Annotated in this window: 58 protein-coding genes and 2 tRNA genes (2 of these 60 cut by a window edge); 39 read left to right on the top strand and 21 right to left on the bottom strand. The window is 59.7% G+C overall.

Annotated features, from left to right (window positions below; all coding sequences use genetic code 11):
• Together PspS35_RS04850 and PspS35_RS04845 are read left to right on the top strand one after the other, a co-directional pair.
• On the top strand, nt 1–29 hold the final stretch of the coding sequence (locus PspS35_RS04850; protein ID WP_159932980.1) for an oligopeptide/dipeptide ABC transporter ATP-binding protein. The gene continues 940 nt to the left of window position 1, outside the view; 29 of the gene's 969 nt are visible here — the last part of the coding sequence; the start codon falls outside the window, past its left edge; it ends in the stop codon at nt 27–29.
• Nucleotides 29–1,000, top strand: a complete 972-nt coding sequence (locus PspS35_RS04845) for a peptide ABC transporter ATP-binding protein (protein ID WP_159932979.1) — start codon at nt 29–31, stop codon at nt 998–1,000. Before PspS35_RS04850 ends, PspS35_RS04845 begins: the two co-directional genes overlap by 1 nt.
• Before the next feature lie 98 nt (nt 1,001–1,098).
• On the opposite strand, the gene PspS35_RS04840 is transcribed toward PspS35_RS04845, so the two are convergent.
• The 3 genes from PspS35_RS04840 to PspS35_RS04830 form a co-directional block, all read right to left on the bottom strand.
• On the bottom strand, nt 1,099–1,359 hold the full coding sequence (locus PspS35_RS04840) for a hypothetical protein (protein WP_159932978.1): 261 nt from the start codon (nt 1,357–1,359) through the stop codon (nt 1,099–1,101).
• 96 nt (nt 1,360–1,455) lie between these two features.
• Nucleotides 1,456–1,701, bottom strand: coding sequence for a hypothetical protein (locus tag PspS35_RS04835; RefSeq protein WP_159932977.1), 246 nt, complete (start codon nt 1,699–1,701; stop codon nt 1,456–1,458).
• A 242-nt stretch (nt 1,702–1,943) separates the two neighbouring features.
• Nucleotides 1,944–3,527, bottom strand: coding sequence for a peptide chain release factor 3 (locus tag PspS35_RS04830; protein ID WP_090409501.1), 1,584 nt, complete (start codon nt 3,525–3,527; stop codon nt 1,944–1,946).
• Nucleotides 3,528–3,858: 331 nt separating this feature from the next.
• Between PspS35_RS04830 and PspS35_RS04825 the strand changes: the two genes are divergently transcribed.
• From PspS35_RS04825 to PspS35_RS04805, 5 genes are all read left to right on the top strand, one after another.
• A complete protein-coding gene (locus tag PspS35_RS04825; RefSeq protein WP_159932976.1) occupies nt 3,859–4,575 on the top strand; it encodes an ABC transporter permease in 717 nt (238 codons plus the stop codon).
• Between the two features lie 20 nt (nt 4,576–4,595).
• Nucleotides 4,596–5,489: a glycine betaine ABC transporter substrate-binding protein gene (locus PspS35_RS04820; RefSeq protein WP_159932975.1), complete on the top strand. Its 894-nt coding sequence runs from the start codon at nt 4,596–4,598 to the stop codon at nt 5,487–5,489.
• Nucleotides 5,490–5,501: 12 nt separating this feature from the next.
• Nucleotides 5,502–6,155 carry an ABC transporter permease gene (locus PspS35_RS04815; RefSeq protein WP_159932974.1) on the top strand — a complete coding sequence of 218 codons (654 nt, stop codon included), beginning with the start codon at nt 5,502–5,504 and terminating at the stop codon, nt 6,153–6,155.
• Entirely contained in the window at nt 6,152–7,309 is a 1,158-nt protein-coding gene (locus tag PspS35_RS04810; RefSeq protein WP_159932973.1) for an ABC transporter ATP-binding protein, read from the top strand. The genes PspS35_RS04815 and PspS35_RS04810 overlap by 4 nt, the downstream gene beginning before the upstream one ends.
• A gap of 399 nt (nt 7,310–7,708) precedes the next feature.
• On the top strand, nt 7,709–8,872 hold the full coding sequence (locus PspS35_RS04805) for a type III PLP-dependent enzyme (protein WP_122489587.1): 1,164 nt from the start codon (nt 7,709–7,711) through the stop codon (nt 8,870–8,872).
• Between the two features lie 49 nt (nt 8,873–8,921).
• On the opposite strand, the gene PspS35_RS04800 is transcribed toward PspS35_RS04805, so the two are convergent.
• Nucleotides 8,922–9,671: a tetratricopeptide repeat protein gene (locus PspS35_RS04800; protein ID WP_159932972.1), complete on the bottom strand. Its 750-nt coding sequence runs from the start codon at nt 9,669–9,671 to the stop codon at nt 8,922–8,924.
• Nucleotide 9,672: 1 nt separating this feature from the next.
• On the bottom strand, nt 9,673–10,353 hold the full coding sequence (locus tag PspS35_RS04795; protein WP_159932971.1) for a Fe2+-dependent dioxygenase: 681 nt from the start codon (nt 10,351–10,353) through the stop codon (nt 9,673–9,675).
• Between the two features lie 206 nt (nt 10,354–10,559).
• On the opposite strand from PspS35_RS04795, the gene PspS35_RS04790 reads away from it, so the two are divergent.
• On the top strand, nt 10,560–12,863 hold the full coding sequence (locus PspS35_RS04790) for a TonB-dependent siderophore receptor (protein WP_159932970.1): 2,304 nt from the start codon (nt 10,560–10,562) through the stop codon (nt 12,861–12,863).
• A 135-nt stretch (nt 12,864–12,998) separates the two neighbouring features.
• The gene (locus PspS35_RS04785; RefSeq protein WP_159932969.1) at nt 12,999–15,524 is read left to right on the top strand and encodes a sulfite reductase flavoprotein subunit alpha; all 2,526 of its coding nucleotides are present in this window, start codon (nt 12,999–13,001) and stop codon (nt 15,522–15,524) included.
• A 58-nt stretch (nt 15,525–15,582) separates the two neighbouring features.
• Here PspS35_RS04785 and PspS35_RS04780 read toward each other — a convergent pair whose 3' ends face one another.
• The 4 genes from PspS35_RS04780 to ptsP are packed head-to-tail and all read right to left on the bottom strand — an operon-like array spanning nt 15,583 to nt 22,675.
• Nucleotides 15,583–17,124 (bottom strand): alkaline phosphatase D family protein, encoded by a 1,542-nt coding sequence (locus tag PspS35_RS04780; RefSeq protein WP_159932968.1) that lies wholly within the window; start codon nt 17,122–17,124, stop codon nt 15,583–15,585.
• 44 nt (nt 17,125–17,168) lie between these two features.
• Nucleotides 17,169–18,884, bottom strand: coding sequence for a PTS fructose-like transporter subunit IIB (locus PspS35_RS04775; protein ID WP_159932967.1), 1,716 nt, complete (start codon nt 18,882–18,884; stop codon nt 17,169–17,171).
• A gap of 11 nt (nt 18,885–18,895) precedes the next feature.
• Nucleotides 18,896–19,816, bottom strand: coding sequence for a 1-phosphofructokinase (gene pfkB, locus PspS35_RS04770; protein WP_159932966.1), 921 nt, complete (start codon nt 19,814–19,816; stop codon nt 18,896–18,898).
• Complete coding sequence (gene ptsP / locus PspS35_RS04765; RefSeq protein ID WP_159932965.1) at nt 19,817–22,675, bottom strand: phosphoenolpyruvate--protein phosphotransferase; 2,859 nt, start codon at nt 22,673–22,675, stop codon at nt 19,817–19,819. It lies immediately after the preceding gene.
• 294 nt (nt 22,676–22,969) lie between these two features.
• Between ptsP and cra the strand changes: the two genes are divergently transcribed.
• Nucleotides 22,970–23,965, top strand: coding sequence for a catabolite repressor/activator (gene cra, locus PspS35_RS04760; protein ID WP_159932964.1), 996 nt, complete (start codon nt 22,970–22,972; stop codon nt 23,963–23,965).
• A 2-nt stretch (nt 23,966–23,967) separates the two neighbouring features.
• Nucleotides 23,968–24,744, top strand: coding sequence for a TatD family hydrolase (locus tag PspS35_RS04755; RefSeq protein WP_159932963.1), 777 nt, complete (start codon nt 23,968–23,970; stop codon nt 24,742–24,744).
• Here PspS35_RS04755 and PspS35_RS04750 read toward each other — a convergent pair.
• The 5 genes from PspS35_RS04750 to PspS35_RS04730 form a co-directional block, all read right to left on the bottom strand.
• Complete coding sequence (locus PspS35_RS04750; protein WP_159932962.1) at nt 24,691–25,122, bottom strand: hypothetical protein; 432 nt, start codon at nt 25,120–25,122, stop codon at nt 24,691–24,693. The genes PspS35_RS04755 and PspS35_RS04750 overlap by 54 nt on opposite strands.
• Before the next feature lie 126 nt (nt 25,123–25,248).
• On the bottom strand, nt 25,249–27,279 hold the full coding sequence (locus PspS35_RS04745; RefSeq protein WP_159932961.1) for a methyl-accepting chemotaxis protein: 2,031 nt from the start codon (nt 27,277–27,279) through the stop codon (nt 25,249–25,251).
• A 153-nt stretch (nt 27,280–27,432) separates the two neighbouring features.
• Nucleotides 27,433–28,269, bottom strand: a complete 837-nt coding sequence (gene ampE / locus PspS35_RS04740) for a regulatory signaling modulator protein AmpE (RefSeq protein ID WP_159932960.1) — start codon at nt 28,267–28,269, stop codon at nt 27,433–27,435.
• Complete coding sequence (gene ampD / locus PspS35_RS04735) at nt 28,266–28,829, bottom strand: 1,6-anhydro-N-acetylmuramyl-L-alanine amidase AmpD (protein ID WP_159932959.1); 564 nt, start codon at nt 28,827–28,829, stop codon at nt 28,266–28,268. The genes ampE and ampD overlap by 4 nt, the downstream gene beginning before the upstream one ends.
• A 61-nt stretch (nt 28,830–28,890) precedes the next feature.
• The gene (locus PspS35_RS04730) at nt 28,891–31,041 is read right to left on the bottom strand and encodes a DUF1631 domain-containing protein (protein ID WP_159932958.1); all 2,151 of its coding nucleotides are present in this window, start codon (nt 31,039–31,041) and stop codon (nt 28,891–28,893) included.
• Nucleotides 31,042–31,287: 246 nt separating this feature from the next.
• Here PspS35_RS04730 and nadC point away from each other — a divergent pair, with 246 nt between their 5' ends.
• Nucleotides 31,288–32,136, top strand: coding sequence for a carboxylating nicotinate-nucleotide diphosphorylase (gene nadC, locus PspS35_RS04725; protein WP_159932957.1), 849 nt, complete (start codon nt 31,288–31,290; stop codon nt 32,134–32,136).
• A 73-nt stretch (nt 32,137–32,209) separates the two neighbouring features.
• On the opposite strand, the gene PspS35_RS04720 is transcribed toward nadC, so the two are convergent.
• From PspS35_RS04720 to PspS35_RS04705, 4 genes are all read right to left on the bottom strand, one after another.
• Nucleotides 32,210–32,515, bottom strand: a complete 306-nt coding sequence (locus PspS35_RS04720) for a DUF6388 family protein (protein WP_159932956.1) — start codon at nt 32,513–32,515, stop codon at nt 32,210–32,212.
• Nucleotides 32,516–32,678: 163 nt separating this feature from the next.
• A tRNA-Thr gene (locus tag PspS35_RS04715) sits at nt 32,679–32,751 on the bottom strand.
• Between the two features lie 48 nt (nt 32,752–32,799).
• The gene (locus tag PspS35_RS04710) at nt 32,800–34,200 is read right to left on the bottom strand and encodes an O-antigen ligase family protein (protein ID WP_159932955.1); all 1,401 of its coding nucleotides are present in this window, start codon (nt 34,198–34,200) and stop codon (nt 32,800–32,802) included.
• A gap of 35 nt (nt 34,201–34,235) precedes the next feature.
• Nucleotides 34,236–34,649 (bottom strand): pilin, encoded by a 414-nt coding sequence (locus tag PspS35_RS04705; RefSeq protein ID WP_159937981.1) that lies wholly within the window; start codon nt 34,647–34,649, stop codon nt 34,236–34,238.
• Between the two features lie 202 nt (nt 34,650–34,851).
• Here PspS35_RS04705 and PspS35_RS04700 point away from each other — a divergent pair, with 202 nt between their 5' ends.
• Genes PspS35_RS04700 through yacG form a run of 4 tightly spaced genes read left to right on the top strand, consistent with a single transcriptional unit; the run spans nt 34,852 to nt 37,740 of the window.
• Complete coding sequence (locus PspS35_RS04700; RefSeq protein WP_159932954.1) at nt 34,852–36,060, top strand: type II secretion system F family protein; 1,209 nt, start codon at nt 34,852–34,854, stop codon at nt 36,058–36,060.
• Nucleotides 36,057–36,923: an A24 family peptidase gene (locus PspS35_RS04695; RefSeq protein WP_159932953.1), complete on the top strand. Its 867-nt coding sequence runs from the start codon at nt 36,057–36,059 to the stop codon at nt 36,921–36,923. The genes PspS35_RS04700 and PspS35_RS04695 overlap by 4 nt, the downstream gene beginning before the upstream one ends.
• Nucleotides 36,920–37,543: a dephospho-CoA kinase gene (gene coaE / locus PspS35_RS04690; RefSeq protein ID WP_159932952.1), complete on the top strand. Its 624-nt coding sequence runs from the start codon at nt 36,920–36,922 to the stop codon at nt 37,541–37,543. The genes PspS35_RS04695 and coaE overlap by 4 nt, the downstream gene beginning before the upstream one ends.
• Nucleotides 37,540–37,740: a DNA gyrase inhibitor YacG gene (gene yacG, locus PspS35_RS04685; protein ID WP_003188437.1), complete on the top strand. Its 201-nt coding sequence runs from the start codon at nt 37,540–37,542 to the stop codon at nt 37,738–37,740. Before coaE ends, yacG begins: the two co-directional genes overlap by 4 nt.
• Here yacG and PspS35_RS04680 read toward each other — a convergent pair.
• Together PspS35_RS04680 and PspS35_RS04675 are read right to left on the bottom strand one after the other, a co-directional pair.
• The gene (locus tag PspS35_RS04680; RefSeq protein ID WP_003171680.1) at nt 37,737–37,952 is read right to left on the bottom strand and encodes a hypothetical protein; all 216 of its coding nucleotides are present in this window, start codon (nt 37,950–37,952) and stop codon (nt 37,737–37,739) included. The two genes, yacG and PspS35_RS04680, sit on opposite strands and share 4 nt — an antisense overlap.
• A gap of 76 nt (nt 37,953–38,028) precedes the next feature.
• The gene (locus PspS35_RS04675; protein ID WP_159932951.1) at nt 38,029–38,718 is read right to left on the bottom strand and encodes an energy-coupling factor ABC transporter permease; all 690 of its coding nucleotides are present in this window, start codon (nt 38,716–38,718) and stop codon (nt 38,029–38,031) included.
• A gap of 129 nt (nt 38,719–38,847) precedes the next feature.
• Between PspS35_RS04675 and PspS35_RS04670 the strand changes: the two genes are divergently transcribed.
• From PspS35_RS04670 to PspS35_RS04660, 3 genes are read left to right on the top strand one after another with little or no spacing between them, the layout of a single operon-like run.
• Nucleotides 38,848–39,477, top strand: a complete 630-nt coding sequence (locus tag PspS35_RS04670; protein WP_010213242.1) for a DUF1780 domain-containing protein — start codon at nt 38,848–38,850, stop codon at nt 39,475–39,477.
• A 55-nt stretch (nt 39,478–39,532) separates the two neighbouring features.
• Nucleotides 39,533–39,706 carry a DUF3094 family protein gene (locus tag PspS35_RS04665; RefSeq protein WP_044286631.1) on the top strand — a complete coding sequence of 58 codons (174 nt, stop codon included), beginning with the start codon at nt 39,533–39,535 and terminating at the stop codon, nt 39,704–39,706.
• Between the two features lie 60 nt (nt 39,707–39,766).
• Nucleotides 39,767–41,065 carry an NAD(P)/FAD-dependent oxidoreductase gene (locus tag PspS35_RS04660; RefSeq protein WP_159932950.1) on the top strand — a complete coding sequence of 433 codons (1,299 nt, stop codon included), beginning with the start codon at nt 39,767–39,769 and terminating at the stop codon, nt 41,063–41,065.
• Nucleotides 41,066–41,247: 182 nt separating this feature from the next.
• On the opposite strand, the gene PspS35_RS04655 is transcribed toward PspS35_RS04660, so the two are convergent.
• A tRNA-Pro gene (locus PspS35_RS04655) sits at nt 41,248–41,324 on the bottom strand.
• 242 nt (nt 41,325–41,566) lie between these two features.
• Between PspS35_RS04655 and PspS35_RS04650 the strand changes: the two genes are divergently transcribed.
• From PspS35_RS04650 to topA, 20 genes are all read left to right on the top strand, one after another.
• The gene (locus tag PspS35_RS04650; RefSeq protein ID WP_159932949.1) at nt 41,567–42,427 is read left to right on the top strand and encodes a ParA family protein; all 861 of its coding nucleotides are present in this window, start codon (nt 41,567–41,569) and stop codon (nt 42,425–42,427) included.
• Nucleotide 42,428: 1 nt separating this feature from the next.
• Nucleotides 42,429–43,187, top strand: a complete 759-nt coding sequence (locus PspS35_RS04645; protein ID WP_033901915.1) for a hypothetical protein — start codon at nt 42,429–42,431, stop codon at nt 43,185–43,187.
• Nucleotides 43,187–43,885 (top strand): DUF2786 domain-containing protein, encoded by a 699-nt coding sequence (locus PspS35_RS04640; protein WP_174244857.1) that lies wholly within the window; start codon nt 43,187–43,189, stop codon nt 43,883–43,885. Before PspS35_RS04645 ends, PspS35_RS04640 begins: the two co-directional genes overlap by 1 nt.
• Entirely contained in the window at nt 43,882–44,601 is a 720-nt protein-coding gene (locus PspS35_RS04635; protein WP_033901913.1) for an HNH endonuclease signature motif containing protein, read from the top strand. The genes PspS35_RS04640 and PspS35_RS04635 overlap by 4 nt, the downstream gene beginning before the upstream one ends.
• Nucleotides 44,585–44,803 carry a hypothetical protein gene (locus PspS35_RS04630; RefSeq protein ID WP_033901912.1) on the top strand — a complete coding sequence of 73 codons (219 nt, stop codon included), beginning with the start codon at nt 44,585–44,587 and terminating at the stop codon, nt 44,801–44,803. Before PspS35_RS04635 ends, PspS35_RS04630 begins: the two co-directional genes overlap by 17 nt.
• Nucleotides 44,800–46,149, top strand: a complete 1,350-nt coding sequence (gene dnaB, locus PspS35_RS04625) for a replicative DNA helicase (RefSeq protein ID WP_159932947.1) — start codon at nt 44,800–44,802, stop codon at nt 46,147–46,149. Before PspS35_RS04630 ends, dnaB begins: the two co-directional genes overlap by 4 nt.
• A 174-nt stretch (nt 46,150–46,323) precedes the next feature.
• Complete coding sequence (locus PspS35_RS04620) at nt 46,324–46,845, top strand: hypothetical protein (protein WP_159932946.1); 522 nt, start codon at nt 46,324–46,326, stop codon at nt 46,843–46,845.
• The gene (locus PspS35_RS30200) at nt 46,842–47,081 is read left to right on the top strand and encodes a type II toxin-antitoxin system HicA family toxin (protein ID WP_008437325.1); all 240 of its coding nucleotides are present in this window, start codon (nt 46,842–46,844) and stop codon (nt 47,079–47,081) included. The genes PspS35_RS04620 and PspS35_RS30200 overlap by 4 nt, the downstream gene beginning before the upstream one ends.
• Nucleotides 47,081–48,082 (top strand): nucleoid-associated protein YejK, encoded by a 1,002-nt coding sequence (gene yejK / locus PspS35_RS04610; RefSeq protein WP_159932945.1) that lies wholly within the window; start codon nt 47,081–47,083, stop codon nt 48,080–48,082. Before PspS35_RS30200 ends, yejK begins: the two co-directional genes overlap by 1 nt.
• Before the next feature lie 35 nt (nt 48,083–48,117).
• Nucleotides 48,118–48,354 carry an Arc family DNA-binding protein gene (locus tag PspS35_RS04605; protein ID WP_033901907.1) on the top strand — a complete coding sequence of 79 codons (237 nt, stop codon included), beginning with the start codon at nt 48,118–48,120 and terminating at the stop codon, nt 48,352–48,354.
• Complete coding sequence (locus PspS35_RS04600; protein WP_159932944.1) at nt 48,351–50,123, top strand: ParB family protein; 1,773 nt, start codon at nt 48,351–48,353, stop codon at nt 50,121–50,123. Before PspS35_RS04605 ends, PspS35_RS04600 begins: the two co-directional genes overlap by 4 nt.
• A 27-nt stretch (nt 50,124–50,150) precedes the next feature.
• Nucleotides 50,151–50,846 (top strand): DUF2857 domain-containing protein, encoded by a 696-nt coding sequence (locus PspS35_RS04595; protein ID WP_033901905.1) that lies wholly within the window; start codon nt 50,151–50,153, stop codon nt 50,844–50,846.
• Nucleotides 50,843–52,144, top strand: coding sequence for an STY4528 family pathogenicity island replication protein (locus tag PspS35_RS04590; protein WP_159932943.1), 1,302 nt, complete (start codon nt 50,843–50,845; stop codon nt 52,142–52,144). Before PspS35_RS04595 ends, PspS35_RS04590 begins: the two co-directional genes overlap by 4 nt.
• A 56-nt stretch (nt 52,145–52,200) precedes the next feature.
• Entirely contained in the window at nt 52,201–52,626 is a 426-nt protein-coding gene (locus PspS35_RS04585; protein WP_159932942.1) for a hypothetical protein, read from the top strand.
• A complete protein-coding gene (locus tag PspS35_RS04580) occupies nt 52,619–53,344 on the top strand; it encodes a PFL_4669 family integrating conjugative element protein (RefSeq protein WP_159932941.1) in 726 nt (241 codons plus the stop codon). The genes PspS35_RS04585 and PspS35_RS04580 overlap by 8 nt, the downstream gene beginning before the upstream one ends.
• A 5-nt stretch (nt 53,345–53,349) precedes the next feature.
• Nucleotides 53,350–53,889: a DUF3158 family protein gene (locus PspS35_RS04575; protein ID WP_033897280.1), complete on the top strand. Its 540-nt coding sequence runs from the start codon at nt 53,350–53,352 to the stop codon at nt 53,887–53,889.
• 15 nt (nt 53,890–53,904) lie between these two features.
• Nucleotides 53,905–54,369, top strand: a complete 465-nt coding sequence (locus PspS35_RS04570) for a single-stranded DNA-binding protein (protein WP_159932940.1) — start codon at nt 53,905–53,907, stop codon at nt 54,367–54,369.
• 111 nt (nt 54,370–54,480) lie between these two features.
• On the top strand, nt 54,481–54,927 hold the full coding sequence (locus PspS35_RS04565) for a hypothetical protein (RefSeq protein ID WP_159932939.1): 447 nt from the start codon (nt 54,481–54,483) through the stop codon (nt 54,925–54,927).
• 155 nt (nt 54,928–55,082) lie between these two features.
• Nucleotides 55,083–55,280: a CrpP family ICE-associated protein gene (locus PspS35_RS04560; RefSeq protein ID WP_082461425.1), complete on the top strand. Its 198-nt coding sequence runs from the start codon at nt 55,083–55,085 to the stop codon at nt 55,278–55,280.
• A gap of 96 nt (nt 55,281–55,376) precedes the next feature.
• Nucleotides 55,377–55,607 carry the 5' portion of a type I DNA topoisomerase gene (gene topA, locus PspS35_RS04555; RefSeq protein WP_159932938.1) on the top strand. It continues 1,668 nt past the right edge of the window, so 231 of the gene's 1,899 nt are visible here — the first part of the coding sequence; the start codon lies at nt 55,377–55,379; its stop codon lies off the right edge, out of view.

The raw sequence follows: 55,607 nt of genomic DNA, 5'->3' as shown, positions 1-55,607 counted from the left end.
TCTACCCCTTGAACCAGGAGGTGGCGTAATGGCCGTCGTTCTTACCGCCCGCGACCTGACCCGTCACTACGAAGTGTCCCGTGGCCTGTTCAAGGGCCACGCCACCGTGCGCGCCCTCAATGGCGTGTCCTTCGAGCTGGAAGCCGGCAAGACCCTCGCGGTGGTCGGCGAGTCGGGTTGCGGCAAATCCACCCTGGCCCGTGCGCTGACGCTGATTGAAGAGCCGTCGTCCGGCTCGCTGAAAATCGCCGGCCAGGAAGTCGCCGGGGCCGACAAGGCTCAGCGCAAACAACTACGCAAAGACGTGCAGATGGTGTTCCAGAGCCCGTACGCCTCGTTGAACCCCCGGCAGAAAGTCGGCGATCAACTCGGCGAGCCACTGCTGATCAACACCAACCTGTCCGCTGCCGAACGCCGCGAGAAAGTGCAGGCAATGATGAAGCAAGTGGGCTTGCGCCCTGAGCATTACCAGCGCTACCCGCACATGTTCTCCGGCGGCCAACGCCAGCGCATCGCCCTGGCCCGCGCGATGATGCTGCAACCCAAGGTGCTGGTGGCGGATGAGCCGACCTCGGCGCTGGACGTCTCGATCCAGGCCCAGGTGCTCAACCTGTTCATGGACCTGCAGCAGGAATTCAACACGGCCTACGTGTTCATTTCCCACAACCTGGCGGTGGTGCAGCACGTTGCCGATGACGTGATGGTGATGTACCTCGGTCGCCCGGTGGAAGTCGGCCCCAAGGACGACATCTACGCCCGCCCGCTGCACCCGTACACCCAGGCGCTGCTGTCGGCCACACCGACCATCCATCCGGACCCGAACAAACCGAAGATCAAAATCGTCGGCGAGTTGCCTAACCCACTGAACCCGCCGCCTGGCTGTGCTTTCCACAAGCGCTGCCCGTACGCGACGGCGCGGTGCAGCAGCGAGGAGCCGCAGTTGCGCGCCTTGGATAACCGGCAGGTGGCTTGCCACTATGCCGAGCAGTTTGTGGCCTGACCCCCACAAAAAAGGCCCTGGGGTTTCACTCCAGGGCCTTGCTTGAGTTCTACAGCCCTTCCCGCCAGGTTGCGCATCAGCCTGGCGGGAGGGTTTTTTTATGTCTGGCTGTCGCCTTCATCATCCGGGTCATCGCTGTCCGGATCGTCGGTGGTGGAGTCATCATCATCCTTACTGCCGCCCTGGTCCTGATCACCCGGTTCAGCCTCGGACTTGGCCAGTTGCAGATCCTGCGCACTGTGCGCCGCCGACAACGCAACACCGCCCTGCACAGCGTTATGCGCCCAGGCCGTCGACATCCCCAACGACAACATCACCAGCACCTTTATCAACAACACTACGCGTTGAAAAATACTCATGGTTGATTCCGTCCAGTCAGTAGGTGAATCCCGCGCGGCAGCCGTTCAGCCTCGCCAGCGTTGACGCTAGCCCCGATGCGGAGTTTGCGCCAGGGTTCAGGTGTCGCCGTCGTCGTAGGTTTCGCTGTCTTCGCCTTCGTTGTAGGGGTTTTCGGCGTCTTCCTTGGGCGCAGGCTGGGCTCGGGGTTGCCAACTGCCGGAGTTGACCTCGTTCTGCTTTTTCTTGGTGACAGGGCCGGTGTCCTTCCACTGCGGCGCTCCTGCGCCCGCCAGTGCCGGAAGGGCCGTCAGCCCAAGGGCGGCCAGCAACACCAAGGGGATGGCGCGTTGAACTTTTCGCACAGTGATCTCCTTAACAGTCGGTGGGTAAACGCTAGACCCGATGCAGGCTTCTCGCCAATCCCATGCCTGTTGAAAGCAAAAATGTGGGAGCGGGCTTGCCCCCGATAGCAGTGTGTCAGCCAGTACATTCGGGGCTGACACTACGCTATCGGGGGCAAGCCCCCTCCCACATTTTGTTTTGCAACGCCCAAGAAAAAGGGCGAAGCCATCACAGCTTCGCCCTTCTCCTTACCGCTCAGACCTTAATGGTGCTCGCGAGTAGCGCGGAATTTCACATCCGGCCAGCGCTCTTCCATCAATGCCAGGTTGACCCGTGTCGGCGCTAGGTAGGTCAGGTGACCGCCGCCGTCGACCGCGAGGTTTTCCACAGCCTTGTTGGAGAACTCTTCCAACTTCTTCTTATCGCTGCAATCGATCCAACGCGCGGAGTACACGGTGATTGGCTCATACGAGCATTCGACCTTGTATTCCTCTTTCAGGCGGCTGGCCACCACATCGAACTGCAGCACGCCGACGGCGCCGAGGATAATGTCGTTGCTGCGCTCGGGGAAGAACACCTGGGTAGCGCCCTCTTCCGCCAGTTGCTGCAAACCTTGGCGCAGTTGCTTGGATTTGAGCGGGTCACGCAGGCGTACGCGGCGGAACAGTTCCGGGGCGAAGTGCGGGATACCGGTGAAGCCCAGCGCTTCGCCTTCGGTGAAGGTGTCGCCGATCTGGATGGTGCCGTGGTTGTGCAGGCCGATGATGTCGCCGGCGTAGGCTTCTTCGAGCTGTTCACGCTCGGAGGAGAAGAACGTCAGGGCGTCGCCGATGCGTACGTCCTTGCCGGTGCGCACGTGGCGCATCTTCATGCCTTTTTCGTACTTGCCGGAGCAGATGCGCATGAAGGCGATGCGGTCGCGGTGCTTGGGGTCCATGTTCGCCTGGATCTTGAACACGAAACCGGTGAATTTCTCTTCGACCGGCTCAACCGTACGCTCGTTGGCCACACGGGCCAGCGGCTTCGGCGCCCAGTCCACGACGGCGTCGAGCACATGGTCCACGCCGAAGTTGCCCAACGCGGTCCCGAAGAACACAGGCGTCAGTTGGCCATCGAGGAATTCCTGCTGGTTGAACTCATGGCAGGCGCCCTGCACCAGTTCCAGTTGGTCGACAAAACGGTCGTACTCGTCACCCAGGTGGGCGCGGGCTTCGTCCGAGTCGAGCTTCTCGATAATTTTCACATCGGTACGTTCGTGACCGTGACCGGCGGTGTAGACAATGATGTAGTCGTCGGCCAGGTGGTACACGCCCTTGAAGTCGCGGTAGCAACCAATCGGCCAGGTGATCGGCGCGGCCTTGATCTTCAGGACCGCTTCGATTTCATCCAACAACTCGATGGGGTCGCGGATGTCGCGGTCGAGTTTGTTGATGAAGCTGACGATTGGCGTGTCACGCAGGCGGCACACGTCCATCAGCGCGATGGTCCGTGGCTCGACGCCTTTACCGCCATCGAGGACCATCAGTGCCGAGTCCACCGCGGTCAGGGTGCGGTAGGTGTCTTCGGAGAAGTCTTCGTGACCTGGGGTGTCGAGCAGGTTGACCATGTGGTCGCGATACGGGAACTGCATGACCGACGTGGTAATGGAAATACCCCGTTGTTTTTCCATTTCCATCCAGTCGGAGGTGGCATGGCGGTCAGATTTGCGGGATTTCACCGTGCCGGCCACAGCGATTGCCTTGCCCATCAGCAACAGCTTCTCGGTGATGGTGGTTTTACCGGCATCGGGGTGGGAAATAATGGCGAAAGTGCGGCGTTTCGCGACTTCGGCGGCCTGGTGGGTCATGGGAAATCGCCTGGCAGGTGAGTCAAAAAAGGGCGGCGAGTATAGCGCAAACCCTGGGGGCCGGACCACCGTTCACCCGATTGGGGGTGGCTAAATGCTGCCAAGTATGGAACCTTTTAAAAGGTAGAGACGTCCACTCCCCTGCTACCGCACTCGGAACAGGGGCTGATAAATCAGCAAGTTAGCCTGACGAGGCTGCGCTCATGGCTCGAATTCATACCGCATCGCCGGTATAGACGAGCTGCTTTTCGCGAACCTATTCGCCGACAGCCAGGAATGGCATTGCCGCCGGAGAATGTGTTCGCCGACAAAAGAAAAAAGGAGTCCGCCTGTGGCTATTCGCTATGGCAAAGGGCTGATAGGAAGCGTGGTTGTCGTCGCGCTCCTGGCCCTGCTGGTCCACTGGATCGGCATCAACACGATCGAACTGTACCGCGACGATTTGTTGTTTTACCTGCAAGCACACCTGATCCTCGTTCTAGTCTCCATGCTGGCGGCCCTCGCTGTGGGCATCCCCGCCGGTATCCTGCTCAGCCGCCCCACTATGGTCGGGCGCGCAGAACGCTTCATGCAGATCTTCAACATCGGCAACACCGTCCCGCCCCTGGCCGTATTGGCCATCGCCCTCGGCGTCCTCGGCATCGGCAGCGGCCCGGCCATCTTCGCGTTGTTCCTCGCCTCCCTCCTGCCCATCGTGCGCAACACCTACGAAGGCCTTAAAAACGTTCAAGGTTCCCTCAAGGAAGCCGCCACCGGCATCGGCATGACCCCACGCCAGGTGCTGTTTCGCGTGGAATTGCCCAACGCCGTGCCCATCATCATCGGCGGTGTGCGCGTGGCCCTGGCGATCAACGTCGGTACCGCACCGCTGGCGTTCCTGATCGGCGCCAACAGCCTGGGCAGCCTGATCTTCCCCGGCATCGCCCTGAACAACCAGCCGCAATTGCTGCTCGGCGCCGCGTGCACCGCGTTGCTGGCATTGCTGCTTGACGGTCTGGTGACCATGGCCAGCCGCCTCTGGCTGGAACGCGGGTTGCGTCCGTCTTAAGGCTCGGCAAAGGAATTCACATGAAAAAACTTAGCTTGATATTAGGCTGCGTCCTGCTGTTTGCAGGCATCGCGCAAGCCGCTGAAAAACCGGTGATCCGCATCGGCGCCCGGGTATTCACCGAACAGACCCTGCTGGCCGAAATCACTTCCCAGTACCTGCGCACCAAGGGCTACGAAGCCCGCGTGACCGGTGGCCTGGGCAGCAACCTGGCGCGCAGTGCCCAGGAAAGCGGGCAACTGGACCTGATCTGGGAGTACACCGGTGTGTCGCTAGTGGCCTACAACCACATCGACGAGAAACTCGACAGCGAACAGTCCTACGCTCGGGTGAAAGAACTCGACGCGAAAAAAGGCCTGGTCTGGCTCTCGCCGTCGCGCTTCAGCAACACCTACGCCCTGGCACTGCCGCAGAAGGTGGCCGAGCAACATCCTGAAATCAACAGCATCAGCGACCTCACCAAGGCCATGGCGCAAGACACCCAGGAACACCGCCTGGTGGCCCTGGACACCGAGTTCGCCAACCGCTCCGACGGCCTGGCCGGCATGGTCAAGCTGTACGACATGAACCTGACCCGCAAGAACACCCGGCAGATGGACGCAGGCCTGGTCTACACCGCCCTGCGCAACGGCCAGGTGTTTGCCGGCCTGGTCTACACCACAGACGGTCGCCTCAACGCCTTCAAGCTCAAACTGCTGGCGGATGACATGCACTACTTCCCCGACTACACCGCCGCGCCGGTGGTGCGTCAGGAATACCTCGACAAGCACCCGCAATTGGCTGCCGAGCTCAAGCCGCTGGCCACCCTGTTCGACGACGAAACCATGCGCCAGTTGAATGCGCGGGTCGACGTCGACCATGAAAGCCCATCCGCTGTTGCCGCCGATTTCCTGCGCCAACATCCGATCAACTAAGAAGGAGAAGACATGGAATTCCTGAACGCCTTTTCCCATCTTGATTGGGCCCAAGTCCTGCACCTGACCTGGCAGCACATCACACTGGTCGGCATCGCGGTGATCCTGGCGATTTTCATCGGCGTGCCCTTGGGTATCCTGATGACGCGCTTCCCGCCCCTTGCCGGCCCGCTGCAAGCCAGCGCCACCGTGCTGCTGACCGTGCCCTCCATTGCCCTGTTCGGCCTGCTGCTGCCGTTCTACTCCAAATTCGGCCAAGGCCTGGGGCCAATGCCGGCGATCACCGCCGTGTTCCTCTACTCCCTGCTGCCGATCATGCGTAACACCTACCTGGCGCTCACTGGCGTGGAACCGGGCATTCGCGAGGCCGCCAAAGGCATCGGCATGACCTTCGGCCAGCGCCTGCGCATGGTCGAACTGCCGATTGCCGTGCCGGTGATCCTCGCCGGTGTGCGCACCGCCGTGGTGATGAACATTGGTGTAATGACCATCGCCGCCACCATCGGTGCCGGTGGCCTGGGTGTACTTATTCTGGCTTCCATCAGCCGCAGCGACATGTCGATGCTGATCGTTGGCGCCGTGCTGGTCAGTCTCCTGGCCATCTTCGCCGACCTGCTTTTGCAATGGCTGCAACGCTCGCTGACTCCAAAAGGATTGCTCAAATGATCGAACTTCAAAACCTGTCCAAGACCTTCCAAAGCAACGGCAAGACTGTCACTGCCGTCAACGATGTAAGCCTGACCGTCAATGAAGGCGAAATTTGCGTATTCCTCGGCCCGTCGGGCTGCGGCAAGAGCACCACGCTGAAGATGATCAACCGCCTGATCAAGCCCTCCTCGGGCAAGATCCTGATCAACGGCGAAGACACCACCGACCTCGACGAAGTGACCCTGCGTCGCAACATCGGCTACGTAATCCAGCAGATCGGCCTGTTCCCCAACATGACCATCGAGGAAAACATCGTGGTCGTGCCCAAGCTGCTGGGCTGGGACAAACAAAAATGCCACGACCGCGCACGCGAATTGATGAGCATGATCAAGCTGGAGCCCAAGCAGTATCTGCATCGCTACCCGCGTGAGCTGTCCGGTGGTCAGCAACAGCGTATCGGGGTGATCCGTGCGCTGGCGGCCGATGCACCGCTGCTGTTGATGGACGAACCGTTCGGCGCGGTCGACCCGATCAACCGCGAGATGATCCAGAACGAATTCTTCGAGATGCAACGCGCCTTGAACAAGACCGTGATCATGGTCAGCCACGACATCGACGAGGCCATCAAGCTGGGCGACAAGATCGCCATCTTCCGCGCTGGCAAGCTGCTGCAGATCGACCATCCGGACACCCTGCTGGCCCATCCAGCCGATGAATTCGTCAGCAACTTCGTAGGCCAGGACAGCACCCTCAAGCGCCTGCTGCTGGTGAAAGCTGAAGATGCGGCGGACAACGCCCCGTCGGTGAGCCCGGAAACCCCGGTGGCCGATGCCCTGGAGTTGATGGACGAAACCGACCGCCGTTATGTGGTGGTCACCTGCGCCGAGAACAAGGCGTTGGGCTATGTACGACGTCGCGACCTGCATCGTCAGACAGGCACTTGTGGCCAGTACCTGCGCGAGTTCAACGCCACGGCGGCGTATGACGAGCACTTGCGCATCCTGCTGTCGCGCATGTACGAGTTCAACCGCTCGTGGTTGCCGGTGATGGATGCCGAGCGGGTGTTCCTGGGTGAAGTGACCCAGGAGTCGATTGCCGAGTACCTGAGCTCCGGTAAGTCCCGTGGGGGCAAGACCAGCATTGTTTCGCCTGCCGAGACCGCACTGGCCTGATCTTATGTGGGAGGGGGCTTGCCCCCTCCCACATTTGCTCCGTGGTGTGTCAGGCAAATACCGTCGATTTCCCCCAACCGGGGAACATCAATCCGTCACACCTGTCGGTTACATAAGTAGCTGCACGTCGTCGCGCGACGAACGCGTGCAAAAACGCGACATTTTTAGTTGATCTCAAGCCCCTCACGCCCTAAAGTTCGCGCCGAACGTCCATGCTGGAAACGATCCATCCGGCTCAAGTACTGACGACGAGACAGCAAGGCCAAGGGAAGCGTCTATTCCCATGGCCTTTTTGCTTTCGGCGACATGCCTTGGGAAGTAGGCGAACCAAAGTGGGGATACGGAGGACGTTCATTTGCACCCATTGATCAATTTAGTTTGCCCTTAGGAGTTCCCAGCATGTCGATCAACGTCGAAGATTATTTCGCACGCGCCACTTTTGACAAAATGAAGGCGTTCGCCGACAAGCAAGAAACCCCGTTCGTGGTGATTGACACCGCGATGATCAGCCAGGCCTACGACGACCTGCGCGCCGGTTTCGAATTCGCCAAGGTGTATTACGCCGTCAAGGCCAACCCAGCCGTCGAGATTATCGACCTGTTGAAAGACAAGGGTTCGAGCTTCGACATCGCGTCGATCTACGAGCTGGACAAGGTGATGGACCGTGGTGTCAGCGCCGACCGTATCAGCTACGGCAATACCATCAAGAAATCCAAGGACATCCGCTACTTCTTTGAAAAGGGCGTGCGCCTGTTCTCCACCGACTCTGAAGCCGACCTGCGCAACATCGCCAAGGCCGCGCCGGGCTCCAAAGTGTATGTGCGCATCCTCACCGAAGGCTCGACCACGGCTGACTGGCCTTTGTCGCGCAAATTCGGCTGCCAGACCGACATGGCGATGGACCTGCTGATCCTGGCGCGTGACCTGGGCCTGGTGCCGTACGGCATCTCGTTCCACGTGGGTTCGCAGCAGCGCGATATCAGCGTGTGGGACGCGGCAATCGCCAAGGTCAAGGTGATCTTCGAGCGCCTGAAAGAAGAAGACAACATCCACCTCAAGCTGATCAACATGGGCGGCGGCTTCCCGGCCAACTACATCACCCGCACCAACAGCCTGGAAACCTACGCTGAAGAAATCATCCGCTTCCTCAAGGAAGACTTCGGCGACGACCTGCCGGAAATCATCCTGGAGCCGGGCCGCTCGTTGATCGCCAACGCCGGCATCCTGGTCAGTGAAGTGGTACTGGTGGCACGTAAATCCCGTACCGCCGTCGAGCGTTGGGTGTACACGGACGTGGGCAAGTTCTCCGGCCTGATCGAAACCATGGACGAAGCCATCAAGTTCCCGATCTGGACCGAGAAGAAAGGCGAGATGGAAGAAGTGGTCATCGCCGGCCCAACCTGCGACAGCGCCGACATCATGTACGAAAACTACAAGTACGGCCTGCCGCTGAACCTGGCCATTGGTGACCGTTTGTACTGGTTGTCGACCGGTGCGTACACCACCAGCTACAGCGCGGTTGAGTTCAATGGCTTTCCGCCGCTGAAGTCGTTCTACGTGTAAGACGGCCGCACACAAGAAGCCCATGACATGTCATGGGTTTTTTTATGCCTCAGGCAAGGCTCACGGCCCGTTGGCGGAAGGCCTCGGCCAGCGCTCGAACCCGCGGATCACTCGCCGCCGCCAAGGCCTTGTGGGCTGTTCGCAGGAACTTGAGATTTCCGCCCGCCAGCGCCTTGCGCAACCACTCCAGCGCCGCCTCGACCTGGCCCCTGTCGGCCAACACCGCCGCGTAACTGAACTGCCCGCGAAAATCCCCGGCCTCGGCTGAGCGTCGATACCACTCCACAGCCGCCTCCAGGTCCCTCGGGCAAACCTGAGCGTCTTCCAGGTAGCGCCCCAGCAGGTTCATCGACTTGGCATGCCCCTGTTCTGCGGCTTGCCGATACAGGGCCAGCGCGTGCTGCGGGTTCTCGGCAACACCCCGGCCCGTCGCCAGCAGATTGGCATAGTTGTACTGGCCCCAATCCAATCCCGCGTCTGCCGCCAAGCGGTATTCCCGCGCAGCCGCCGCTTCGTCGATGGCACACCCCCAGCCATGCTCCAGGCAACGCCCGGCCATATTGCGCGCCATTAAATGCCCGCCCTGCGCCGCAATCTGGAACCAACGCAGCGCCAGCGCTTCATCGCGCGCAATACCGCGGCCTTCCAGCAGGATTTGCCCGAGCAAGGCCTGGGCATCCACCACGCCCTCCTTGGCCGCGATCAAAATCGCCTGGGCCGCGCGCACCGGCGAGTCGTCGAGCATGCCCTGCAATTGCTCAACGTTGAGCACTTCTTCGCGGCGCAATAAAAAGCCCATGTCAGACCTCGACCCAGCGACGCAACAGGTTGTGATAGGTGCCGGTGAGCTGGATCAGCCCTGGGTGGTCGGGGACATCACGGCTCAATTGCTGGATGGCGCCGTCCATCTCGAACAGCAACGTGCGCTGGCTGTCTTCACGCACCAGGCTCTGGGTCCAGAAGAACGAGGCATAACGCGCGCCACGGGTGACGGCGTTGACTTTGTGCAGGCTGGAACCGGGGTACAGCACCATGTCGCCCGCGGGCAACTTGACGCGCTGCAGGCCGAAAGTGTCCTGGATCTCCAGCTCGCCGCCGTCGTATTCGTCGGGGTCGCTGAAGAACAGGGTGGAGGAAAGGTCGGTGCGCACCCGCTCATGGCTGCCTTTGGGCTGGCGCACGGCGTTGTCGATATGAAAGTCGAAACTGCCGCCGGCGGTGTAGCAGTTGAGTAGCGGCGGGAAGACTTTGTGCGGTAACGCCGCAGACATAAACAGCGGGTTCTGCCACAAACGCTCAAGCATTGCTGCGCCGACCTCCTTCGCCAACGGGTGGCCTTCGGGTAATTGCAGGTTGTGCTTGGCTTTGGCGGACTGGTGCCCGGCGGTGATTTTGCCGTCGGCCCAATCGGCATTTTCCAGGGCTTGGCGGATGCGCTGCACTTCCTCGCGAGAGAACAGGCCGGGAATGTGCAGCAACATGGGGCAATACCTGTAGGCAGAGAGGCGCCAATGGTATTGATTCTTATCCGCTCTGTAAAACGCCGCTGACGAACAAGATCGTAAAAACCGTAAGCAAAAAGTGTAAAGAATGTAAATTCAGTGCAATTAGCAATGTATCGCAATTGATATGAATACTTGTTCACCTTATATTCCGCGGCCTCACATCCTTGGGGAAAGGACACGTCATGTCGCGCACTACGCTAAAAACAACTGCCAGTTCACCGCGTCTGCTGGCCTCGGCCATCGGCGTTGCCCTCGGTGCCAGCACTGTCGCCCACATGGCGCAAGCGGCCGAAGACACGGAACAAAAAGGCCAGCGCAACAGCATCTCCCTGGGCGCCACCAGCATCATCGGGGAAGAGCAGGACGCCACCTCCTACCAGGTCGAAAAAGCCTCTTCGCAAAAGTACACCGCACCGCTGGTGGACACCCCGCGCTCGGTCACCGTCGTGCCACAACAAGTGCTCAAGGACACCGCCGCCACCTCGTTGCAGGATGCCTTGCGCACCGTACCGGGCATCACGTTCGGCGCCGGCGAAGGCGGCAACCCCCAAGGCGACCGCCCGTTCATCCGAGGCTTCGACGCCCAGGGCGATACCTACCTGGACGGCGTGCGCGACACCGGCGGCCAGAGCCGTGAAATCTTCGACATCGAGTCCATCGAAGTCAGCAAAGGCCCGAACTCCTCGTTCGGCGGTCGCGGTTCGGCCGGTGGCAGCCTCAACCTGGTGAGCAAGACCCCACAAGCGCGGGACTTCACCAACGGCGGCTTCACCTACGGTTCCGACCAGACCCGCCGCTACGTACTCGACGTGAACCGCCAGTTCCTCGACGACAGCGCCGCGTTCCGCCTGAACCTGATGAGCCACGAGCAGAATGTCGCCGGCCGCGACGCGGTGAATTACGACCGTTGGGGCGTGGCCCCGTCGCTGACCTTTGGCCTGGGCACCCCGACCCGCGTCAACCTCAGCTACTACCACATGGAAAGCAACGACCTGCCGGACTCGGGCATGCCCTACGGCTACAGCTCGTCCACCGCTACCACCCACGGGCATGACAAGCCCACCGATGGCGGTGACAGCAGCAACTTCTACGGCCTCAAGGACCGTGATTTCCGCAAGACCCGCGCCGACATCAGCACCGTCTCCATCGAGCACGACCTGAGCGACAGCATGACGCTGAAAAACACCCTGCGTCATGGCAGCACCGGCCAGGACTATGTGCTCACCCAGCCGGACGACAGCCAGCGTAACGTCAGCCGTTTCGGCACCGTGTGGCGCCGCGCCAACACCCGCGTGTCGACCACCACGACCACCACCAACCAGACCGACCTGTTCGGCAACTTCCAGGCCCTGGGCTTCAAACACAGTTACTCCACCGGCCTGGAGTTCACCGGCGAGGAAACCCGCGTCAGTGGCTACACCGTCAGCCCGAACACCAACCCGACCTGCACCGTAGCCGCTGGCAGCCTGGGCGGCCAGTGCACCTCGCTGAGCAACCCGAACCCGGATGACGCCTGGAACGGCAGCATCGCGCGCAACTACAACGGCACCAACACCAAGGCCACCAGCCGCGCCGCCTACGTGTTCGACACCATCGAGCTGGACCCTAAATGGCTGCTCAACGTCGGCCTGCGCTACGACACCTTCGACACCGAAGCCAACACCAACGCCGTGCCAACCGCCACCGTCAAAGCCCGCAGCAAGGTCAAGGACGACAGCCAGTTCTTCAACTGGCAGGCCGGCCTGGTCTGGAAGCCGCTGGACAACGCCAGCATCTACACCTCCTACGCCACCTCGGCGTCGCCAGCGGGCGGCCTAGTGGGTGAAGGCGTCGACAACAACGCGATCCCGACCGGCATCAACACCAGCGACCTCAAGCCCGAAGAAACCGTCAACTACGAGCTGGGCACCAAGTGGGACCTGTTCCACAACCGCCTATCCCTGGCCGCAGCGGTGTTTCGCACCGAGAAGAAAAACACCCGCATCCTGGTGGATTCCAATACCTACGAGACGGCCGGTGAATCCCGCGTGGATGGCCTGGAACTGTCGGCCAGCGGCAAGATCACCGATCAATGGCAAGTGTTCGCCGGCTACAGCTACCTCAAAAGCGAGCTGGTGGATCCGGGCAAGAACGGCAACCGCCAGGCGATCGTCCAGGCCGGCTCCAACAAGGGCAACCAGATGCCTAACACCCCGCAAAGCTCGTTCAGCCTGTGGACCACCTATGACGTGACCTCGAAGCTGACCATCGGCGGCGGCGCGTTCTACGTCGACCAGGTTTACGGCGATGCGGCCAACACCGTGTATGCACCGTCCTACACCCGCTACGACGCTATGGCCAGCTACAAGCTGAGCAAAAACGTCGACCTGCAATTGAACGTGCAGAACCTGACGGACAAGACCTATTACGACAAGGCCTACGCCTCGCACTTCGCCAACCAGGCGGCTGGGCGCACGGCGCTGGTGTCCACCAGCTTCCACTTCTAAACACCGCATCACGTAGCAAAAAGCCCCACGCATCGGATGCGCGGGGCTTTTGCGTGTAAAACAGAATGTTTCTCGACAGGCCACGGCATAATGCGCGCCGTGCCCTACATACCCAGATAGACGAGGCGGTCAGACGTGTTGAAGAAAACCCTGTTCCAGTTGCACTGGTTCTTCGGCATCACTGCCGGGCTGGTGCTGGCCTTGATGGGGATCACCGGGGCTGCGGTCTCGTTTCAGGATGAAATACTGCGGGCCCTCAACCCCAGCGTATTGAGCGTAGAAAAACGCGAAGCCGGCGTACTGCCGCCCGCCGAACTGGTGCGCAAGCTCGAAGCCACCGAAGGCAAGGCCGTGGCCATGCTGTTCGTGGAAAGCGACAGCGGCAACGCCGCGCGCGTGTTCTTCACCCCGCCACCGGGCGAGCGCCGTGGCCAACTGCGCTACTTCGACCCCTACACCGGCGACTACATGGGCGACGTGGTCGGCCAGGACGTCTTCGGCTTCCTGCTGCAATTTCACCGCTTCCTGGTGATGGGCGAAACCGGGCGCAACATCACCGGCGCCTGCACACTGATCCTGGTGTTCTTCTGCCTCTCTGGTCTGTACCTGCGCTGGCCGCGCCAGGTGGCAAGTTGGCGTGTGTGGCTGACCCTGGACTGGCGCAAGAAAGGCCGCAGTTTCAACTGGGATTTGCACTCGGTGTTCGGCACCTGGTGCCTGCTGGCTTATTTGCTGGCGGCGCTGACCGGCCTGTCATGGTCCTACGACTGGTACAGCCAGGGCCTGACCAAACTGTTGTCCGACGCCCCACAAAACGAGCGCATGCGCAAACGTGGCCCACCGCCGGAAGGCCCGGCACCCGTGGCCAACTATGACGCGATGTGGAGCAGCATCTACAGCAACGCCGGCCCGGGGTTGAGTGCCTATAACATCCGTATGCCCGCCGTCGCCGGGCAACCGGCCACCGTCTACTACCTGTTGAAAGACTCGCCCCATGACCGCGCCCTTAACCAGATCAACCTGGACCCGGCCACCGGCGAGGTCAAATCCCATGACCAGTACGCCAGCAAAAGCTTCAAGGCGCAGTTGCTGACCAGCATCTATGCGCTACACACCGGCAGTTACTTCGGCTTGGCCGGGCGGATCATCCTTACCGTCAGCTCGCTGCTGATGCCGCTGTTCTTTATCACCGGCTGGCTGCTGTACCTGGACCGGCGCCGCAAAAAACGCCAGGTGCGCGACGCCCGCAAAGGCCTCGGCGCCAATCACAGCGATGCGCCGGCGTGGCTGATCGGCTTTGCCAGCCAGAGCGGTTTCGCCGAACAACTGGCCTGGCAGACCGCCGGCCAATTGCAGGCGGCCGGCCTGCCCGTGAAGGTGCAAGCGTTGGGCAACGTCAGCCAGGACGACCTGCGTCAGTCACAGAACGCGCTATTTGTGGTCAGCACCTTCGGCGACGGCGAGGCTCCCGACAGCGCCCGTGGTTTCGAGCGCAGCGTGCTTGGCCAGGACCTGTCCCTCAAGGGCCTGAACTACTCGGTGCTGGCCCTCGGTGATCGCCAGTACGCACACTTCTGCGGCTTCGCCCGACGCCTGCACTTCTGGCTGACCAACCAGGGCGGCAACCCGCTGTTCGCTCCGGTGGAAGTAGACAGCGGCGACACCGCCGCGCTGCTGCATTGGCAACAACAACTTGGCCAGTTGACCGGTCAAGCGCCGGCCGCTGCATGGCCGACCGCCCAGTACGAATACTGGACGCTGAGCCAACGCAGCCTGCTCAACCGCGATAGCACGGGCTCGGATGTCTACCTGCTGGGCCTCACCCCGCCTTCGCCGCAAAGCTGGCAAGCCGGCGACCTGGTGGAAGTGCTGCCACGCAATTGCCCATGGGCCATCGAACACTTCCTGAACGGCCTGGGCCTGACCGGCACCGATGGACTATTGATCGACGGTTTGGCCACCCCGCTCAACCAAGCCCTGGCCACTCGCCAACTGCCGGAAAACCGCGCGCACCTGGTGGGCCTGCATGCCCAGGCATTGGTGGACGCACTGGCGCCGTTAGGCATGCGCGAATACTCCATCGCCTCGATCGCCAGCGACGGCGTGCTGGAGTTGATCGTGCGCCAGGAACGCCACCCCGACGGCAGCCTAGGCCTGGGCTCGGGCTGGCTCACCGAACACGCGGCCCTCGGCTCTGGCATCAGCCTGCGCCTGCGGCGTAACAGCGGCTTCCACCTGCCGCACGCGCCTGTGCCGCTGATCCTGCTGGGCAACGGCACCGGCCTGGCCGGCTTGCGCAGCTTGCTCAAAGCGCGCATTGCCGATGGCCAGCAGCGCAACTGGCTGTTGTTCGGCGAACGCAATATCGCCCACGACTACCTGTGCCAGGACGAGTTGCAAGGCTGGCTGGCCAGCGGTGATCTGGCCTTGCTGGACCTGGCGTTTTCGCGGGACCAGGAGGAGAAAATCTACGTACAGGACCGCCTACGCGAATCGGCCGATGTGCTGCGCAAATGGCTGGCCGATGGTGCGGCGATTTATGTGTGCGGGAGCTTGCAAGGGATGGCAGCCGGGGTGGATCAGGCGCTGCATGACATGCTGGGCAGCGAGGCAGTCGAGCGCTTGATCGAGCAAGGCCGTTACCGCCGGGATGTCTACTGAGGCGACCTATGTGAGAGGGGGCTTGCCCCCTCCCACATTTTGACCGCATGCCAAATTATTAGACTGGTTGTAGTTTTTGCTCGAACACTGACACCCCATCCAGGTCGCGCAATATCACCGTCAACTCCGCCGTCTGCCCATCGATATTCACCTCGCCAAAAAACTGAAATCCGGCAAACGGCGAGGTGTTCTGCGCCGGCGGCGCTTTCTCGAACACCACCTCTGGCCCAAAGGTTTTATCCAGCGGGTTAGGCCCGAAACTCCCGGCATTCAACGGCCCCGCAACAAACTCCCAGAACGGCTCGAAATCCTGGAACGCCGCCCGATCCGGGTGGTAGTGATGCGCCGCGCAGTAGTGCACATCCGCCGTCAGCCACACATGGTTGCGCACCTGCTGCGCGCGCAGGAACGCCAACAGCTCGGCAATTTCCAGTTCGCGCCCTTGCGCCGGGCCTGGGTCACCATTGGCGATGGCTTCCCAGCGTGGCACGCCAGGGCTCACCTCGCCGTCGGGCACACCCAGGCCAATCGGCATGTCGGCGGCGATCACTTTCCATTGCGCCTTGGAGGCCTTGAGTTCGCGCTTGAGCCAGTCCAGTTGCTCGCGGCCAAGGAAGGGTTTGGCGCCGCCCAGGTTGTCATCGTTACCGTCGCGATAACTGCGCATATCCAGCACAAACACATCCAGCAGCGGCCCGTAGCTGAGCTTGCGATAAATCCGCCCACCGCCGTCTGCGCTTTGGCGGCGCATCGGCGCGTATTCGAGCCAGGCCTGGCGCGCGCGCCCAACCAACGTGTTGATGTCCTTGGTCTGGTAACGCTCATCGAGTTGTTTGCTGGGCGACCAGTTGTTCACGACCTCGTGGTCGTCCCACTGCCAGATCTGCGGCACCTCGGCATTGAAGCGGCGCACGTTTTCATCCAGCAGGTTGTAGCGGTAGTTGCCGCGATACTCATCGAGGGTTTCGGCGACTTTGCTCTTGGCTTCGGTGGTGATATTGCGCCAGATGCGCCCGCCTTCGGTGGCCAGTTGCGCCGGCACCGGGCCGTCGGCGTAGATGGTGTCGCCGCTGTGGATAAAGAAGTCCGGCAGGCGCAGGCGCATGGCTTCGTAGATGCGCATGCCGCCGATGTCCGGGTTGATGCCGAAGCCCTGGCCAACGGTGTCGCCGCTCCACACAAAACGAATGTCGCGGCGCTGCTGCGGCACGCTACGCAGGTGGCCGAACCACGGCTCGCTGGCGATGCCGGTCTGGGCGTCTTCGAAGTGCACGCGGTAGAAGATCGCCTGGTCGGCGGGCAGCCCGGTGAGTTCGACACGAGCGGTGAAGTCGCTGCGGTTGTCGGCAAGCGGTGAGACAAATCGGCGCGGGTTGCTGAACACGCTGCGGGTGTCCCACTCCACCACCATGCGCGCCGGGCGGTCGCTGCGGCTCCAGATCATGGCGCGATCGCCGAGCAGGTCGCCGGACTGCACACCGTCGGTGAGTTGCGGCCGGTCCTTGACCGAGGCGATCACCGCCGGAGCCAGGCTCGGCAGTAAAAGGCCGGCGCCGACGACTTGCATCACGCGGCGACGGCCCAGATCGAAGTGGCTCATGCAGGTGCCCTCTTGAGTATCAAAAGGGCCACTTAAGCATGCGCTTATGACACCGGTGCGACAGCCAGTTCCACCGTTTCGGGACGCTTGATCACGGCATACACCACACCGGTCAACAGGCTACCGGCAACAATCGCCAACAGGTACAACAGCGCGTGGTTGATCGCACCCGGGATCACCAGCACGAACAGCCCACCGTGGGGCGCGGCGAGTTTGCAGCCGAAGTACATCGACAGGGCGCCGGTCAACGCGCCACCGGCAATGCTGGCCGGGATCACCCGCAGTGGGTCTTTGGCCGCAAACGGGATAGCGCCTTCAGAGATAAAGCACAGGCCGAGAATCATCGCCGCCTTGCCCGCCTCGCGCTCGGTCTGGGCAAATTTGCGCCGCGCCAGGAACGTGGCAATGCCCATGCCAATCGGCGGCACCATGCCGGCGGCCATGGTCGCGGCCATCGGCGCCCCGCTGGACGCTGCCAGCAACCCCACCGAAAACGCATAGGCCGCCTTGTTGATCGGCCCGCCCAGGTCCACGCACATCATGCCGCCCAGCAAGATGCCCAGCAGCACTGCGTTGGTGGTGCCCATTGTGCTGAGGAAGTCGGTCAGGCCGGTCAGCATGCGCGCGACAGGCGGGCCCACCAGGTAGATCATCGCCAGGCCGGTAATCAGGCTCGCCAGCAACGGGATGATCAGGATCGGCTTGAGCGCCTCCATGCTTTGCGGCAATTGCACGGCACGGGTGATCAGTTTGACGCAGTAGCCCGCCAGGAAACCGGCAAGGATGCCGCCGATAAAACCGGCCCCCAAGGTGCCGGCCAGCAGGCCGCCGATCATGCCCGGCGCAATGCCGGGACGGTCGGCAATCGAGTACGCGATGTATCCGGCCAGCAGCGGTACCATCAGCATAAAGGCGCTGTTGCCGACGGTTTTCAACGCGGCCGCCAAGGTGCCTTCCTGTTCGAACGCGTGAATGCCAAAAGCGAACGACAAGGCAATCAACAACCCGCCCGCCACCACCATCGGCAACATGAACGAGACACCCGTGAGCAGGTGTTTGTACACGCCGGTTTTTTCTTTCTTGGCCACGGCGGCGTTGCCCGCGTTTTCCACGGCGCCGTCGGCCAAGGCCTTGTTGAGGGTCGCTTCGGATTGCTTGAGGGCAATGCCGGTGCCGCAGCGGTAGATCTTCTTGCCGGCGAAGCGCTCGGTGGCGACTTCGATGTCCGCCGCGAGCAACACCACATCGGCGTTGGCGATGGCCTCAGGACTCAATGGCGTACGTGCGCCCACTGAACCTTGGGTCTCGACCTGCAAGTCATAACCCAGGCGCTTGGCCGTCTGCAGCAAGGCTTCAGCGGCCATGAAGGTGTGGGCCACACCCGTGGGGCAAGCGGTAACCGCGACGATACGCGGGGCCTGCTGCGACGCCGCTGGCGCTTGGCTCGCTACCTGCACCTGGGCTTCTTCAGCGCCTCGGCGCAACACCGCCTCGACATCTGCCAACGCCTGCGCCGGCGTGCTCTGGAACACACGTTTGCCGACAAAGCGCTGCATATCCACCGCAGTGCTGCTGACCAGCAACACCCACTCGGCGGCGTCGATGGTCGCCTGGGACAGTGCGCGTTCCGGGTGCTGCACATCCACCACTTCGACGCTGGTGCTCCAGCCTTGACGTTGCGCGGCGGCGTCCAACAAGCGGGCGCACAGCACACTGGTGACCATGCCGTTGGGGCAGGCAGTAACAATGGCTAACTTCATCACAAACCCTCTTATTGTTCTGTCAGCGAGCGTACAACCACGCCGCTTTCGAGGTGCGCCAACTGCGCGTCATCGCTGATGCCAAAACCGATCTGCGTCACCGCCATCGCCGCAATCGCGGTGGCGCGGCGCAGGGTCTGCTCGGGCGCTTCACCGCTGAGCAGACCGTGGAGCATGCCGGCCAGCAGGGAGTCGCCAGCGCCGACGGTGCTGGCCACCGTGACCTTGGGCGGCGCGGCATGCAGTGTGGCGCCCGAGCTGTACCAGCTCACGCCTGCGGCACCGTCGGAAACCACCACATGCGCCACGCCCTGGCGATGCAGTTGGCTGACGGCGTCCGTGGCGTTATCCAGGGCGTCGGCGAGTTCCTCGGTGTTGGGTTTGACCAACCACGGGCCCGCCTGCAAACCGGCGCGCAATGCTTCGCCGCTGGTGTCCAGGGCGACCTTCAAGCCAAGGTTTTTCAGCTGCACCAACAACCCCTGCAACCACTGCGGGCTGACGCCACGGGGCAAGCTGCCGGCGACCACCACCGCGTCATGCCCGGGGGCGATACGCGTGAGTTGATCGAGCAACGCCTGTTGCGCCTGTTCACTGACCAACGGCCCTGGCGCGTTGATGTCGGTGACGCGGCCGTCCTGCTCGGCAATCTTGATATTGCTGCGGGTTTCGCCAGGCACGCGAATAAACGCGTCGGCAAAACCACGGCGCGCGATCAGGGCTTCAAAGGCTTGAGGATTGTCCTCCCCCAGAAACCCGCCCACGGTCACCTGATGCCCAAGGTCAGCCAACACTTGCGCCACGTTCACGCCCTTGCCGGCGGCATGGGTGAGTACCGTGTCGCTGCGGTTGACTTCACCCGGTTCCAGGCGCGCCAGGCGTACGGTGAGGTCCAACGCCGGGTTCAGCGTCAGGGTCAAAATCCTTGCCATCTACACGGCCTCCACAAGGGCACGCACTTCGGCAGGAGAGCCCACCGCCAGTGCCTTTTGCGCCAGGCCCTGGGCCTCGCTCAGACTGAATTCACGCACCCGCGCCTTCACTTCGGGAATGCTGCGGGCCGACACGCTCAACTCATCCACACCCAGGCCGATCAGCACCGGCACCGCCAGCGGGTCTGCCGCCAGTTCGCCGCATACGCCCACCCATTTGCCGTGGGCATGGGCCGCTCGCACGGTGATGTCGATCAGTTGCAAGACCGCCGGGTGCAAGCCATCGGCCTGGGCCGACAAGGTCGGGTGGCCACGGTCGATGGCCAGGGTGTACTGGGTCAGGTCGTTGGTGCCGACGCTGAAGAAGTCGACTTCCTTGGCCAGCACCGGCGCCAACAGGGCGGCGGACGGCACTTCGATCATGATGCCCAGTTGCAGGTCGGCCACCGGGATTGCCAGGCGCAGGCGCTCGGTCATGTCCCGTGCCGCGCGCCATTCATCCACGCTGCCGACCATAGGGAACATGATGCGCAGCGGACGGTTATCCGCCGAGCGCAACAGCGCACGCAATTGCGCTTCCATGATCTGCGGGCGCTGCAGGGTGAGGCGAATGCCGCGCACGCCGAGGAAGGGGTTTTCTTCCTCGGCAATCGGCCAGTACGGCAACGGTTTGTCACCGCCCACGTCGAGGGTGCGCACCACCAGCGGGCGCCCGTCGAGGCCGTCGAGCACGCGGCGGTATTCGGCTTCCTGGGTGGCTTCATCCGGCGCTTGCGGGTGGGCCATGAAAATAAGTTCGGTGCGCAGCAGACCGATGCCTTCGGCGCCCTGCTCGACCGCTTTGGCAACCCCTGCGCTCTCGCCGATATTGGCAAACACTTCCACGGCGTGGCCGTCACGGGTGACCGCCGGTTCATGGCGCTGGGCCGAGGCGGCTTGCAGGCGCTGTTCGCGGGTGTCGCGCTCGACAGTGGCGCGTTGCAAGGTGGCGGCGTCGGCGTCCACATGCAGGCGACCACGCTGGCCATCGAGCAACAGCGGCGTGCCCGAGGCCAGCAGCAACACGGCCGGACCGGCGCCGACCAGCGCGGGAATGCCAAGGGCACGGGCGACGATGGCGCTGTGGGCCGTGGCGCCACCACGGGCGGTGAGGATGCCGGCGACGCGGGCCGGGTCCAGGCGGGCAACGTCTGAAGGGCCGACTTCATCCATCACCAGGATGTACGGTTCGCTTGGCTCCTGGGCAGTTTCGACGCCGCACAGTTGGGCCAGCACCCGGCGGCCAATGTCACGCAGGTCGGCGGCGCGCTCGGCGAGCAAGGCGTCCTGCAACGATTCCTGCTGCTTGGCGGCGGCTTCGATCACGCTCATCCAGGCGGCTTCGGCGCTTTCGCCTTGCTTGAGGCGGGTGTCGACTTCATCGGTCAGTTCCGGGTCGTCGAGCATTTCCTGGTGGGTGATGAAGATCTCGCGAATCGCCTTGGCTTGGCTGCGCTCGATCAGGCCCTGGATATCGCGGCGCACCTCGGCGAGTGCCTCTTGCAGGCGCTGGCGCTCAATGGCCGAGGACTCGCCGCGCAACGGGTAATCGAAGACTTGCTGGATCTGCACATGCGCAGGGCCGATGGCAATGCCCGGCGCAGCGGCAATGGCCTGGACCTGGCTGCCGGCCAGCGGTGCGCTGAGCGCGGGTTCGGCCTCAACAATGGCGGGCTGGGCGCTCACGGTCGGCAACGGCTCGACCTCTTCTCCCAGGCCTTCCTCTACCGCCGCCAACAGCGCGGGCAGCGCATCACCGGCAATGCTCGGCTCGGCGACAAATTCCAGCACCTGGCCGCGACGGGCGCCGAGGCTCAGCAGTTTGCTCAGGCTTTTCACCGAGACGGCGCCCACAGGGCCATCGACGATGCGCAAACGGATGTCGCCTTCAAAGCTTTTTGCCAGTTGGGCGAGGATCTTCGCCGGTCGCGCATGCAGGCCGTGGGCGTTGGCCAGGGTGATGCGCGCGCTCGGCCAGTCCGGCGGCAGCTCACCGCCCAGCACTTCGAGCACCGCACGGCTGCTGGTGGCGCGGCCCAATTCCTGGCCGCGGCCTTCGATCAACAACGCGCACAAGCGCTCAAGCAATGCCTGATGGGCTTCGCCCAGGCTAGCCAGGCAGAACAGGCCATTAAGCGGCTGGCCGAGGTAACGCATGGGTTTGTCCGGCGTGACAAACGCCAGGCCGGGACGCTTGACCGTCTGCTCGCTATGCAACCACCACAGGCCATCGCCCAGGGGCAGTGCGTCGACCTGCTGCAATACCGCGGCGAAACCATTGCTCACGCAATCGGCCTGGCGCAGCAGGCGTGCGCCTCGCCAGACAAGCTCTTCAAAATCATCGGCGGACACGCCGAGGCTGATCATCTGTGCGTCCAGCGCCAGTTCCTGCGGTGCGCCTTGCAGCAGTTTCAGCAACGTTTCAGCGCTGCCGGCACGGCGCAGCGCCTGGCCCAGGTCGGTTTCACCAAGGGCGCGGGTGAGCAGTTGCAGCAGGCGCAAGTGTTCATCGGACTTGGCGGCAATGCCGATCGCCAGGTAGACGATCTGACCGTCGCCCCAATCCACCCCTTCGGGGAACTGCAACAGGCGCACGCCGGTGGAAAATACGTGGTCACGGGTTTCGGGAGTGCCGTGGGGGATGGCAATACCTTGGCCGAGAAAGGTCGAGCCTTGGGCTTCACGGGCTTGCAAGCCGCTGAGATACCCCTCGGCAACCAGGCCATCAGCCACCAGTTTGTCAGCGAGCAGGTGCAAGGCAGCAGATTTATCCCCGGCCACCTGGCCCATGGATATCTGCTCTACGGTGAGCTCAAGCATGCCGTTCTCCTAGTTAGTGCAATGGGTGCACTAGGTATTGTTTTGAATAAAACAGTGTAGAGGCGTTCAGTAATAACTGACTGAGCAGTCAATTGGCAGTAGCCACTCAGTAGCGAACGTCGTAAAAATACGCTGGCTGAAACGTTTAATCTAGAATTTATGGCAGATTACGCGTTAATTGCGCATCCTTGAAGGACCACTCGGCGTTTGAGCTGGGACATCGGTCGTAGCGCGGAATCGGTTACGATTGGACAAAATGTCGGGGCAAGCTCCAAAAAACAAGGAAATCCCGGTTTGAAACTCAGTGATATCGCACGCCTGGCCGGTGTCTCCGTGACCACCGCCAGCTACGTGATCAATGGCAAGGCCGAACAGCAACGCATCAGCAGCGCCACCGTCGAGCGCGTGCGTGCCGTGGTCCAAGCCCATGGTTTTACCCCCAATCCCCAGGCCGCCGGGCTGCGCAGTCGGCATACGCGCACCTTGGGCTTTATCCTGCCCGACCTGGAAAACCCCAGTTACGCACGAATCGCCAAGCTATTGGAACAAGGCGCGCGCGCGCGGGGCTATCAGTTGCTGATCGCCAGTTCCGACGACGAGGCCGACAGCGAGCGCCAATTGCTGCAACTGTTCCGCGCACGGCGCTGCGATGCGTTGTTCGTCGCCAGTTGCCTGCCCGCCAGCGATGACAGTTACCGCGAGCTGCAAGCCAAGGGCTTGCCGGTGATCGCCATCGACCGGGTGATGGCGCCCGAACAGTTCTGCTCGGTGGTCAGCGATGACCGCCAGGCCTGCCTGCAATTGACCAGCAGCCTGCTGCAACCGTTGCCCAAGCAGATCGTGCTGATCGGCGCACGTCCCGAGCTGAGCATCAGCCAGGAGCGCGCCGCCGGTTTCCGTGAAGCGCTGCAAGGTTTCACCGGCGAGGTGATCGTCGAACACGGCGAATCCTTCAGCCGTGATTGCGGCCGACAATTGATGGAGCACCTTCTGCAGCAGTTGGGGCATTTGCCTGACGCACTGGTGACCACCTCCTACGTGCTGTTGCAGGGTGTGTTTGACGCGCTGCATGACTTCCCGCTCAAGTCGCGCCCGCTGCGCCTGGGCACCTTTGGTGACACTCAGTTGCTGGACTTCTTGCCGCTGCCGGTCAACGCCATGGCCCAGCAACATCAGCTGATTGCCGACACTGCGTTGCGCCTGGCCCTGGCCGCGATTGAAGAGGAACAGTACCAACCCGGCGTGCATGCCCTCGGCCGGACCTTCAAACAGCGTATCCACGAGGCCTGAGCGTGGAGCTGATCGACACCCACACCCACCTGGACTTCGCGGATTTCGACAGTGATCGCCACGCAGTCCTCGCCCATAGCCGCGAAGTGGGTGTGCGGCGCATGGTGGTGCTGGGGGTGTATCAGCAAAATTGGCAGCGGCTGTGGGATCTGGTGCAGACGGACGAAGGTTTGTTCGCGGCCTTCGGCTTGCACCCGGTGTACCTGGATGACCACCGCCCCGCCGACCTCACGGAACTGGGCGACTGGTTGAGCCGTCTGCACGGCCACCGGCAACTGTGCGCGGTGGGCGAAATCGGCCTGGATTATTTCCTTGAACACCTGGACCGCGAACGCCAGCAAAGCCTGTTCGAAGCCCAGCTCAAACTGGCGGTGGACTTCCAACTGCCAGCGCTGCTGCACGTACGCCGCAGCCACGCGGCAGTGATCGCCACCCTCAAACGCATCCGCCTGCCACGCGGCGGCATCATTCACGCGTTTGCCGGCAGCCGGGAAGAGGCCTACGAGTACATCAAGCTGGGGTTCAAACTCGGCCTTGGCGGTGCCGCCACATGGCCCCAGGCGCTGCGCATGCACAAGGTGCTGGCGCAACTGCCGCTGGACGCGGTGGTGCTGGAAACCGATGCGCCCGACATGGCACCGGCCATGTACCCAGGCCAGCGCAACAGCCCCGAGCACCTGCCGGCGATCTGCACGGCCCTCGCCGAGCGCATGGGTACCAGCCCGCTATTGCTGGCCGAGGCGAGCACACGCAATGCGTGCGAGCTGTTCAATTGGTAGCGCAGGGGTCACCGCTTGCAGGTCCAAGGTCATGCGTTGCCGATGGCGGGCATAGCGCAACACCAGAAAGTGCACCAGCAGGACCACCAGTGACACGTTGAGCTGCCCGATCACACTGATCAGCCCGACCCACTCCGTCACCAATGCCACGATCAGCACCACGCTGGTCAACACCGCCATGCTCGGGCGCACCACTGCCCAGTGGTCCAACGCCTTGAGGTGGCGCAACTGTCGAGGGCAATTGAGCTCCAGAACCCGCTGACAATACGGGCAGTCGAAGGGCTCTTCGATGGCGATGGCATTCAACTGCCAAGGCTTGAGTTCAAACGTGATATCGCAATGGGCGCAGTGCCCCTTGATGCCGATGGCAGTGGTCATCGTCGTGCCTCCCCTGGACCGTGGTTGAGTGAAATAAATTCTGACTCATTCACCCGACCCAAAAAGGCCCCCCGTGAAATCCAGACAAGAGCTACATGAACTGAAGACCAATCCTACTCCAGCGCCTTACACACGAAAGGCCCCGATCAATTGCTTCAGCTCGATCACCTGTACTGAGAGCTGCCGGCTCGCCGCCTCGGTCTGATGCGCGCCTTGTGCCGCATACTCGCCGGCCCGGTTGATTTCGACAATGTTCTGGTCGATATCGTGGGCAACGGCCGTCTGCTGCTCCACAGCGGCGGCGATCTGCTGGTTCTGGTCGACGATCATGCCGACGGCACCGAGGATGTTTTCCAAGGCCTGCTGGACCTTTTCCGACTGGCCCACGGTGCCGCTGGCCATTTCATGGCTGGTGCTCATGGCCTTCACTGCCGCGCCGACACCGCTGTGCAGGCGGCCGATCATCTGCTCAATCTCTTCGGTGGAATGCTGGGTACGCCGAGCCAGGGTGCGCACTTCGTCGGCCACCACCGCAAAACCGCGCCCCTGCTCACCGGCCCGTGCCGCCTCGATCGCGGCGTTGAGCGCCAGCAGGTTGGTTTGCTCGGCGATGCTTTTGATCACTTCCAATACGCTGCTGATGGATTGACTATCGCTGGCCAGTTGGTTGACGACCCGCACCGATTGGTCAATCTCCGAGGCCAACCGCGCAATACTGCCTTGCTGGGATTGCACCAGGCCCCGGCCACTCACGGTTTCATCGTTGACGCTATGGGCACTGCTGACCGCCGCCGCCGCACTGCGCGCTACGTCCTGGGCGGTGGCTGACATCTGGTTCATGGCGGTCGCTACCTGTTCGATCTGCGAGCGCTGGCCAGAGACCGCTTGATTGCTCTGGGCCGAGACCGTTTGCACTTGGCTGGCCTGGAGCTCGACCTGACTGACGGTGTGCCCGACACGTTCGATCAGGTCATGGATTTTCGCCACGGTGCCGTTGAACACCTGGCCGAGATCGCCCAACTCGTCGCGGCTGTGGGCGACAAAGGTCACGGTCATGTCGCCGGCCGCCACCTTGTCCATCATCGCCCCCAGACGCCGCAGCGTTGTACGGGTAGAGGCGTAGAAGCCTGCGTAGAGATAGAAGATCAGCAGGAACACCGCCGTCAGCGCCGAAACCAGTACCACCATATGCGTACGGTTCTGCGCCAGGCGCTGCTCCAGTTGCTGCCCGAGAAACATCAGGGTGGCGTCATCGAGCTGATAGGTTTGGGCCATCAATTGGCTGACGCTGTCGTAGAAACCCTGCCACGGAGCGTCAAGCGTTTCGGCCATCACCACCTGCTCTTCGAACAGCTCACTGCCTTGCTTGAGGCTGGCGTTGCTGGCCTTGGCCAGGCCGTCGAGGGCCGTATGCGCAGCGTTGCTGGAACCCAGGGCGTCCTGCAATTTCAAGCCGTATTCGGCCTGGAGTTTTTCCAGTTGTTGCAGCAGTTCGTCAAAACGGGTGCTGGAGGAGGAATTGAGAAAACCCTGGCCCAGAGAATAGGCCCCCATTGCCCGGCCTTCCCCCAAGGTCTGGGTGACTTGCGGGGTGACGCTGGTGATCAGTTCGCTGAGCTGGCGCAAGTCGCTCTGAGGGTCGCGGCTCAAGCCGGACTGGCTTGCGATGATCTGGCTGAGCATCTGCGCCTTGTTGAGCAACTTGCCGATCAGCGCGCTTTTGCTGAGCAGCGAGGTTTCCTGTTGCTGGGCCTTGAAGGCGGCGATCAGTTCGTCGCGCTTGCCTTCGAACACGGTGATTGGCTCAGGCTCGGTGGCCATCGGGCTGAGGCCTTGCAGACGGGCGAGCACGCTCTGTTCCAAGGTGCCGATCCTGGCTTCAAGGTCACCGGCCTTGCCGGACTGACCGAGGGTTGCGTTGATCTGCACCTGGTTATTCAGGGTTTCCAGGTCGCGACGCAGGGCCAGGCTGCTGCCGAGCAAATCGAGGCTTTGCAGTTCGACACGGGTGCCCTGGAATTCACGCCAGGAATCACGCACCAGATAATAGTTGGTCGCCAGCATCGGCAGCAGGAACAGCACGCTGATCAGGCTGAACTTCATGCCGAAGCTCAGGCGATTCATCAGCGCGATGGCGGGATAGAGCAAGCTCTTCACAGGTGAACTCCCTTTTCTTTTATTTTTATTGAGGCGCAGGGCGGCGGCAGAAAGCCACTATTTGGCGCTCTGCCTGTATAGCTCAATTTGAAAGGGAGTTTTGTAACTTAAGGTTAACGACAGGAGCGAAGGACTCGCTCCTGTCTTAGCGGGTCAAGGCAGCACAGTCCAGATGGCGAACCCGGCATACCACAGCACTGCCGCACGCAGCAGCAGTTCCCACAAACGATCCAGGCTGTTGATGCCGTCTGCACCCACGGCCGGCGGTGGAATTTCGGCGGCGACCAGGCCGACTTTTTCCACGAGTTGCGCGGCGCTAATGTCCCAGTTCAGCAACTCGTGAAGCATGACACGGCTGACCGCGACGAAATTGCCCACCAAGGCAAAACTGGCCGCCAGCAGGCGTACCGGCAACCAGTCAAACGCGTGACGCAGTTGCCCGGCGCGCTCGGCCACCAGAGGGTTCTGGCTGTGCTCGCTGGCCAGCGCCAACAGCCGATAGGCCAGTGCGGCGACCGGGCCCAACAGGAAGTACCAGAAAATCACCGCGAAAAAGCTCTGGTAGGCCTGCCACAACAGATGGCCCTGGACGCGCTCCAACAGTTGCTCACCGCTGTCGGCGCCCAGCTTCAGATCACGCTCGGCGACGTGTTCGGCAGCTTGCAGATCACCCCGGCGCCAGGCATCGCGAAACGGCCCAAGCCCAGCCAACAGATCGCCACGGCCCAGGCTGTAGATCACCACCAGCAGGTGCACCGGCAGCGCCAACAGGCCGTAAGCCACCGGTTCCAGCACCAGCAACAGGAGCGCCAGCAGCGCCACCGGCAGCAATACCAGCACGGCGAGAATCAGCCACGGCTGCTTGCCCATGCGTGGGCCCGATTCCAACTTGGCCAATTCGCGCAACCAGCCACCGTCACGCTGCAACCGCTGGCGCAGGGCCGAGAATTTCTCGATCCACACCGCCAGCACCAACACCAGAAAACTCATCGTGCGTGTCCTCCATCCTGCAGGGCGCTGCGAAAGCGCGTCCAATCAAAAGCCGGGCCGGGATCGGTCTTGCGCCCCGGGGCAATGTCGCTGTGGCCACAAATGCGCTGTGTAGTAATGCCCGGATAGGCGTTCAGCAACTGACGGGTCAGATCGATCAGCGACACATACTGGGCATCGGTGAACGGCAGGTCATCCGTGCCCTCCAGCTCTATACCCAAGGAAAAATCATTGCAGGTTTCACGCCCCTCGAAACATGAAACCCCGGCGTGCCAAGCACGGCTGATGCAGGACACAAACTGCGTCACTGCGCCGTCGCGCTCAATCAGAAAATGCGCGGATACCCGTAGGTCGGCAATCCCTTCAAAGTAGGGATGTTCCGTGACATCCAGACGGTTCTGGAAAAACTCCTGCACCTTGCCGGTGGCGAACTGAGCCGGTGGCAAGCTGATGTTGTGCACCACCAACAGTGAGATTTCGCCTGCGGGGCGCTCGTTGAAGTTAGGCGAGGGGCAATGGCGAACACCCTGACACCAACCACTGATGGGGTCCAACTGCATACAGGATCCTTGAACGTGACTAAGGGCGACCAGTATGCCGCGTTCGACCCGATGGTTGCGATCACTTGGCGCGATTGAGTTGCCGCAACCTGCCCAGCACCGCCGCCAGCGCTCGCTCGAACAGCGGGCCATCGTCCAAGGTAAACAGCGCACAACGCTTGAACGCGAGTGCCAGTTGACCGGCACTTCTCTCTAACACCTTGAGCCCTGTGCGACTGACGAAAACATAGGTATTGGCCGGCGCCATGATGGCCGTCAACTTGCACCGCAAGGCGCTGTCATCGTCCTGCCGAAATTCCACCCAGCCACCAATGCGCAGTCGATACGCCTTGAGCAGGTCAGGATCATCCCTGGATAAACCTTCGGCTGGATCGGGCAGCAGTGCACTGAACAGGAAGGGCTCGCGCACTTCAATCAACGCGTCGACACCTTCGAGGGGCTGGACATGCAGGGCCTGCAAACGCACAAAAAAATCACGTGTGCTGAACGGGTCGAACGCAGCGCTGGTCAAGCCATCGCGCAATGCCTTGAGCAAGCCCGGCAACTGCTCCAACACGTGCGGCCCGGCGTCGCTGCCTTCCTGCGGGCTGACGCTCCAGATCAATTCATCCACGGTGCGCAGCCCTGCTTGCCATTGCACCGATTGCTCGCCGTGCTTGAGATTCGCCAGCAATAGCACCTGGCTCCAGGCCTGCTGCACAAACAGCACTACGGCCTGCGGCAACACCTTGCCCATCAGCCGTCGATTCAGGGCATCGGCCACTCGCTGGCGCGCCGCCTCGGTGTGCACGCGACCTTCCTCGGTATCGCGGGTGTGCTGTTCCAACAGTTCACTGCGCTGGCGCTCAGCGGTGGTAAACGCGCTGAACTCAGTGTGCAACTGGGAAAAAATCGCCGGGTCTTCGACAAACTCGTTGAGCAAGCGCTGCACCACCTGCTCAATATGCAGGTACAGGCCATCGCGCATGTAGTCGCCAACGGGGCTCCAGCACATGGCCACTGCCGCGATTTCATTGAGCAGGCGCCGCGCCGGATGGCTGGCACGGCTGAAAAAGCTTTTGTCCAGCACCGCGACCTTCAACAGCGGGATTTGCAAGCGGGCAATCAAGGCCTTGAAGGCGTCCGGCACGGCACGGTCATTGAGAATGAACTCGAATAACAGGGCGATCAGGTTGATCACGTCTTCATCCGCGTCCTCAACCACCCGAGACTTGCCGCTCTTGACGCTGACACGGGTGAGCAACTGCCCAAGCTGGTTGCGCAGATCGAAATCATCCTCGACCTCCGGCTCCGGCACGTACTGCTGCAAATGGGATAACAGGCGCAGCAGGTCGCGGGTCGCGATAGGTTGGGGTTCGGCGCTGGCTTCCAGGGTGGGCGCCACGCTGCCGCGTACGGCTTTGAGCAGCACTTGCAGAGCCGCGAAGGCTTGCTGGCCGGTTGCATCGACCGGCTGATCGGTGGCCGGCATTGCCTCTTCGCGCAAATGATCACGGGCTGCACGCCCGCCGGGGCGACGGGAGGGAGCGGCCTTGAGATCAGGCAACACGCCCGTCGCCACCAGTAATTGGTTGGCTTCGCCGTACAGTTGGTCGGCGTCACTGAGCACGTATTTTTCAAAAAGCTTGAGCATGATCAGCTTGACGCGGATCTCCACGCCCAGGCTGCGCCCGGCCCGCAGGAAAAATTCGCAAAGCAGCGCCGGCCCCAGGGGGTTTTCACGGTCATCCAGGCGATTGCCCAGCAAGGTGCTCAAGCGCGCCGTGAGTTGCGACAGCGCCACGCCATCACGGTGGCGTACCCGTCCCAGCATGGCCTCAAGTGCCACGGCTTTCTCCAGGTCATCATTGGAGATCCCCGGCACGGCGTCATAGGACATCACCGGTACCAACTGAAGCTCGCCCCGCCCAGCCTGGCCCAGGGCGGCAAAGGCTTCGAACAACCGCTCCATGAACACCCGCTCGAAACTCTTGCGCTTGAGACGCAGGTCGCGCATGGCTTCAAAAAAGATGTGGTGATCAACGTTGTTGCGGGCCTTGTCGGCCATTTCGAACAACGTGTCGTCGGCGTTATCGAACAGTTCCTGCAGGCCCTGTTGCAGTTGTTGCGCCGCCTTGTCGCGAACCTGCAGCAACACCACCGGCAAGCGGGCCAGCGGCGATGGCGTGGCATGCGCCTTGTTGATTGGCACCACCTTTCCGTCTTTGTGCATCCTGGCCTCCTGAAACGGCGATATTGGGTCGGGGGAAAGATCGGGCACAGGCGCATGGGGCGCTGCGGATCACCGGCAATCACCAAGACGTCAAAGCTATGACGCCAATTGCAAGGCGCGAGATTATCTTGCAAACAAGGGGGGTTGCGCCAGCAAACTCTGACATTGCACCGTAAATGCGTGGTGAGTCTGGGTTCGAACGCACGCTGCCCCTATAATCGGGACACTTTGTTTGTGGAGCCTGTTATGCCGAACCTCCGTCTTGCCGACCTCACCGCCGAAATCGAAGCCAACGTGCGCCGTGCACTGCTGGAAGACATCGGCAGCGGTGACATCACCGCACAACTGATCCCGGCCGAGCGGCTGGCCACCGCCACCATCATTACCCGCGATCATGCGGTTATCGCCGGTACAGCCTGGGTGGACGCGGTGTTCCGTCAACTGGACCCGCGGGTTGCCGTGCATTGGCAAGTGGCCGACGGCGAGCGCGTGAACCCCAATCAGGCGTTGTTCCACCTCGAAGGCCCGGCACGCTCGCTGCTCAGCGGGGAACGCAGCGCGCTGAACTTCCTGCAGATGCTGTCAGGTGTGGCCACACGCGCCCAACACTTGGCGGATTTTGTCGCCAGCACCCAGGTCAAGCTGCTCGACACCCGCAAAACCTTGCCCGGCCTGCGCCTGGCACAGAAGTACGCGGTCACCTGCGGCGGCTGTCACAACCACCGCATCGGGTTGTATGACGCGTTCCTGATCAAGGAAAACCACATCGCGGCGTGCGGTGGGATCGCCCAAGCCATTACTGCCGCCCACAAGATCGCCCCCGGCAAACCGGTGGAAATCGAAGTGGAAAGCCTGGACGAACTGCGTGAAGCACTGACGGCGGGCGCCGATATCATCATGCTCGACGAGTTGAGCCTGGAGGACATGCGTGAAGCCGTGCGCCTGAATGGCGGCAAGGCGAAGCTGGAGGCCAGCGGCGCAATCAATGAAACCACCCTGCTGCCTATCGCGCAAACCGGCGTGGATTACATCTCCATCGGCGCGATGACCAAGGACGTGAAGGCGGTGGATTTGTCGATGCGCCTCAGTATATGAGGAGCCGCAAGCGATAAGCGTCCAGCTGCAAGAGGCTGTATGGCCACTTGCAGCTTGGAACATGCCGCTGCTTTTAAACGACCAGGTTATTCATCTCGCAATACTCTTCCCATTCGACACCCAGCACCTCGGCCGCTTCCTTGTGCAAGGTCAGCCGTGCAGCTTCGAACGCTTCCGGTGTCGAGGTGTACTTGAGAGTCAACTCCCAAGGCTGGAGGCCCTGGCTCTCGGCCTCGTCCTCGAATGCCCACTGGATCTGGTCACGCTGATCATCGGCGCTCAGGTCCTTGATCTCTTCTTTAAGCTGCGGCGTCGCCTCGAGGTATTGGTCGAGGGCTGCTTGATGCCGAACTTCCTGGGTCATTTCAGTCGTGGTCATGTCGTTCTCTTAGATCGAGGAATGGGGATGCATCTGGGTCATCAAGGTTGCGCAGATACAAAAGAGCAGGCGCAAATGCCGGCTCGTCTGGCCTTCAGAACCATTCTGGGATCATCTGAAAACATTGCCTTTGAAGCATGCCGTTGAAACGGTAGTGCGTTCTTGCCCGAGACAGGAATCGAACCTGCGACCTTCGCGTTACGAGTGCGCTGCTCTACCGGCTGAGCTACACGGGCAGTGGGCTAAAGCTAGCACCGCATCGGGCGTCCGGCAACTTGCAGCCTTCAGCGGGCAATGACTCCCTGCGCCCAGAAGCGCGGTTGCAGGTAATTGTCATGGGTACTCAGGTACTGCCGCTGGGCTTTTTGAAGGTGAGGCAGGTCGCGCGCGGCGATAAATACCAACAGACCAACGGCCAACACACTTAACACCTTCCACGCGCTCCAGGCCAACGGCGATGCCGCGCCTGGTGGTGTGCGCCACACATGCAGCGCCATCAGCCAGCCCACCACCAGCGCCAGCCAGGCCTGAGAGTTGGGCATTACGATCACGCCATCGACCATGGACTGCACCAGCGCCGCGACCAACGCGGCAAACAGGCATACCCGCAGTAAGTCCACACGCTCGCTGGACAGCGCCCGCTCCCGCAGCACGCGCAACGTGGCCCAACTGCCCCGCCAGGCCACAACCATCACGCACAGGGCCGACGGCAAACCCCATTCGCTGGCCCACTGCAAAACGGCCTGGTGTGGATGGGAAGCGATCGGGTTGGCAATATCGGCAAAATGCATCGGCCCGAACCCCAACCAAGGCCGTTCGACGAGCATATGCCACGCTTGCCACCAGATCACACCACGGCCCGACAGCGACGTAGTCAGGCGATCACCTGCACCACTGGTTATCTCGATCCCCATGTAATCCGCCAGCCACGTGAACAGCAGCCCATACAGCAACAGCCCACCCAGCACGCCGGCTAACTGCCAGCCCAACCAACGTCGCCCCCAAGGCCCAAGCAGCGCCAGCCCCATCCCCGCCACGCCCATTCCCAGCCAGGTACCACGCGTACCGCCGCTGATCGCGATCAACCACCAGACGCACAGCAACGCAAACGCCGCACCTCGCAGGGCGCGGGAGACATTGGGTATCAGCAGGGGCAGCGCGAGCAAAGGCAGGGTGAATGTCTGGAACTGGCCGTAGAAGCGCTTGTTGGAAAACCCCGACAACAGCAGGTCAGTGTTCAACGTGCGCTCGCCACTGGTGAATGCAAGCGTACCGGCATACAGGTACTGGGCCGATTTGATCAGACACAACACCACCACCATCAGGATCAGCACTCGATCCAAAGGCTCGCCACCGTTGCGGCGCAGTACGCAGAACGCCACGGCGATTGCGGCGCAGCAGACAAACAGTGCCACTTCGGTGAACGCCCAGAGCGGTTGATGAGCCAATGCCGAAGACACCAGCCCCAGCACAATAATCAGTGCCAGCCCCACTGCGGCAAGCCGATTCACCAAGGGTTCCACAGGGGCAACCGACAGCCCATACAACACGGCGCAAAACCCAAAGGCAATCTGCACTGTGCGCTGCAGATCATGGCCACTGAATGGCGCGCACACCGCAACAGTCAGCAGGCACACTGCTACGACCAGGAAAACACCACCGCGCTGCTGTACGGATAACACCATCGGCCACCTCTACGTCCCTGAGGATGGTTTAGCAGTTATGCCCCATCGGCGCCGCAGCCCTTGCCGACATATTTCGCTTCGGCGCTGGTCGTACACTTCCAGCCGGTGGTGGCGCTGCGCGTCAGCTTGATGGTTTTGCCCAACACCGGCGCCGGCGCGTCGAGTATTTCGCAACTGATGGAGCCCACGCCGGTGGTCACATCGCCGGCCACATCAATCTTGCAATTGGCGGTGGGACTGGTGCCGCCAATCAATGCCAGGGTAGGTACGGTGCCCTGGTTGATGGTGTCTTCGTAACCGGCCTTCAGCGCGCTGATCTCAGCCAGGCCGGCGGTAACCTTGGCCTTGGCCTGGTGCGTGGTGTACATGGGCAGGCCGATGGTGGCCAAAATGCCGATGATTGCCACGACGATCAACAACTCGATCAAGGTGAAGCCTTTTTGACGCATCACATTCACTCTCCAGAATAAAACTCATGACAAGGCGCATCCTGCGCCCCGTGTTGTGCAGCGGCGCAAGTGTACTCACCCACACGCGCCCAATCGCCTGCAAGACGCATATTCTGACATTTTATCCACCACCAGCGCCCTGTCCGAAATCGTCACCTGACTAAGCTATAACTCCTCAACGACCTGTGTGCGGAACCGCGACATGACGAACGCTTCGACGCTCTACGCCTGGGAAGGCATCAACCGCAAAGGACGCAGGGTGTCCGGACAAATCACGGGGTACAACCCTGCCCTGGTCAAGGCACAGTTGCGCGAACAAGGGATCAGCCTCGCTCGCGTGCGCAAGGCATCGCCGGTGTGGCAACGCCTTGCCCCACCGGTCAAGACGGCCGACATCACCCTGCTCACTCGTCAACTGGCCACCCTGCTGAAGGCTGGGATTCCCCTTCTGCAAGCCTTCGACATCATCAGCGAGGGCTTCGACAACCGATCGGTACGTGAACTGGTGCAGCAACTTAAACAAGCAATCGCCGCCGGTACCAACCTGGCCGATGCCTTGCGTAAACAGCCGCGCTATTTCGACGACCTGTACTGCAACCTGGTGGCCGTCGGCGAACAAGCCGGGGCACTTGAAACCCTGCTGGAGCGAGTAGCAACCCACCGCGAAAAAAGTGAACAGCTCACGGCCAGGATAAAAAAAGCAATGGCCTACCCTATCGCAGTGCTGGTAGTGGCCAGCCTGGTCACCAGTGTGCTTTTGATCCACGTAGTGCCGCAGTTCCAAGCCCTGTTTGCGGGAGTCAACGGCAAATTGCCCGACTTCACCTTGCAGGTGATCGCGCTCTCGGAGTTCATGCAGCAAGCATGGTGGATGCTGGCGATAGGCATAGCGACCGGTGCCGTGGGGCTGCGCCAGGCCTATCGAACCTTGCCGGGTTTTCGCTTGTGGCTCGACACCGGTTTGTTGAAAGCGCCCCTGATAGGCAAACTGCTGACAAAATCCGCCGTGGCCCGCTACGCCCGCACGCTTTCCACCACCTTCGCTGCGGGCGTTCCGCTGGTGCAGGCACTGGATTCGGTAGCCGGCGCCGTGGGTAACGACCCGTTCAAACAGGCAATCGAGCGTATGCGTCACGATGTATCCACTGGCATGCAGCTGAATCAATCCATGGCCAACAACCGCCTTTTTCCCGGCATGGCTATCCAGATGACGGCCATCGGCGAAGAGTCAGGCACGCTGGACCACATGCTGGAAAAGGTCGCCAGCCACTATGAGACCGATGTGGACAACCACGTCGACACCCTCACCAACCTGATGGAACCGTTGATTATGGTGGTGCTGGGGGGCATCGTCGGAGCGCTGGTCATTGCCCTGTATCTGCCGGTCTTCCAACTGGGGAGCGCATTTTGAGCCTGCTACTGAGCGAACACCCGTGGGCATTTGTGGTGACGGCATGGGTGCTGGGGATGATCGTTGGCAGTTTTCTCAATGTGCTGGTGTGGCGCCTGCCCAAAATGCTCGAACGGGAATGGCGCGCCCAGGCCCATGAAGTGCTCGGCTTGCCTGTAGAACCTGCCGGGCCGACTTACAACCTGATGCACCCTAACTCATGCTGCCCGCATTGCGACCATCCGATACGGCCCTGGGAAAATATCCCACTGCTCAGCTACCTGGTACTCAGGGGCCGCTGTGCCCATTGCCAGGCTACGATCAGTCCTCGCTATCCCCTCACAGAACTCGCATGCGGGCTGATCTCAGCATTGGTGGCCTGGCACTTCGGTTTTGGCTGGCAAGCCGGCGTGGTGCTCGTGTTGAGTTGGGGGTTGCTGGCGATGAGCCTGATCGACGCAGACCACCAGTTGCTGCCCGATGTCCTGGTGCTGCCGCTGCTGTGGCTGGGGTTGATCGTCAACAGCTTTGAGTGGCTGACGACACTACCCGACGCCCTGTGGGGCGCAGTAATCGGATACATGAGCCTATGGAGCGTGTTCTGGCTATTCAAGCTGGTTACCGGCAAGGACGGCATGGGCCACGGTGATTTCAAGCTACTGGCACTGCTCGGCGCATGGGGGGGCTGGCAGATACTGCCGATGACGCTGCTGATGTCGTCCCTGGTTGGGGTCTTTGTCGGCTTGACCCTGATGCGTCTGCGCAAGACCCAAGCATCGGCGCCAATGCCATTTGGTCCGTACCTGGCGATTGCCGGCTGGATTGCATTGCTCTGGGGTGGTCAAATAACCGACTTCTATTTGCAGTCCGTCGGTTTCAGATGACCACTTCTGTTGCAACACCCTGGATTCTTGGCCTTACCGGCGGTATCGGTAGCGGCAAAAGCGCTGCGGCCCAACATTTTATCGACCTGGGCATAGACCTGATCGACGCCGACCACGCTGCCCGCTGGGTGGTCGAACCTGGCCGGCCGGCGCTGGCACGCATCGCCGAGCACTTTGGTGCCGGCGTGTTACAGCCTGACGGCCAGCTGGACCGCGCTGCGCTGCGCAAGCTGATCTTTGAACTCCCCGAAGAACGCCGTTGGCTGGAAAGCTTGCTGCACCCGCTGATCGGCGAGGAGATTCGCAGCCACTTGGCGCGCGCCCGCTCGCCCTACGCGATCCTGGTATCGCCGCTGCTGATCGAGTCTGGCCAGTACCGCATGACCCAGCGCATCCTGGTGATCGACGTGCCGCAATCACTGCAGATTCAGCGTACCCTGCAGCGCGACGGCATCAGCGAACAACAGGTTCAGGCGATTCTCAAGGCCCAGTCCAGCCGCGAAGACCGCCTGAACCATGCCGATGACGTGCTGGTCAATGACCAAGACCTCGCCTGGCTGCACAGCGAGGTCGAGCGACTGCACCACTTTTACCTTACTTTGCGTGGAGGCCGATCATGAGCCAACCCTTGACCGTCGACTGCCCAACCTGCGGCGCACCCGTGGAATGGAAAGCGACCAACCTCAACCGGCCGTTCTGTTCGGACCGTTGCAAACTCATCGACCTGGGTGCCTGGGCCGCTGAAGAACACAAGATTCCCGTGGCCCCGGATGCCGAAGACGAATTGTTTTCCGAGGACCTGCCGCCGCGCCACTAAGGCCGCATAAACGCGTATTCCTGCTGGTCGTCGAGGTTCTCTGCAAGGTACTGCAGCTCGTCGGCCAGGTCTTCGAAGCTGCGCACACCCTTGCTCTGCTGCACCACCGCACTGAGCATAGCGCGCAGGGTCAAGCCTGGGTCGAAACCGATTTCCTGCGCCGCATCCTGGCTTCTGCGCAACTCCTGCCGTGCCCACTCATACACACTCATGATCCGTGCCCCCGCCTTACTCATCTAAAATTTGGCAGAGCATGGGCCTGCTCGGTCGGCCTGGATTTGATCTGGATCAACGCGGCGAATCGTCATCGTTCCAAGGCGCCGAGAGGTAGCGGGTGCGGTTGAAGGTCTCCAGCCATTCCGGGCAAAACACCACCAGGGCGCTGATCACCATGCCGTTGATGAAGGCTTCGGGGAAGATGATCAGCCACAGGTAGCCGACAAAATCCTCCAGCCATTGCGGCATGGCGAAACGGCCGTCGAACCAAAGCAAGCCCAGCCCCAGCAACAGGCACAACAAGGCCGATAGCGCGGCGGCAAAAAAGCCGGAACAGAAGATATACACAAAGGGATTACGCGGTTGCGCGCGCTCTACCAGCAGTGCACAGCCTTCGGTGACCAGCACTGGCAGCACGATCAACAGCAGACCGTTGACACCAAGGGCCGCGAGATCCTGGCGCCCCAGCAGCATTAAACCAAACTGGGCGGCAAAGCCCCCAACGATTGCCAGGGGCCAATCCAGCAGCAGGGTCACGGCTGTCATGCCGATAAAGTGATAAGACACGCCAGTATCGAAATCCCGCCGCACCAGCCACAACATGAACAACGCGAACACCGTACCAAACAGCAAATGCTGACGCCGTCGGTCGGCGAACAACTCGACCCACGGCGAGCGCAGGACCGCCCACAGCAGCAGCGGTGCATACAACAGCCAGCCGATGCCAAGCGTTGCAGGCGCCAGCACGGCGGCACTGATCATGGCTGTAATGCCACTGTAAAAAACCTCATCACACACCTCTTCGCAGGCGTTGAAGTCGAGCCGTCAGTCTACACCGCCCTTTTGCAGCGAGACTTCCTGCAGTCATCATTTGGACGCTAAGCTGCAAGCATGGATGACTCAGATTATTTGCGCCTGCTCACTGTAGCGGCCGAACAAGCCAATGCGTTCCTGTCCAATGCCCGCAAATGGGAGCGTGAGCGTTGGGTCTGCCAGCGTCTGCTGCAAGGCTTGAATGTGCCGTACCGCGCCGAAGAGTTTCATGCAGCCGGGCAAGAGCCGCCGGATGTGCTGTTTCGCGATGCCAGTTTCGAGGTGTTTTTTGTGCTGGATGAAGGCCGGCGCCTCAACGACGAATGGCGCGATGAATTGCTGCGCCGGCGCAGTGCGTTCTCCCTGAGCCAACTGGTGCGGCGCGAAGCCAAGCCTCGGCGCATCCCGGCCCATGAGTTTCTGCTGCGCCTGGCACCCACATTGCGCAAAAAAGCGCACAACTATAAAGAGCGCGGGATGGACCTGGGGGAACTGGATATCGTCGCTTTCACCAGTCTCAAGCGCGAAGTGCTCGACCTCAACAGCCACTTTCCACCTCCAACGGAATACTTGCGCCAGGGCTGGCGCTCGCTGTCGCTGGTGGGTCCGACGTTTGCGCGAGTGTTGTTCGCCCACCCAGACGCGCCGGACTTCTTGCGCAACAACCTGGGCCGCAGCATAGTGTTCGATGTGGGCATCAGCCTCTGATCCCCCGGACTGTAACGTGGCGCCCTTTTGCAACGTCTATCTGACGAGGCCTTATATGACCAGCCGCCTGAACCCCGACGACCAACAGCATGTCGAAGAGTACCTGCAACTCTCCCAACACCGAGTCGAGCGCAAGCCTTTCCGGCCGTGGCTGCTCCTGGGTGTGGTGCTGGTGGTGGTAATCGGGCTCGGCCTGCTGAGCCGCCTTTTGAGTTACCTGACGCTATGAGCTGCCTGGCGCTCGCGGGGGTAACTGCTCCGATTTCTTTTAGCCTTGCGAGATATCCCCATGACCCATCGTATTATTATCGTCGGCGGCGGCGCCGGCGGCCTGGAGTTGGCTACCCGTCTGGGTAAGACTCTGGGCAAGCGTGGCACCGCCAGCATCACGCTGGTGGACGCCAACCTGACCCATATCTGGAAGCCGCTGCTGCACGAAGTGGCTGCCGGGTCACTGAACTCTTCGGAAGACGAACTCAATTACGTCGCCCAGGCCAAATGGAACCACTTCGAGTTCCAACTGGGGCGCATGAGTGGGCTTGACCGTGAGCAGAAAAAAATCCAGCTGGCCGCCACCCTCGACGAAGAAGGCCGCGAACTGGTGCCTGCGCGAGTGCTGGGCTATGACAGCCTGGTGATCGCAGTTGGTAGCACGACCAATGACTTCGGCACCGAGGGCGCGGCGCAGCACTGTCTGTTCCTCGACACCCGCAAACAGGCCGAGCGCTTCCACCAGCAACTGCTCAACCACTACCTGCGCGCCCATGCCGGGCAGACCGATACCGTTGAACAGATCAGCGTCGCCATCGTCGGTGCTGGCGCGACCGGCGTCGAACTGGCTGCCGAGTTGCATAACGCCGCCCATGAGTTGGCGGCGTATGGCCTGGACCGCATCAAGCCGGAAAACATGCACATCACCCTGATCGAAGCCGGCCCACGGGTGCTGCCTGCCCTGCCGGAACGCATCGGCGGGCCTGTGCATAAAACCCTGGAGAAGCTTGGCGTGACCGTGCTGACCAACTCGGCGGTGAGTGAAGTGACCGCCGATGCACTGATCACCAGCAGCGGCCAAGTCATTCCGGCCAGCCTCAAGGTGTGGGCCGCCGGCATTCGCGCACCGGGCTTCCTCAAGGACATTGATGGCCTGGAAACCAACCGCATCAATCAACTGCAAGTGCTGCCGACGCTGCAAACCACCCGCGATGAAAACATCTTTGCCTTCGGCGATTGCGCGGCGTGCCCTCAACCGGGCACCGACCGCAACGTGCCGCCACGGGCCCAGGCAGCTCACCAGCAGGCCTCGTTGCTGGCCAAGTCGCTCAAGTTGCGAATTGAAGGCAAGGAGTTGCCGAGCTACAAGTACACCGACTATGGATCGCTGATCTCGCTGTCGCGTTTTTCCGCTGTGGGTAACTTGATGGGCAACCTGACGGGCAGCGTGATGCTGGAAGGCTGGCTCGCGCGGATGTTCTATGTGTCGCTGTACCGCATGCACCAGATGGCGCTGTATGGCTTCTTCCGCACGGCGATGTTGATGCTGGGCAGCAAGATTGGCCGCGGGACTGAGCCCCGACTCAAACTTCACTGACAACAAGGGTCTCTGGTGGGACTCACTCAATGTGGTAGGGGCATTACCCTAATGCCAGTCAGTGTTCGTCCTTAACTGACTGGTACTAGAGCTTGCCCCCTACCACATCAGTTCTATGTTGGACTTGAGATAATCCCAAGCAAAAAAAATCCCCGTATCTTTCGATACGAGGATTTTTAATATGGTCGGGGTAGGGGGATTCGAACTCCCGACATCCTGCTCCCAAAGCAGGCGCGCTACCGGACTGCGCTATACCCCGGTAAAAAAAAGGCGACCTCTCAGTCGCCTTCTTCGATCAGCGCTTTTGGCCTCTGATCTTAAGATTCGATTCCAGCGTTAACTGGTCTCAAAAATGGTGGGTCGTGTGGGATTCGAACCTACGACCAATTGGTTAAAAGACAATTGGTTCTAGTGCTTCAAAGCTCAGGATCGTGTTCGCTACACATAGCTATTTCCGTGGCCTCGCAGCCTCTAATGAACCCACATTAGAGGCTCCAAACCATGAAAATCACTGCGGTCGTTTCGACCAAGGGCGGCGTAGGCAAAACCACTATTGAGGCCAACCTCGGCGCATTCTGCGCGGACGCGGGCCTTCGCACACTCCTTATCGACCTGGATCCTGCTCAGCCCTCCCTTTCTTCGTATTACCAATTGGTAGATGAAGCCCAAGGCGGCATCTACGATCTGCTCGCGTTCAATATCACCGACTCAGCCAAGATCATATCCAGCACCGCGATTCCAAACCTGTCGTTGGTGATCTCCAATGACATCAACAACCAGCTGAACAGCCTCCTCCTGCAGGCTCCCGACGGACGGTTGCGCCTCGCCAACCTGATGCCGGCATTCAAAGATCATTTTGACTTGGTACTGATTGACACTCAGGGCGCCAGATCGGCCATGCTCGAAATGGTGGTCCTAGCCTCTGATTTGGTCATATCTCCACTTCCACCCAACATGCTCGCTGCACGGGAGTTCAGCCGGGGAACCATGCAGATGTTAGACGGCCTTCGCGCCTATGGGCGCCTGGGCATGAAAATTCCTCCCGTGCGGATCGTCGTCAACAACCTCGACCAAACCACCGACGCGCAGATGATCGAGCAGTCAGTACGGGAAATATTTCAGGAGAATGACGAAATCAGCGTTCTGGAAAGCATCATCCCCACCGCTGTGGTCTTTCGTAGCGCTGCATCCCAGGGCCTCCCAGTACATCGCCTGGAATACCGGCAGCCTTCCAACCGCATATCCCCTGCAGCCCTTGTCGTCATCCGCCAATTGGCCATAGAGCTCTTTCCAGAATGGCGGGACCGTTTTGAGGCCATGACCGAGGAGAAGGTAGCAAAGTTGGTGAGGGAGGATCGTTGAAATGGCGAAGCCCTCCATCACCGATGCCCGCAGTATTACTGCCGATGTCATCCTAGAGGTTGGCAAGTACTACAGCGCTCAGCAATTGCGCAGCTTGCAAGCAAAGCTAAGTGGATCCGCACGAGAAATACGCTCCCTGACAAGCGGTAGCCACTTAGCAGGTCGAATAGGCGCTCAGTTGAGCTTTGAACAGCGTCAGCTTTTGCAGGACGCTGCGAAGCTTATTGAGTCCGTGAACTCGAACATAAAACACGCGAAGGAAAAGCGCGGCCGTGACGAAAGCCAAGCCAAGCAGCGTCAGCAAGCTCGATATGCCGAAGCCAAGCGTCTGGTAGCTGAAACATATCTAAAAACTTTTGTCTCTGAGCCAGCGGCTCTGGAGCCTCTCCTAGAAATTCTTCAAACAGCGCTGACGCTCAATCGTGCAGGGGTTATCAGTAATGGTTATTCCCCTAGGGAGTTCAATCTCAGGCTCCGTGATTACCTATCGCCAGACCGAACTCGAAAGCTAATTGGCTGGACCAGCCCAAATGCTTTTTGGATAAGCATCGTTCTCTCTGTGCGTAATGACTTTGTACAAGCTGTTGAGCAGGAGATTGCTTACGACGACGGCTCAAGTGTTCAGGATCGTCTTGATGCCTTGAAACAGAAGGTTGCGGATTGTCTTACCCGGATTCACCTCTCTGCTGATGAGGAGGAAACACTGCGACTTTGGTCAGAGGCGCTCTCCCCCCGTAACCAACAGGAAGGGGGTGAATGATGGACAAGCAAAAAGTCCTCAGCAAGGTCGCCAAACTCATGGCGCTGGCCAAATCGCAAGGCGCTGCCCCCAACGAAGTGGAAATTGCACTTCGCCAAGCGCGCCATTTGATGAAGCAGTACAACCTCGAACATACCGAGGTCGTTGCTCATGCAATCGAAGAGGCCAGCGTGGGCACCAAGACCCGGCGTTCGCCGCAGGATTGGCTGCACAACCTGGCCACAATCTGCTCCCAAGCCTTCGACTGCAGCCACTTGGCGTATTTTCATCCGCTGGCAGGCTGGTCCTTCAAGTTTTTGGGGAAGGGTATTTCGCCCGAGCTGGCCGCTCACACCTATTCAACGCTGCATCACCAACTCGTAGCAGCCCGTCGAGCTCATGTTGCTCAGCAGAAACGCTGCCAACTCAAGACAAAGCGTCACCGGGGCCAACTCTTTGCCGAGGGTTGGCTGAATGCCGTCGCATCGAAAGTGAACCAGTTTGCAGGCGGGGTAGACGAAACCACGGCGCAGGAGATCCAGGCCTACCTGGAATTGCACCACCCTAACCTCAAGCAATTCATCATCAAACCCATCGAAGCCAAAGGTCACGACACTCGGTCTCTGCGAGCGGGATGGGACCAGGGCAAGCATGCCAGGCTACATCGTGGTGTTGGACATCAGTCACGAGAAGCCCTTGGGCATGGGGGGAGCCAATGAGAACTCATTCGCTTTCACCTTTGGCCATAGCGGCGCTGGAACAAGCCCGATCCCAACTTGGGCTTGCCCCGGCTCATAAACACCATGTTTGGAGTGAGACTGAAGAGCGCATGCTCATTGCCCGCTATCCCGATGAACCGACTCAGGTCCTAGCCGCCGAATTGGGACTCAGCGTCTATCAGATCTATGCCAAAGCAAAACGGCTGGGATTGAGCAAAAGCTCCGAGTTTCTTCGCAGTAGTCTCTGTGGCCGGCTTGACGGCAAGTTGGGCGCTGAATTCCGCTTCTCCAAGGGTTCCGTCCCATGGAATAAGGGCCTTAAGGGGCTCCCCTCCTCTGGCCGTATGACTCAGACGCAGTTTAAGACGGGCAATAAACCGGGGAACTGGCTACCTATTGGCAGCTTGCGCACGACTCCTGACGGCTATCTCCAGAGAAAAATCACCGACACCGGTTACCCCCCTGTCGATTGGAAAGGCGTGCACGTGCTGCTCTGGGAAGAACACTTTGGCCCTGTCCCCACAACTCATTGCGTGTGCTTCAAGGATGAAAACAAATCCAACATCGCCATCGGCAATCTGGAACTGATCACGCGTGCGGAGCGCATGCGGCGCAACACCATCCATCGCTATCCAGAAGAGCTCAAATCCGCAATGCGAGCGATCAGCAAACTCAAGCGCACCATCCGGGAGGTTGCACATGAAGAACAAGATTGAAGATCTACGTAATCATCTGTTCGTCGCGATTGAGGGCCTCCTGGATCCAGACAAGCCTATGGAAATCGACCGGGCCAAAGCCGTCGCCGAGGTTGCTCAGGTCATGATCAATTCAGCGAAGGTTGAAGTCGACATGGTTAAAGCTCTGGGCGCAATCAACGGCACTGGTTTTATCCAGATCGGCGAGGAGTCCGGGAAATGAATCACCTTGACCTCTCACCGCCCTACTCCGTAGAGGCTGAACAAGGTGTGTTAGGTGGGCTACTGCTCGACAACAACACCTGGGATCTCATCGCGGACAAACTGGATGCGTCTGACTTTTTTCGGCATGACCACCGGTTGCTGTTTCGGGCAATAGCCGGCCTTGCTGACAAGTCCGCTCCATTCGATATCGTCATCGTTTTCAACGCGCTGGAGGATCCAGACGAAGCCGGAGGGCTGAGCTACCTGGGCGAGCTGGCCAAGAATACGCCGTCTGTAGCCAACATTGAGCATTACGCATCCATCGTGCGTAATCGCTCCAGGCTCAGACAACTCATGTCTCTTGGCTACCAATGCTCTCGCGATGCCACGGATCCGCTGGCCAACGCGGAAGATGTTCAAGAGACCATTGAACAACAACTTTTCGCGCTTGGCGAAGGCAAGAGCGCATCTGAATTCGTCGACATCAACCAGTGCCTGACTACTGTCGTCGAGCAAATTGACGAACATTTCAACGGCAATATCACCGTGACCGGCGTGCCTTCAGGCCTGGAAGATTTGGACGAGTTGACGTCGGGTTTTCAAGAAGCCGACCTGATCATTCTCGGTGCACGTCCTTCGATGGGTAAAACGTCCCTAGCCTTGAACTTCATCGATACGGCTCTGCAGGCAAAGCTTGATCGTACTGTTCAAGTCTTCAGCATGGAAATGCCCGCCAAAGCACTGCTCTATCGGTTGATGGCAATTCTTGGCCATATCGATCTTGGGAAGCTATTGAAGGGCAAGCTTGATGACGAAGACTGGCCGAAGCTGACTGCAGCCGTTTCACGTATCAATGCATATGGCGAGCGGCTGGTCATCGACGACTCATCAGCGCTCACACCTGCCGTTATCAGGGCCAAATCTCGTCGCGCAGCCCGTCGCTTCGGACACCCGAGCTTGATCCTGATCGATTACCTGCAGCTCATGCGCTGCCCAGGCCAGGAAAACAGGGCGAACGAAATCAGCGCTATATCCCAGAGCCTCAAGGCCCTGGCGAAGGAGATGAATTGCCCGGTGGTAGCACTCTCTCAGCTCAATCGGGAGCTGGAGCGCCGACCAAACAAACGTCCGATCAACGCAGACCTGCGTGATAGCGGCGCCATCGAACAGGACGCAGACCTGATCATATTCGTCTACCGGGACGAGGTGTACCACTCACAGACCGAACACAAAGGCATAGCCGAGATCATCATCGGCAAGGCTCGCAACGGTCCTACTGGTACCGTTCGCACGGCGTTCATAGCGCACCAAACCCGCTTTGCAAACCTCAGTGCCAACAGTAGCTGGCAAGGAGCACACCTATGAGCCCCCTCTCTCCGGTTGCAATCACCCATTGGTGCCGCAACTGCGATACACATCATGCATTGCAGCAAGTCCAGCAATGCGTGCCTGCCCCAACCGCTCTCAATGCTGAAGTGGACATTCTGATTTGTCCCAGTTGCAACAGCTACGACATCGAGGAGCTTCGGGAGGTGTCAGATGCACAGTAACGCTGCGTTTTTTCCAAGCATTCAAGCCGGTGAAGTCTTCGAAGCCTCTGCCGTGGTTCACGCCCACAAAACAGGCGTCAACCCAGTAGAACTTGATGCTCTAGCTCAAGCAGTCGGCCGTCTTACTCGTGACCACAGCACCGTTGTCCCAATGAGCATGCGCGAGGACCTGCTGGAATTTCAGAAGCTCGGCTACGTCGAGCTGGCCGACACGCTCAGCGCAACCATCACCGTTGAACTGCTGTGCGCAGGCGCCTTGCTATCAAGCTACTTCTGGTCGGTTTGGGTCCCCCGGCACCTCCAAAGCTGCTCACTGAAAGTTGCGGTCATGGCTCACCTGCAACACCCAGCCCCTGTGCAGCACTGCACCGTTGTGTTCCGCGTGCCTGGCTCTCGCGAGGCAACTCGCCATTTTCTGCATGAGCTCGGCAGCAAATTCCCAGGTGACCAGGCCGAAATCATCGCGATCCAGGCCGGTAACGTTCTGGCAGACAGGGATGCAGAGCTATGACCACCAATCTCCTACGCGGAAAAAGCGAGAGCCTTCGTGTACTCGTGAAGTTTGCTGAAGCGAATGGCTGGACTGTGTCTCGCACTCAAGGTGGCCACATCAAGTTCACGAAATCTGGCCTTGGATCGATTTACACCTCATCAACCGCAAGCGATTACCGCTCAGGCCTCAATGCCAAAGCACGTATTCGTCGTGCAGATAGAGCTCAAACCCTACACTCGCAGGAGGCAATCTAATGCCTATCCGTCATTGCATCGTCCACCTGATCGACAAAAAACCCGATGGCACACCAGCTGTTCTCCAGGCACGCGATTCGGAGCTATCCGAATCGGTCGCCATCGAGAACATGCTTGCCGACCTCAACGAGAGCTACAACGCCAAACAAGGCAAGGCCTGGGGCTTCTTCCATGCCGAGTCCGGCGCGCACCCGTTCAGCGGCTGGTTGAAAGAATATTTCGAGGGTGGCCAGGATTTCACCACGTTCAGCCGCACCGCCGTCGAACATCTGCAAAAACTAATGGAAGAGTCCAACCTCTCCACCGGCGGCCACGTGCTGTTTGCCCACTACCAGCAAGGTATGACCGACTACCTGGCGATCGCCCTGCTGCACCACAGCGAAGGCGTGGCGGTGACCGACGAGCTGGACGTGACGCCCTCCCGTCACCTGGACCTGGGCCAACTGCACCTGGCGGCACGGATCAACGTGTCCGAGTGGCAGAACAACAAGCAGTCCAAGCAGTACATCTCGTTTATCAAAGGCAAGAACGGCAAAAAATTCTCGGAGTACTTCCGTGACTTTATCGGCTGCCAGGAAGGTGTCGACGGGCCGGGCGAGACCCGCACCCTGCTCAAGGCCTTCAGTGACTTCGTGGAAAGCGAAGACCTGCCGGACGAGTCGGCCCGCGAAAAAACCAAGACTCTGGTGGACTACGCCAGCAGCCAGGCCAAGCTCGGCGAGCCCATGGGCCTTGAAGAGCTGTCGGGCTTGATTGATGAAGATCGGCCCAAGGCGTTCTTCGACCACATCCGAAACAAGGACTACGGCCTGTCACCGGAGATCCCCATGGACAAACGCACCCTAAACCAATTTCGCCGTTTCACCGGTCGTGCCGAAGGCTTGTCCATCAGCTTTGAAGCGCACCTGCTGGGCGACAAAATCGAGTACGACGAGCCGTCCGGGACGTTAACCATCAAGGGCCTGCCCACTCAGCTTAGCGATCAGTTGAAACGTCGCTGAACACAAATACACAACCCTAGACATCGGAGCACGCTATGAGCAACCAACCAAAACGTCAGCTTGAAGAAAAATTCGTCGTCCGCCTTCCCGATGGGATGCGTGAACGGATCGCGCTGCAAGCGCGCGAAAACACCCGCTCAATGAACTCGGAAATTGTCCATCGCCTTGAGACTACAGTCGAGCTTGAGGCGGCGCTTGGTCGTGCACTAAAAATCATTGATCAACTTTTGGCAGCAGCACCAGCCTGTGAGCTGCCTGGAGCCAGGGCATGAAACAGTCTTTGGCTCAGACTATGAAAGAGAAACTGCAACTGCCGGCCTTTCAATCAAATTCGCCGGTAGCTGCGCGCATGAGCGATCCAATCGTCGATACCCCTATGCTGTTGACGCTCGATGAAACATTGCCGTATGACGAGAACCCACGGACAACTCGAAACCCGAAGTACGATGAAATTAAAGAGTCCATACGCAATCGAGGTCTCGACACGCCCCCTCCCGTCACGCGCAAACCTGGTGAGGAGAAGTACCGGATCCGAAACGGTGGCAACACGCGCCTGGCCATTCTAAACGAGCTGTACCGTGAGACCGGGGACGAGAAGTTCTTCAAGTTCCACTGCCTGTTCCGTCCCTGGGACACCGTTCGTGGGGAGATCATCTCGCTCACCGGGCACCTGGCCGAAAACGATCTGCAAGGTCAACTCCTGTTCATTGAGCGGGCTATTGGCGTCGACAAGGCCAGAGCTTTGTATGAGGAGGAGTCTGGTGAGGCTATTTCTCAAAGTGAGCTTTCTCGACGTTTGAAAGCTGATGGCTACCCTGTTTCTCAACCTCACATCAGTCGGATGCAGGACACTCTTCGGTACTTATTGCCGGCAATTCCGGCAGTGCTATATTCCGGCCTCGGCGTTGATCGAATTTCGAAGCTTCTTGCACTACGCAAGACAGCGCTTCAGTGCTGGGAGCGCAATTATCAAGAACAAGGGCAGCACCTAGAGTTTGATACGATTTTTCAAGATGTCCTCTCCCAGTTTGAGGGAGACGCCGAGGAGTTTCTGTTCCAGCGCTTCCAGGACGAGCTGATTGATCAGCTCAAAAAGCCGTTAAATCTCGGTTACGAGAAAATTCTGCTGGAAATCACTCAGAACCAGGACCAGTTACGCCGATCAACACCAGTACTTGAGATGCCTCAGCATCCTGTCTCGCAACTTGAGGGGTTGCCTCAGTCGAGTCCCCAAAACAATAGCATTGAGTCAAATCAGAACCCGTCACAATTACCATCAACTCATGTTTCTGATGGCACGCCTAAGCCAACTATGACCACGGCGAGCCCTCCCCATCGAGTTGGCCAACATAAGCTGGCCCCTCCCCCTCAAGAGCAAATGAGCCCGCAAGAGCGCCAAAAGCGCATTGATGGGCACATTGCAAGTCCAGTGAAAAGCTCCCCCAAAGTCGACAAGATGAAACGGGAGCTCGCTGCGCTTGATGGTGAAGTATTACCCGACTTTGCCTCCAACGCCTTGGTGGCCATCCCTGTTCAAGCTGGTGGTCTCAACCCCATATCTGACCTTTGGTACATCGAGCGTGAAATCGACAATGCCATGACTCTGCGTCAGCACATCGCGCAATTGGCTCGTGAAATTGCCAGCTCGGTAAAAGCACCAGGTCAATTTATCGATATAGAAGGTGGCGTGGGTTTCAGCTATCGACACCCCGATGCTGAAGGAGAATTGGAAATCACTGCTACAGCCCAGCATACGTTGACGCTTCTTCAGTCTTTAAGCGGTTCGGTGGCCATCGTTCTGAAAATGATTCAGGAGCAGCCCGATCTGCAGGTCGACGCTTTGACCGACTTTGAATTCGCAGCTGGGCTTGGGCAGCTCTTACTTGGCCAGCCTTATACGAACGACACCCCCCCAGAGACTGAAGGCCGCCTCAGCGACGGCGCACTGGTGAAGCTCTTCCGAATAATTCGACTCGCAAGGCGTTTGATTGATTTAGAGGTCAAGTTAACTGCCGGCGATAGTGCGAACCCAGCCAGCTAAAACAGGACCACTACGAGGGGAGTCGTCATGTCCAAGATACCAATCAACGAAGCCATCCTGTCTCAGGTGCTTCATCACATGCGCAACGGCCAACTCCGGCGTTGCATCGAGATGGGTTTGGAGCCTGAAATCCTGGCACAGCTCCAACAACCGTCAGTCCTGAGCTTATTGCTCAACACTCCAGTCTCTTGGTGCAACGTCACCATCGATGGAGAGATGGTGAAAAAACTGCTGATAGGGGCGCAGCGGTCCGATGAAGAAGTGCGCACGATCGAACGTGCGCTTCGACTAGGCGCGACCACTCAGATGCTGCAACAGTTCTTCGGGCTATCACCCCAGGACGTAGCCCTTCAACGCCTAATGATCGGTGTAACGGCACGTCGCGGCCGGTGGCGAGAATTCAGTGAGGAGATGGACGCTCACCTTTGGTACAGATGGACGCACCTGATGCAGGAACATCAGGTTGAACTTGAAGACAGCCTCGCCATGCTGGATATCGCCATGCTAGTCGCCGAAGAGCTCAACACACCCCAGGACACCCATGCAGATGAAAGCTCCGAGAACCTCAGTCTAGCAATCATCTGGCATCGCATTCAGTCCTGGATAAAGGAGGGGCTTTATCCCCCTGCAAGCACGGGCCTCCCAAGAAAGCTACAGCTGGTGTCTTCTCATCGACTGGCTCAGCCTGCAGCGACACCGGCGGAAGGTGATCCCGTACTATGAGGTTGTCTCGGCTCCCATTGTCGACGCTTTTAGACTCGGCCTCGGGCCACCTTGAAGCTCACTTGCTTCAGAAAAAAGAGTCGGCGCCTCCGGGGATCGAAGGTTCTGCCCCCTACTCCGGAATCATATTCAGCGGGAACCCACACGAGACGGTGCCTCGCAGATTGCTTCTGGATGACCGACTGACCCCGCTTGAAAGAAACACCTGGCAGGTGTTCCGGTTACTGATCAATGACGACGGCCTTACGGCGTTCCCCACCTATGACCAACTACGGCCATTTTTGGGCATGCAACCCGGCAGGCCAGCCTCGCGAGAAACCGTATCAAAAGCATTGGTCACTCTACGGCTCACACGCTGGCTTAGCCTGGGCCGCCGTGTGCGCAATGACCTGAGTGGACAAGTTCAAGGTAACGTCTACTTACTTCATGACGAACCGGTCACACCAGCCGAAGCCATAGAATTCGATAAGGATTATTTACAGCTACTTGTGCAGTCCATGGAGCATCAGACCAAGGTAATCCGTGAAGTCGCGCAGATTGCCTGGAAAGAATTCGCTGCCGATCCAGACGTGGGTCAGCGCTTACCAAGCCGATTGGACGTCATCGAGTCTCGTTTGAAAAGCCAGGCCTGGACAACGGCGCGCACGGCAATACCTCTAAAAGCGACTGAGTTCGGAGTCCGAACTCAGCAAATTACACCACAGTTGCCACAGAGTTCGGATGCCGAACTAAGTGGACACAGCGGCGAGCGAATCGCTTTTGAGCCAAGTTCGGATGCCGAACTCAGCCAAAAATCAATGGGTTCGGACTTAGTTCGGCATCCGAACTCATATAGTACGTATACAGATACACACAAAGATGTTTGTAAAAGCTCTGTACATGTACCGCTGACTTCGACCGACATGGCCGCCGATTTGCTCGATGCACTGCATCGGCTACCGGCGGATCAAAAACAGAGCGCGGTGGTGGCGCTGCAAAAAGTCCCAGAAGAGCTGAAGCCAGCGCTCATCAAACAATGGGTGCACCGCTGTGACTCAGGGGGGATACGAAACCCGCTGGGCTACTTGATGACACTTGTCGGCATGGCGGTCCGTGGAGACTTCAACAGCCACTGGGATCCTGATGACAAAGCAAGATCCAGCCCCTCACGCCAGGGAGTTGCAAATCCTCCATCCAATGCCACTCAACCGGCTAAAACGGTTGCAGAAACCCGCAGTCCTGAGTCGGTACAAACCGCTAGAAACACACTCAGCGGAATGTTGCATCTGCTCAGACCCAATCGGGGTACGCATCCATGATAACAACCCCGATAGTAAGCTCGGCCCCAATCTACTTGGCAGATCCAGGTATGAGCATGGACAGCAAGCCGAGCTATGCGGCCCGCATAGATCGACAGAATTCCAATATCGGCAGTGGCCAATCGAACTATCCATATCAGAGCTATGCGGCCCGCATAGATCGTCAGAGTTCCAATATCAGCAGTGGCCAATCGAACTATCCATATCAGAGCTATGCGGCCCGCATAGATCGTCAGAGTTCCAATATCAGCAGCGGCCAATCGAACTATCCATATCAGAGCTATGCGGCCCGCATCACTATGTCAGGATCCGGCATCGATAACAGTACTCAACCAAGCGGGCGGCCTGATCTCTCCATATATAAAGAAACATCAACAAATCCCCTTCCATCGGGTAATGGATTTGTTGGTGCGCCTCTTATAGCCAGATTGCAGCATGGGCACGTCACTCCTCTTCCCAAGGAAAAACTGCACCATGGCTGATAATTTCCGGCTCAACATCGGTTCACTGCGTAGCGATGTGAAGCTCACTCTTCACACTCACCACGCCGCACGCATCTGGATGGGACGTCCAAAAAACGATCTAAAAGTCGGCATCATTGGCTTGTCGGGTTTTTGTAGTGTCGTCAATCGCATGTCACGCGGAGCCCAGCAGGACGATCCGTACTCTGATTGGTGGATGATTCTTATAGAAGAAAAAATCAATGAGTCCAAGCAAGCACTGAAGAACATCGAAGAGCGCTTGGACATGGCCATGGCTTCCCTGCCACCGGCCATTAGCATCAGTGAGAACCTTTCAATTCAGCCAGTCAGTCTCCCGCTTTATATCTCCAACCCTCTCGGCTTTCAGGCCGTATTCCTGCTGACCAACTACGACGAAATAGTTAGGCGCATCTTACTGGCCCAGCACGTTGGACTCGTCGGGCGTCACGATATGGAAACCTGGATAGATGAAGGCGCAGCGGTACTCAGGAGACTTTTTGGATTGGCCCAGAACTATAAATACTCCGGTGCTGCACGCGATGACTTCGCCGCCAATAATGCCAAAGCTGATGCAGCCCGCAAAATGTACGAGCGTTATGGAGAACTGCCACAGGACATCCTGGAAGGCACCCGCCGTTCGAACTTCGCTCCACCCATCATTCGCGGCCAGCAACAAACCGGGGTGGAAGATCACTTCGATGAGGCCGAAGAAGGTTGAAGCACATGGGCCAGCAAAAATCCGACGATGGAGCGCTGCAACAGACTGCCTTTCGGCCACTGCAACAGGATGCCTTTCAGCAACTGCAACAGGCTGCCTCACTAAAAGGCCTTTTAAAGCCTTTTAAAGGTAAGGGGGAGCTGACCCAATTTGCCGCGCTATGCCGAGATCAGGAGTCGGGTTTAAAAGCCCTTGCTCAGGGAGTACTGGAACAGGCCCGTCGGTATCCGTTCACCTTGGTGCCTGTTCGGCTCACCGAGCAAAACACTCAAGCCGGAACGCAATTTCTGAGATGGCAACAGGTTACAGATCGCCGAATGGGCGTTGGGGTTTGGGCGGACATGATGGGCTCCCCCAGAACACCGGAATCCATGCTGCAGGACCTGTACGCGATGGAGCTGCAGCGGATCACGTTAAACATGCAGATGAGCTTGGTCCACTCCATCGCCAAACAGGCCGCCGAATGTGCAGAAAAAATGGGCCAGGCGGAGGCCGTGTACATGGCTCGCTTGCAGCAGCTCACCAAACCAATGCAAAACCAATAACCTCGGAGAACACTCATGGGTACGCCAGTACAAGGCTGGGAAGGCAACATCGGCTCGACACCGGAGTTCAAAGAATTCCCCAACGGCAACAAAGATCCACGTCGACTCATGCGGATCAACGTCTACTTCGACAATTCGATTCCGGACGGTAAAGGCGGTTATGAAGACCGTGGCGGATTCTGGGCAAACGTCGAATGGTGGCACAAGGACGCGGAACACTATTCGCAGCTGTTTCAGAAAGGCATGCGCGTGATCGTTTCCGGCCGCGCCGTTATGGACCGCTGGGAGAACGACCAGGGCGAATTCGAAGCCCTGAAAATTCAGGCCAGCCGTATTGGCATGCTGCCACACCGTTTGACCATGGTGAATCTTGCGCCCTCACAGAGCCAGAACTCGCAACAGTCCAACGGACCAAAATCGCAGCCGCAGCCGGCACCAGGTCCTGATGAATATCCAGAATCTGATCCTCCGAACTTCTGAAAACCAGGGGCTTAATTTTCGGCCCCATTCGTGAGGCTGCCGGTGGTGGGGGATACGGCTCATCGTTACCCTCACCCAGTTTGGAAACTCGCTTCGAAGTCGGAGTTACCGATGTGCAAAAACTTTAGAGATCCAACCGGGTACGTTGTCATTGCTGCAGAGCATCCGGTTTTAGGCCGTGTTTTCTGGGCGTACTTCGATGAAAGCGAGGTGAATGCCCCCGACTACTACGGACTTACTCTAGATTTGAACAGTGCATCTTGGGCACCAAGTGGTTGGCGAACGGGCGAGCACCAAATGGGTAGGCGCAGTGAGACTGATCTTGATACCTGGCAAGCACGCCGATTTCGCGACAAACTGTTCGACGCGGCCCGCCTCGATACTGAGTACAGCGTCGATTTCGACGATGATGGATATATGACAGAACAGCTCTTCGGTGGTCTGGAGCAACTACGTGTTCTGAGCGGGCAAACCACTGAGGCCTTTATCGATTGGATTTGGAGTGCCGCATGGTCGGACGAACAAGCTCCCGAGCTGGAAGAACAACAAGTAGATTGAAGTGAAAAAAATCGCTCTAATCGTGATCCTTCAGGTTTAAATAACCTACAAATCGTAAATATTAAGCACTGAAAGTAAATTCTTTCAGTACTATCGCAATAAAACAGTTCGCAATACTACTGCCTCATTGATCAGCTCTTCGAGGACCGCCTCCGATGGCGTCAACCCACCCCGTATTAAAGCCAGCAGATAGGCGGCAATTCAATAACCCCCACGCTGCTGTGCAAATAGCCGGTGCGGAGGCCGCCCGAAAAGGGCTACGGGTGTATGACTGCCCTTACCATCACCCCGCCATGCGCGCGTCGTGGCTAAAGGGCTTAGCCCAGGAACAGCAGCTATCGCTTGACCTCTAGCAGCTGAAAGCCCTTTCTTGCTCATTGAGCATTTCCCATTGAAGCCCTACCGCCCTGACGCGACAGTCCCACTCTGGATAATTGAGAGGGCACCCCATGAAGCTATTAATCATCGAGGCACCAGGTAAGCTGAAAAAGCTCCAGCCAATGATGAAGAAGCTGCGCCCAGGCGAAGACTGGCAGGTGGTTGCCAGTGGTGGGCACATCCGGGACCTACCGGCCCGAGGGCAGGACGACAACATGATAACCACCGGCGTACGAAAAAATTACACGCCGGTGTATGAGATCCTGGATAAAAGCACCAAGGCCGTGCGGAACATCAAGGCG

The sequence above is a fragment of the Pseudomonas sp. S35 genome (genome assembly GCF_009866765.1).
In the GTDB taxonomy this organism is placed as follows: domain Bacteria; phylum Pseudomonadota; class Gammaproteobacteria; order Pseudomonadales; family Pseudomonadaceae; genus Aquipseudomonas.
Note: the sequence above shows the minus strand (reverse complement) of the source record. Positions and strands in the feature narration are given on the sequence as shown.

What these genes read in the sequence shown, in the direction of transcription:
- PspS35_RS04590 (WP_159932943.1), top strand. Translation starts at nt 50,843, where the DNA reads ATGAGGTTGTCTCGGCTCCCATTGTCGACGCTTTTAGACTCGGCCTCG.
- ampE (WP_159932960.1), bottom strand. Translation starts at nt 28,269, where the DNA reads ATGAGTTTTCTGGTGTTGGTGCTGGCGGTGTGGATCGAGAAATTCTCG.
- PspS35_RS04750 (WP_159932962.1), bottom strand. Translation starts at nt 25,122, where the DNA reads ATGACCACTGCCATCGGCATCAAGGGGCACTGCGCCCATTGCGATATC.
- PspS35_RS04630 (WP_033901912.1), top strand. Translation starts at nt 44,585, where the DNA reads ATGAAGAACAAGATTGAAGATCTACGTAATCATCTGTTCGTCGCGATT.
- PspS35_RS04780 (WP_159932968.1), bottom strand. Translation starts at nt 17,124, where the DNA reads ATGAGCCACTTCGATCTGGGCCGTCGCCGCGTGATGCAAGTCGTCGGC.
- PspS35_RS04605 (WP_033901907.1), top strand. Translation starts at nt 48,118, where the DNA reads ATGAGCAACCAACCAAAACGTCAGCTTGAAGAAAAATTCGTCGTCCGC.
- PspS35_RS04560 (WP_082461425.1), top strand. Translation starts at nt 55,083, where the DNA reads ATGGCGTCAACCCACCCCGTATTAAAGCCAGCAGATAGGCGGCAATTC.
- PspS35_RS04700 (WP_159932954.1), top strand. Translation starts at nt 34,852, where the DNA reads ATGACGAACGCTTCGACGCTCTACGCCTGGGAAGGCATCAACCGCAAA.
- dnaB (WP_159932947.1), top strand. Translation starts at nt 44,800, where the DNA reads ATGAATCACCTTGACCTCTCACCGCCCTACTCCGTAGAGGCTGAACAA.
- pfkB (WP_159932966.1), bottom strand. Translation starts at nt 19,816, where the DNA reads ATGGCAAGGATTTTGACCCTGACGCTGAACCCGGCGTTGGACCTCACC.
- PspS35_RS04720 (WP_159932956.1), bottom strand. Translation starts at nt 32,515, where the DNA reads ATGACCACGACTGAAATGACCCAGGAAGTTCGGCATCAAGCAGCCCTC.
- PspS35_RS04575 (WP_033897280.1), top strand. Translation starts at nt 53,350, where the DNA reads ATGGGCCAGCAAAAATCCGACGATGGAGCGCTGCAACAGACTGCCTTT.
- PspS35_RS04795 (WP_159932971.1), bottom strand. Translation starts at nt 10,353, where the DNA reads ATGTTGCTGCACATTCCCGGCCTGTTCTCTCGCGAGGAAGTGCAGCGC.
- PspS35_RS04810 (WP_159932973.1), top strand. Translation starts at nt 6,152, where the DNA reads ATGATCGAACTTCAAAACCTGTCCAAGACCTTCCAAAGCAACGGCAAG.
- PspS35_RS04775 (WP_159932967.1), bottom strand. Translation starts at nt 18,884, where the DNA reads ATGAAGTTAGCCATTGTTACTGCCTGCCCCAACGGCATGGTCACCAGT.
- PspS35_RS04840 (WP_159932978.1), bottom strand. Translation starts at nt 1,359, where the DNA reads ATGAGTATTTTTCAACGCGTAGTGTTGTTGATAAAGGTGCTGGTGATG.
- PspS35_RS30200 (WP_008437325.1), top strand. Translation starts at nt 46,842, where the DNA reads ATGACCACCAATCTCCTACGCGGAAAAAGCGAGAGCCTTCGTGTACTC.
- PspS35_RS04645 (WP_033901915.1), top strand. Translation starts at nt 42,429, where the DNA reads ATGGCGAAGCCCTCCATCACCGATGCCCGCAGTATTACTGCCGATGTC.
- PspS35_RS04580 (WP_159932941.1), top strand. Translation starts at nt 52,619, where the DNA reads ATGGCTGATAATTTCCGGCTCAACATCGGTTCACTGCGTAGCGATGTG.
- nadC (WP_159932957.1), top strand. Translation starts at nt 31,288, where the DNA reads ATGCCGAACCTCCGTCTTGCCGACCTCACCGCCGAAATCGAAGCCAAC.
- PspS35_RS04570 (WP_159932940.1), top strand. Translation starts at nt 53,905, where the DNA reads ATGGGTACGCCAGTACAAGGCTGGGAAGGCAACATCGGCTCGACACCG.
- PspS35_RS04635 (WP_033901913.1), top strand. Translation starts at nt 43,882, where the DNA reads ATGAGAACTCATTCGCTTTCACCTTTGGCCATAGCGGCGCTGGAACAA.
- PspS35_RS04820 (WP_159932975.1), top strand. Translation starts at nt 4,596, where the DNA reads ATGAAAAAACTTAGCTTGATATTAGGCTGCGTCCTGCTGTTTGCAGGC.
- PspS35_RS04640 (WP_174244857.1), top strand. Translation starts at nt 43,187, where the DNA reads ATGGACAAGCAAAAAGTCCTCAGCAAGGTCGCCAAACTCATGGCGCTG.
- PspS35_RS04600 (WP_159932944.1), top strand. Translation starts at nt 48,351, where the DNA reads ATGAAACAGTCTTTGGCTCAGACTATGAAAGAGAAACTGCAACTGCCG.
- PspS35_RS04815 (WP_159932974.1), top strand. Translation starts at nt 5,502, where the DNA reads ATGGAATTCCTGAACGCCTTTTCCCATCTTGATTGGGCCCAAGTCCTG.
- ampD (WP_159932959.1), bottom strand. Translation starts at nt 28,829, where the DNA reads ATGCAGTTGGACCCCATCAGTGGTTGGTGTCAGGGTGTTCGCCATTGC.
- PspS35_RS04650 (WP_159932949.1), top strand. Translation starts at nt 41,567, where the DNA reads ATGAAAATCACTGCGGTCGTTTCGACCAAGGGCGGCGTAGGCAAAACC.
- PspS35_RS04710 (WP_159932955.1), bottom strand. Translation starts at nt 34,200, where the DNA reads ATGGTGTTATCCGTACAGCAGCGCGGTGGTGTTTTCCTGGTCGTAGCA.
- PspS35_RS04680 (WP_003171680.1), bottom strand. Translation starts at nt 37,952, where the DNA reads ATGAGTGTGTATGAGTGGGCACGGCAGGAGTTGCGCAGAAGCCAGGAT.
- PspS35_RS04595 (WP_033901905.1), top strand. Translation starts at nt 50,151, where the DNA reads ATGTCCAAGATACCAATCAACGAAGCCATCCTGTCTCAGGTGCTTCAT.
- coaE (WP_159932952.1), top strand. Translation starts at nt 36,920, where the DNA reads ATGACCACTTCTGTTGCAACACCCTGGATTCTTGGCCTTACCGGCGGT.
- yacG (WP_003188437.1), top strand. Translation starts at nt 37,540, where the DNA reads ATGAGCCAACCCTTGACCGTCGACTGCCCAACCTGCGGCGCACCCGTG.
- PspS35_RS04675 (WP_159932951.1), bottom strand. Translation starts at nt 38,718, where the DNA reads ATGATCAGTGCCGCCGTGCTGGCGCCTGCAACGCTTGGCATCGGCTGG.
- PspS35_RS04665 (WP_044286631.1), top strand. Translation starts at nt 39,533, where the DNA reads ATGACCAGCCGCCTGAACCCCGACGACCAACAGCATGTCGAAGAGTAC.
- PspS35_RS04830 (WP_090409501.1), bottom strand. Translation starts at nt 3,527, where the DNA reads ATGACCCACCAGGCCGCCGAAGTCGCGAAACGCCGCACTTTCGCCATT.
- ptsP (WP_159932965.1), bottom strand. Translation starts at nt 22,675, where the DNA reads ATGCTTGAGCTCACCGTAGAGCAGATATCCATGGGCCAGGTGGCCGGG.
- PspS35_RS04805 (WP_122489587.1), top strand. Translation starts at nt 7,709, where the DNA reads ATGTCGATCAACGTCGAAGATTATTTCGCACGCGCCACTTTTGACAAA.
- yejK (WP_159932945.1), top strand. Translation starts at nt 47,081, where the DNA reads ATGCCTATCCGTCATTGCATCGTCCACCTGATCGACAAAAAACCCGAT.
- PspS35_RS04660 (WP_159932950.1), top strand. Translation starts at nt 39,767, where the DNA reads ATGACCCATCGTATTATTATCGTCGGCGGCGGCGCCGGCGGCCTGGAG.
- PspS35_RS04790 (WP_159932970.1), top strand. Translation starts at nt 10,560, where the DNA reads ATGTCGCGCACTACGCTAAAAACAACTGCCAGTTCACCGCGTCTGCTG.
- PspS35_RS04800 (WP_159932972.1), bottom strand. Translation starts at nt 9,671, where the DNA reads ATGGGCTTTTTATTGCGCCGCGAAGAAGTGCTCAACGTTGAGCAATTG.
- PspS35_RS04565 (WP_159932939.1), top strand. Translation starts at nt 54,481, where the DNA reads ATGTGCAAAAACTTTAGAGATCCAACCGGGTACGTTGTCATTGCTGCA.
- PspS35_RS04730 (WP_159932958.1), bottom strand. Translation starts at nt 31,041, where the DNA reads ATGCACAAAGACGGAAAGGTGGTGCCAATCAACAAGGCGCATGCCACG.
- PspS35_RS04705 (WP_159937981.1), bottom strand. Translation starts at nt 34,649, where the DNA reads ATGCGTCAAAAAGGCTTCACCTTGATCGAGTTGTTGATCGTCGTGGCA.
- PspS35_RS04620 (WP_159932946.1), top strand. Translation starts at nt 46,324, where the DNA reads ATGCACAGTAACGCTGCGTTTTTTCCAAGCATTCAAGCCGGTGAAGTC.
- PspS35_RS04845 (WP_159932979.1), top strand. Translation starts at nt 29, where the DNA reads ATGGCCGTCGTTCTTACCGCCCGCGACCTGACCCGTCACTACGAAGTG.
- PspS35_RS04670 (WP_010213242.1), top strand. Translation starts at nt 38,848, where the DNA reads ATGGATGACTCAGATTATTTGCGCCTGCTCACTGTAGCGGCCGAACAA.
- PspS35_RS04585 (WP_159932942.1), top strand. Translation starts at nt 52,201, where the DNA reads ATGGACAGCAAGCCGAGCTATGCGGCCCGCATAGATCGACAGAATTCC.